Raw genomic sequence first — 57,671 nt, 5'->3', positions numbered from 1 at the left:
CGAGACCAATTTGCTTGAAGTCGAGACCAATCGACACGTATGCGAGACCAATTCCAGCTCAGTCGCAACCAATTCGACTGTAACCGAGACCAAATCACCTATTTTATTTTTTATAGAATTAAATTCGTGGATTCAGCTATTTCATTTACAGTAAATGGCACTTCGAGACCAATTTACTTGAAGTCGAGACCATTCGACACGTATGCGAGACCAATTCCAGCTCAGTCGCAACCAATTTGACTGTAACCGAGACCAAGTCAACTATTCTACTTTTAAAAAATAAAAAAAGAGCTTCCCAACATTAAAATGTCGAGAAGCCCTTTTCCATATTACACTAAAACTAATGAATCCTTCGCAAATTCATCATTCATAATTAATTCTTTCAATCGTTGTTTCGCTCTAAATAATCGTGACTTAACTGTACCGATAGAGACTTTCATCACTTCCGCTATTTCAATTAAGGAATATTGATGTACATAGAAGTACAAAACTGTTTTTTGATAGATGCCATCTAACTCTGCAACTTTAGAGCGAATAATCTCGCCAACATCTTCTTTTTCCAGTTGCTCTTCAACAGATAATACATCCGAAGCGATTAAATCTAGAATAGAAACGTCTAGTTGTTCAGGCTGATTTGCAATGTATTTACTACGTCTTGCTTGTTTGCGGTAACGATCACGAAATGTATTCATACAAATAGTAGTTAGCCATGCTTTTACATGATCAACCTCTTTCATATAAGATTCGTATCTTACCACTTTCATCCATACTTCTTGCATTAAATCTTCTGCATCTATTTGATTTTTAGTTAATTTCAAACATAAAAAATATATGTAACGGTTGTACTCCTCGTATACGCCTTCTATATTCACTTGCATATTTTTTCCTCCGCTCATCTTCTCTTGTTACCTATATAATGCCAAATAACAACCTTTCACTCCATCGGATTCTCTTTCAACTTTATTACAAACGTGTAAGAAAATTAATACAGCAATCTGAGAACAACTATATCCCTCAACAAAATGAAATATTTTTACATCGAGCGTCTAGACCGGGATATATCCACCTAAACTATCGCTATCAACCCCCAAAACCATTCTATAACCACCTAAAATTCCATACTTCCAAAAACGTCTAGAAATTATATAATTTCTAAGCATGTGACAAAAAAAAAAAACGCAAGGAGCTATAAACTCTCTTGCGTTACGGGAAGTAAGATTTCTTTTTTTATTATTGTTAATTTGGCAATACGGTTCCGATCCATTTCGTTTACTTCAATAAGTAAGTTTTCATATGAAAACTGCTCGGTCTCTTCAGGTACATGGCCCAGTTGATCTAGAACAAATCCACCAATTGTGTCATTTTCATTTAGAATGTTAATATCAAATAGTTGATTAATTTCTTCAATTTCTATACGTCCAGCACAAACTAATCTATTTTCAGTTATTTCATGAACTAAGATTTCTTCATCATCATCCGTTTCATCCTCTATTTCTTGTCCAATCATTTCTTCGATTAGGTCTTCATGCGTAACTATTCCAAGTGTTCCTCCGTATTCATCCAATACTATCGCCATATGCTTTTTATGCGTTAGCATTAGTTTAAACACTCTTTCAACACTTAATGTCTGCACTACAAACAACGGATCTTTATCAATAATTTCCTCCAACTTTTTGGATGGATACATCGACCACTCAATAAGTTTTTTGGAATAAAACATCCCTACTATTGTATCCATATCCTCTTCATAAACAGGATATCTCGTATAAAAATGTTCCAGTATGGTATCACGTACTTCTTCATAAGTGGCTTCCAAAGGAATAGCAACCACTTCTGTTCGATGCGTCGAAAGTACATCCGATACATCTTTGTTTGGAAAGTCGAGAATCCCTTTTATTCGCTCAGACTCTTCTTCTTCAAACGTACCATCTGTAGAGGCTATATCTACCATATTTAAAAGTTCTTCTTTTGAAATGGTCGTTTCCTTCACAGTACCTTTAGAACCAATTCGAATCATCATATTAATCAGTTCAGCTATTAAAAACGCTAGTGGTCTAAATAATTTAACAAACAGTCGTATTAATGGTGCTACCTTATAAACAATTGTTTCTGAAAAAGTTGCAGCAATTGTTTTCGGAAGCACTTCAGCAAATAATACTATGACGACAGTCAATATCACTACAGACCAAACTATATCCCAATGATAATGTTCTGAAATAAGGATTAAAAGCACTGTCATCGCTATGTTAGCTACTGTATTTCCTACCAAAATAGTAATGGTCATACGGTCCGGCTTTAATAAAAGAACAAGTAATTTTTCAGCATCTCTATCTCCTTGCTCTGCTCGCAACCGGACCTTCGTCCTATTAACTGTCATTAATGCTGTTTCACTACCCGATAAAAAAAACGAAACAAGTAGTGCAAAACCTAGTAGTACAAACTCTGTGTACAATTTTGTATCCTCCTAAAATGATAAAGTCGAACAATATTCCTTTTTATAACTATAGCATACTGTGATTTTAGTTGTCACAAATCAATGGGGTTTTATTTGTCACGACAACCAGTAACAGTATTCTTATAAGCACTCATATTATTATGCTTTTCCTGGGATTTCTATATAACTATATTAAATTTCAACTAACCCTCCATTTCTAACACATCTGCATTATCTCGGTAATAGTTGTTGAACCTACCCAAAAGGTAACAAGATTGATGAATAAACCCTTCCCATGAGTACTCATACAATAACAACAATTGACAACAATTCCATGTGGCTTTAGAATAATATTTGTAGTGAAAATGATAATCATTTTCAATTATATGTTGAACATTTCGTAACTCATGCGGTGTTCTTATATCAACACATACCAATTTATAGGGGAGAAAAACATCTTATGAAAAAATTTTTTATTCCGTTATTCCTGTTTCTTATACTTCTTCTGAGTGCTTGTAGCGACAGCAAAACAAACGATGCAAACAAAGAGACTACTTCATCTAAACCGTCAAACTCGGTAGCAGACGGGTCCGAATCGGGTTCTGACACGTTTATCTATCAATCCGAGGATGGACCGGTCGAGGTTCCAAAAAATCCGCAGCGCGTGGTTGTACTTACTAGATTTTTAACAGGTAACGTTATGGCTTTAGGTGTACCTTTAGTTGGAGTAGACGATATGTCGAAAACCAACCCAAGATTCGAAGAGCAGCTTAAAGACGTTGAGGTAGTTACGGACGAAAGCCTCGAAAAAATCATCGAACTAGGGCCAGATCTTATTATTGGGCTTTCAGATATTAATAACATCGATAAGTTTAAGCAAATTGCTCCAACAGTCACTTATACTTACGGAAAAGTGGATTACTTAACACAACAACTAGAAGTAGGTAAATTGTTAAACAAAGAAAAAGAAGCACAAGCCTGGGTCGATGATTTCAAAGCTCGTGCAACAAAAGCAGGAGAGGAAATCAGGGCTAAGGTCGGCCCAGATGCTACGGTCTCGGTCATCGAGACATTCAATAAGCAACTCTATGTCTATGGAGATAACTTTGGACGAGGAACTGAAATTCTCTATCAGGAAATAAAGCTCGGCATGCCTGAGAAAGTGAAAGAAGCAACGATCAATGACGGCTATTTTGCCCTATCGCTGGAAGTTCTAAACGATTACTTTGGCGACTACGTCATTTTCAGTAAAAACGCAGATGAAGATAATTCATTCCAGGATACTGAAATGTATAAAAACATTCCAGCGGTCAAAAACAATCGTGTCTACGAAGCCGATGCAAAATCATTCTACTTTAATGATCCACTTAGCTTGGATTATCAGCTAGAATTCTTTATTGAAAAATTTCTAGGCAAGTAATTCAAGGGATTGCTATACCGTTCTTTAACGAACATACAGTTTAATCTTTTCTTTCAATGCGAGGGTATTGTCCATTAGACGGTTCCCTCGTATTTTTTATTCATTAAAGCAACTGTTTCACTTATGCATTAACAATTACCTCCACATTTTCGATGTCACAAATCTTATGCTATGCTATACTATTTCTATTCACGAAATTTTATGAAAAGAGGGATTCTAGTGAGCCAATTTTCTACATTAGATAAATACTTTACTGAAAAAAGAGAAGTACATTTAGAAGAGTTGAAACGATTCTTACGCATTCCAAGTATTTCTTCTTTATCTGAACACAAGCAAGACATGCAAAAAGGAGCAGAATGGTTAGCAGATTCTTTAACGAAAGCTGGTTTAGAAAATGTAATCGTTGATAAAACAAGCGGTCATCCCGTTGTATATGCAGATTGGTTACATGCAGAAGGAAAACCAACGATGCTAATTTATGGTCATTATGATGTTCAACCAGTGGATCCTTTAAACCTATGGGAAACTGAACCTTTTGAACCACAAGTACGGGACAATAAATTATTTGCTCGTGGCGCTAGCGATGATAAAGGGCAAGTATTCATGCATGTAAAAGCAATTGAAGCTCTTCTTCAAACAGAAGGAACTCTTCCCGTTAACGTAAAGCTTTTAATTGAAGGCGAAGAAGAAGTAGGTAGTCCTAATTTAGAAGAATATATAGAAAACAATAAAGAAAAACTTGCTGCAGATGTAATCGTCATTTCGGATACTGGAATGCAAGGACCTGGTCAACCAGCAGTTTGTTACGGATTACGCGGTCTTTGTGGCGTGCAAATTGATGTTAAAGGTGCAAAAAGCGATCTTCACTCTGGTCTATATGGTGGTGGAGTTCAAAACTCTATCCATGCACTGGTTTCAATTTTGGATTCTTTCCGTGATGCAGAAGGCACTATCGAAGTAGAAGGTTTCTATGAAAATGTACGTCCTTTATTAGAAGAAGAAAGAGAAGCATATAAAGCACTAGGTTTCGATGAAGAAGAACTGAAAAAAGAGATTGGCGTAGACGAATTATTCGGAGAAAAAGGCTATTCTCATTTAGAACGCGTTTGGGTTCGTCCAACTTTAGAAATTAACGGTGTATTCGGTGGTTTTTCTGGAGAAGGTATTAAGACTGTTTTACCAAGTGAGGCTGGAGCAAAAATTACTTGTCGTTTAGTACCAGACCAAGATCCAGATGAAATTGTTGCCAAACTTAGAGCGCATATTGAGAAAAATAAACCTGCTGGTGTCACAGTGACATTAACTGAATTTGATAAAGGTAAACCGTTTATCACACCATTCGATCATCCAGCAATTCAAGCGGCTGGTCGTAGCTACGAAAAAGTATACAATGTACCAACAGCATATACACGCGGTGGTGGCTCCATCCCTATCGTTGCAGCTTTCGACGAAATTCTAGGCTTACCAGTAGTGCTAATGGGATTCGGCTTATCAACCGAAAACTTCCATGCACCAAATGAGCATTTCCATTTGGAAAACTTCGATCAAGGTTTACGTGTAATCGGAGACTACTATTATGAACTGGCAGAACTTTCTAAAGAAGATCTAAAAAAATAATGCTTACTAAACCACATGGATTTCTATGATCCATGTGGTTTTTTAGTTACAAGTTGCGGTAATAATTGGAGTTTTCTAATGCTCTATCTCATACCTGTTAACTAATATAGTGAGAAATGGTTGCGGTTCTGCTGGAATTGGTCTCGAATAGGGTCCATTTGGTTGCGGTTCTACTTCAATTGGTCTCGATTAGAGATAAATTGGTCTCGTTGTTCCGTTTATTCACTTTTTATGGATAATAATTCCGTGAATTTTTATCGATGTAAAAATAGATAACTTTTCATTTCGAGTTAACTCTTTATTATGAGAAATGGTTGCGGTTTACTGGAATTGGTCTCGAATAGGGTCTATTTGGTTGCGGTTCTACTTCAATTGGTCTCGATTAGAGATAAATTGGTCTCGTTGTGCCGTTTATTCACTTTTTATGGATAATAATTCCGTGAATTTTTATCGATGCAAAAATCGATAACGTTTCATTTCGAGTTAACTCTTTATTGTGAGAAATGGTTGCGTTCCTACTGGAATTGGTCTCGAGTAGGTGCCATTTGGTTGCGGTTCTACTTCAATTGGTCTCGATTAGAGAGCAATTGGTCTCGATTAGAGAGCAATTGGTCTCGTTGTGCCGTTTATTCACACACAAAAATGGCTATCTCGATGCGAGATAGCCATTTCCATTTACTTATTGTTGTTTTTCGAATATCGTAATTAATTCTTCCACACTTTTACGTGGTTTTGGTTTAGGCATTTCATCGAAGTATCCGACTTGTAACATGCTTATGATGCGTTCTCCCGGTTTTATTCCAAGTGCTTCTCGGAATTTTGGATTATCTAAAAATCCTGGTGTTTTCCAACAAGACCCGATTCCTCGATCCCAAGCAAGTAATTGTACATTTTGTACTAGCATACTAGCTGCTGCATAATCCTCTAGTCTCTCCTTCTGACGTGCGTCTTCAGGAACGATTACAAATACATATCCACCAGGTGCTGTATATTTTTTCATTTGTTTTTCTAAATCGTCTTCTGAAAGCTCTTTCCATTTTGGAATAGCAAATTCTTTTAACACATCATATAATTCTACTTGCTCTTTTCCACAAGCAATAACAAAGCGCCATGGCTGTCTTAACTGATGATTTGGTGCCCATATTCCATCTTCTAAGATAGCTAATAATGTTTCTCTTTCTACTGGTTGACCGTTAAATTGCTTTATGGAACGTCGTTGAACAATCGCATCGCGAACAGTTAGTGATTGACCTATCATTTTTTGAAAAACTCCCTTTTAATAAACGTGAATGATTATTAATATCATACCAATTAATTGAGTGCATTAAAAGTCTTGCTTTTTTCACAGCACAGTTACTCGGTTTTTTCCGTTTTTCTTTGATTCATAAAGTGCATTGTCCGCTCGCTCAATTAATTCTTCCTTTTGTTTAAATGAATGATGCTCCGTCGATGAAACACCAACACTAATTGTGACATAATTATCATCAATGGTACTTGAAATCTTTTGTTCCTCTATTAATAATCGTAAGTTTTCAGCAAAATGAGTAGCTTCTTGTAATGAAACACTTGGTAAAACGACCACAAATTCTTCTCCCCCATACCTTGCTACAAATGTGTTACCATTGCACATTTCTTTTACTAGCTGAGAGTAGTGGATTAATAACTCATCCCCTGCAATATGTCCTTTGTTGTCATTATATATTTTAAAATTATCTACATCGATCATTAGCAGAGACAAATGCTGATTAGTAGAAAATGCTTCCTTGAAATATTTCCCCACATATTCATTAAAATATCTTCTATTATAGATCCCTGTCAAACCATCTACTAGGGTCAGCTTTTTCAATTCATCATTCTTTTGTTTTAATTCCTCTGTTCTTTCTTTAATTTTGTCATCTAACGATTCGTTTAGCTGTTGTAAATCAATGGACAAATTCTCTGCTTCTTCAAATTTGCGAGCATATTCTTTACTTAGATTGATTGACTGTATTAGTACATATAAAAAGAAACCAATTGTTGTAAAAGGAATGGAATGAATCCAATTTAGATAGAGTAATATATCGTTTATTACCGAACTAAAAAATATTAAATTCGCTAATAGATTCACAAAAATAGTAGGTCTTTTTCTCTTATATGCTAAAATTAGCACATATAACATGTAAATCATAAAAAAAGCAATGAGTATAAAAAAGTAATATAAAAGTGGTTGATAAAAGACAGGCTCCGCAAACGTTGTTACCGTCAGTGCAATAATTGAAATAATTATGCCAATAACGACTGGTGGTTTTTCCATTTCATTAGGATACATTGTTCGTACAAAAAATAAATACAGAATGAAAAGAGTGTAAATACAAATAATTTCAAATCGATTTGCCCAAACCCAAGGAATCATAGCGACAAAATGGTTAAAATAATAAGGTGGTTTTAATATGGAATATAAAGAAATGAAAATACTAATCAAACCAAAATAAAGGAATACTTTGTCTTTTCTTCTAAAAAAGAAAATAAATAATTCATAAATTCCCATAACCAAAATGGAACCGATAATGAACATTGTATAAGCTAAAGTATTTTCATATGTTCTTGAAACATGTTCTGAAGTTCCTAAATATATTGGCTTCGTTGCTCCACCTATCGGATTTGTAAAATTTGAAATATGTAAAACGATATTTATTACTTTTTTTCTCGGTGTAAAGTAAACGAGACGATTAGAATAATCAGGTTCGCTTGTTAGAAAACTTGTGCCTACATAACCATTGGAAGCAACCCTAACTCCATCTATTAAAAGTGTGTAAGATGTATTCTGGTTTGTCGTTGTAATTGCTAAAGTATTGCCCACTTTCTCTTCCGGTATTATGACCTTTAAATAGTAAGTTCCGTAGCCAAAGTTGGTTCCTACTGTGTCTTCCCAATTGGATGGTACTGTCACGTTTGCCTGTGTGTTTTGGCTAGTCCTATCCTTTATCTCATTTTCAGTTAATAATTCTTTCCAAAAGAACTTCCATTCTCCATTTAGTTGAATTAGCTCCGTACTAGTGAAGTCTTCTCTACTTAATACTAACACTCCATTTTTCGCCAATGGAGGTGCAAGATTTTGTGGATTACAGGATGCTAGTGTAAATAATATAAGTAAAAATAATAGTGAAAATCGTGTTTTCAAACTGGGCAACCTTTCTCTACTCTCACAAACAAATTATTTGGGGTGATGTAATGTATCTTTACTGGTTAATTAGCTATATATTTGGTAATTTACTTACCGCTTGGTGGGTAGGTAAATGGAAAAAAACTGATTTACGAACGATGCGTAGTGGTAATTTAGGTGCAAGAAATGCTGGAGCGGTTCTTGGAAAAACGGCTTTTTTTCTTACTTTTTTAGGCGATGCACTAAAAGGGATTCTAATTATATATTTCGGCTTTTATTATCAATTCTCCTTAGTTATTGTTGCAATTGGTGGATTATTAGTTATATTAGGTCATCTTTTTCCTTTTTGGCTAAGATTTAAGGGTGGTAAAGGAATTGCAACTTTTGTTGGCGTAGCATTAGCTTATAATCCACTGTTATTCAGTATATTGGCATTATTTTTTGCCCTTTTACTGCTAATTATTAGAAGTGCTACATTGAGCATGTTTTTAGCTTTTCTTTCTTACGCTTTCATATGTTTACTAAATCCATCATTATACCATGCATGGCCACTTTCCATAGCAATTATAATTATTCTTATACGGCATCGATATGATTTAGCGGAATCATGGAATACTCGATGGTGGAAAAGGCTGCCTTAATTATTATCTATACAATAGTAATTTTTACAATGGTTATTAAGTATGTGACAGACATTATGCTATAATTATTATTAATTAACTAATTTATTGAATAGGGTGTTTTTATGACTAAGAAAAAAATTGCTTGGGTAGTAGATAGTAGTGCATATGTAAATACTTCGCTTCAAGAGCATCCTGATGTGTATATTATTCCCCTCTATATATCTTTTGGACAACAACAGTTTATAGACGGAGTTGATTTAACTTCTGAACAACTGTACGAACGAATTCGAAATGGTACGGAAAATGCAAAAACCTCCCAACCATCTACTGGTGAATTTGCAGAACTTTATACAAATCTAAGCAAAGAATATGAATCAATTATTGCTATCCATATTTCCAAGAGTTTGAGCGGAACGATATCTTCTTCTATAAATGGTGCTCAAATCGCACAAGTTCAAGTGGAATGTATCGATTCTCTATCATTATCTGCCGGAATTACAGGTTTAGTAGAAAAAGGGTTGCTTTTGGAAGAACAAGGACTGTCTTTTGAAGAAATTGCATCCTCTTTAAGAAAAGAAGCAACTAAATTTCGTAATTACATTTTAATTGGTAACTTAACTCAGCTTTATAAAGGTGGAAGATTAAGTAGTGCCCAGTTTTATCTTGGTAGTTTGTTAAAAATAAAGCCCATTATCCAAATCAACAACAAAGGTGAATTAAAAGAACTGGATAAAGTTCGATCGCATAAAAAGGCTATACAATATCTAATCAATAAAGTAATAGAATCTGTTCAATCAGAGGGTGTAGATCTAGTTTACATTATGCACGCTAATGCAATAGAACAAGCGAATGCTTTAAAAAATGATCTTCAGCTCCAATCACCCAGTCTTCAGGTAACAATTGGGGAAATTAGCACCGCTTTAGCAGTTCATGCCGGTGAAGAAACTTTAGCAGTACTGTGGTATGTAAAATAATTTGAAAAGCAAAAGCGTCTTTTCAGTGCATCTTGGATTCACTAATTCCTGAGTGCATTTGACGAAACATTGGTTACACTATTACAGCGGGATTTTGGATCGTGAAGTGACTGCGTCACTTCACAATGGATGTTTGTCCGATAATTAGAGAAAAAAATACTTTCTTACACTATTAAAAGCTTCCGAAGATACCATTTCGGAACCATTCGCAACTTCGTGGAGCGTATTCGAAATATCTACTGCTTAACTACCCGCAACATTCCGATACATATGCGCAATATTTAAAAAAAGTGTAACTAAACGTCCATCGTTTGGTTACACTTTTCGTTCGGTTAGAAGTTGTCATTAATATGAAAGAAAATATAACTTGTTTTTGGTGTATGTGCATAAGAATCTTCGTAGTCCCAATACCTGTCTCTACTATTATTTGTATGTGCATTTACATATGGCATACCATCTTTGATACTGGTTACAATCGTCGAGTGATCGTATCTACCATCTCCTTCAAAATCATAAAAAATAAGATCTCCCGGTATTAATTTCGATGGAGAATCCACTTGGGTCGCTTGTAACCCCTTTGTTGACCTTGCCAAATACCATCGTAATCCATGTGGAGTGCTCCAGCTATAGCTCCACGAATGATTTCCAAGCCACCATCCTCTTCCCCTATTTGGCTGCCCTCTCATGGGAGCACCACCTGCAAATAAACATTGTGAAATATAATTTGTACAGTCCACATCGAATATCGGAAACTTAGGATTATTACTATTCCACCATTTTTGGGCATAGGCTACTGCTGCGGCACGGTTATATGTTGCCAATTTTCCACCTCCTTCTCTTCTGTTTATATGATTTCGTTTAAAAAATATGCTAGTATTGATTCAATGAATCCTATTTTATTTTTCAAAACAAAAATTTAACAAAAAAAGTTATGTAGTTTAGAAAGTAACTGAGCAGAAAAGTTTATTTTTCTTATTAGTTTGGAAAGGAAGATGGCTAATGCCCCAACATGCAGAGAAAGAAATTACATTGCCAACTTTGCTTTGTGATGAAAAAGGCAATTTAAATCCAAAAGCGATTGGATATGCGAAGAAGCCAATCATTGAAAGCAATTTAAAAGGACACTATATGCGGAAGAAAAAGTGGAATTATTGGTGTGTGTTTGGAGATGAAATCCTTTTTTCTGCAACGATTAGTCACTTAGATTATGCAGCAGTTTGCTTTGTATATTTTTTAAATTATGAAACTCAACGTTACGTTGAAAAGACGGTAACGATTCCTTTGGGCAATAAAGTGAAAATGCCTACTCAGATTTTGGAAAGCGTTCAATTACATTCAAAAGAAATGTCCATTCAGCTTTTATATATACAAAATGAAACTCATATGACAGTTACCATACCTAACTTCGATGGGGATTTTTTACATGCTGATTTACATATTTCACATCCTATAGATGATGAATCACTCAATGTAGTCATTCCATGGAGTCGGACACAGTTTCAATTTACAGCTAAACATCATTTATTGCCTACAACTGGTTTCGTAAAAATTGGAGATGCTCGTTATTCTTTTCAAACAGAGGATAATTTCTCTGTGCTCGATTATGGCAGAGGTGTTTGGCCACGTGAAGCTTTATGGAATTGGGGTTTTGCTTCCCAACGTGTTGGTTCCAAACGAATTGGACTGAACTTTGGAGGAAAATGGACGGATGGAACTGGGATGACGGAAAACGGAATTTTCATCGATGGTAAGTTAACTAAAATTCACGAAGATTTATTATTTACCTATAATCCGAATGATTTCATGCAACCTTGGACAATAAAAACTAAGTTTTCAAATGAAGTGAATTTAACTTTCACTCCATTCTTCCATAGAATTGCAAAAACAAATGTAAAGCTTGTGACTTCGAACGTGCATCAAATGGTAGGATATTATAACGGTAAAATCCAGTTAGAAAATGGTCCCTCCCTTCATATTCATCAATTACTTGGATGCATCGAGGAGCATAAAGCCAAGTGGTAAAAAGCTGAGTAATTTAACTCAGCTTTTTTTATTGAATAAGTTGTTTGATTAATTCTCTATTTCGTTCCTTAAAAACTTCATTATGTGACGAAACCATTGCAATATTATCTGCATCTGGTTGAATATATTGTTTTGCTTGATTCACCGCATTTGCAGCATCATGGAAAGTTCCTGCAATTAAATACAGCTTTCCTGGATGTTGTAAAATGTCACCTGCAGCATATACACCCTCAACGGAAGATTCACTCAAACTGGTGCCAGCTACATAAAAGTTTTCAGCAATTTGAATATCTATATTACTATTCTTTAAAAGATCTGCATCTTGCTCATATCCATGATTAATGACCACTTCATCTATATCTAAATAGGATATTTCCCCTGTTTCATGATTCGTTAATGCTACTTGTTCAATAACGTCATGACTTTCACTCGCTATAAGTTTTGAAATAGTTGTATTAAAGTAACAAGTTATGGAACTTTCTAATAGTTGCGTTACTTGGGCTTCATGACCATTCAAGGCATCTTTTCTGTATGTCAGATATACTTTTTTAGCAATTGGCTCCAATTCATTTGCCCAGTCAATCGCGGCATTTCCTCCACCTGAAATAATGACTGTTTTATCTTTGAAACGTTGCAAGGATTTTACTGTGTAATTTAAATTCCCTACTTCGAATCGTTCTGCACCCTCTATTTCAAGCTTTGTTGGCTTTAATATTCCACTACCTACAGCTATTATGATGGTTTTAGAATAATGCTTCTGTCCTGAAACTGTATGTAGAACAAAAATTCCATTCTCATCTTTAGCAATGGATTCTACTTTCTCATTTAACACTACTTCCGGATCAAATGTGAGTCCTTGTTGTATTAATTGGCCCATTAATTTTTCTCCTGAAATTGGCGTTTGTCCGCCAACATCCCAAATCATTTTCTCAGGATATACGTGAATTTTTCCGCCCAATTGTGGTTGGTATTCAATAATTTTTGTTTTCATTTCTCTTAAACCGCTATAAAAAGCGGAATATAGTCCCGCTGGTCCCCCACCAATTATTGTCACATCATATATATTTTTCATTTACTTAAGTCTCCCACCCAAAAAAAGTTATTGTTGACATTGGTCATGTTATTAAATATAGTAGCATATGATAATGATAATCGTTATCAATTATTAACGCAACTATAAGTTTGGAGGTTTAGTATATGGTTCGTCTTTATACAGATGATTTGTCTATTGGCTATGGTGATCGGTTAATTGTAAAAGAATTGTCTGTTGAAATACCTGATCAAAAAATTACTACGATTATTGGGCCCAACGGTTGTGGTAAATCTACTTTACTTAAGGCAATTACACGAATCATTTCACATCAGTCTGGTTCTGTCCTACTCGATGGAAAAAATGTTGCAAAGGAAAATACAAAGCAACTTGCAAAAAAGATGGCAATTTTACCTCAAACACCTGAAAGTGCAAGTGGGCTTACTGTTGGTGAACTTGTTTCCTACGGACGATTTCCTTATCAAACAGGCTTTGGACGCCTTACAAAAAAGGATTTTGAAGTAATTGAATGGGCACTTCAAGTGACTGGTACAAGCGAGTTTAAATACTCCCCTGTAGATTCCCTATCAGGTGGACAACGTCAGAGGGTTTGGATTGCGATGGCTCTCGCTCAAGAAACTGAAATAATTTTTTTAGATGAACCAACTACCTATTTAGATATGGCTCATCAACTAGAAGTACTAGAACTTCTTCAAAAGCTCAACCAAGAAGAAAAACGTACTATTGTCATGGTTTTACACGATCTCAATCAAGCGGCACGCTTTGCGGATTATATTATTGCCTTAAAAGCAGGACAAATTGTCAAAGCCGGTAACTGCAACGAAGTTATAACGCATGAAGTATTACTAGATGTGTTCAATATCAATGCTGAAATTGGCGTTGATCCAAGAACAAATAAACCAATGTGTATTACATACAATTTACTCAAAGGAGAATAACAAGATGAAAAAATTATTATTACCTATATTATTTTTGTTTGTACTAATTTTAGGAGCTTGTGGTAATGATTCTACGGATACCAAAACAGAATCGAAAGCAACGGAAGAAAAAGAAGAACCAACGACAATTACTTATCAGTCTGAAGAAGGTCCTATAGAAGTGCCCGCAAATCCTAAGCGTGTAGTTGTCGTATCGTCTTTTGCTGGTAACGTAGCTGCTCTTGGGGTAAAAATGGTTGGCGTAGATTCATGGTCCAAACAAAATCCACGATACGATAGCTATTTATCTGGTGTCGAAGAAGTATCAGAAGAGAACTTAGAAAAAATTATTGAACTAGACCCGGATTTAATCATCGGTCTTTCTACTGCACAAAGCTTAGATAAATTAAAAGAAATTGCACCAACAGTTACATTCACTTATGGAAAATTAGATTATTTAACACAGCATTTAGAAATAGGAAAACTTTTAAACAAAGAAAAAGAAGCACAGGATTGGATTAATGACTTTAAAGAACGTACTAAATCTGCAGGTGAAGAAATTAAAGGGGTTATCGGCAAGGATGCTACTGTTTCAGTAATTGAAAACTTTGACAAACAATTATATGTATTTGGTGATAACTGGGGACGTGGAACAGAAGTACTTTATCAAGCGATGGGCATAGCAATGCCTGAGAAAGTCAAAGAGATGGCATTAAAAGATGGATATTATGCATTATCATTAGAAGTTCTACCTCAATTTGCTGGTGATTATGTTATTTTCAGTAAATCGTCCGATCAAGATAACTCTTTCCAAGATACAGATGTTTACAAAAATATTCCAGCAGTTAAGAACAATCGAGTATTTGAAGCAAATGCGAAGGAATTTTATTTTAATGATCCAATTTCATTAGACTACCAACTTGATTTCTTCAAAGATCACTTTTTAAGTAAGTAATGATTAAGGAGGAATTCGAGCTAAGAATTCCTCCTTAATTATTGAGAAAGGAACGTAATATGAAATCTTCTGCTCATTTCAGTATAAAGTTCATTGTCGGTTTGTCTTTACTATTCGCTATGTTTATCGTCGCTATGATATTTGGGGCAGCTCAAACTTCGACCCAGGATTTATGGCATGCAATGTTTTCAAATTTGAAAAATGATCAAATCAATATTCTTCGTGAAATTCGTCTACCTCGAGAAGTTGCAGCGATTATCGTCGGTGCCGCACTTGCTGTATCTGGAGCTATTATGCAAGGAATAACGCGCAATCCTTTGGCAGATTCAGGCTTACTCGGACTTACTTCTGGAGCAAATGCTGCACTTGCTATAACGATTGCACTTCTGCCTGTTTCAAACTATTTAGGCATTACGATTGCGTGCTTCATTGGAGCTGCTGTAGGCGCTGTTATGGTATTCAGCATTAGCGCTGCGAAAAAAGGTGGCTTCTCTCCATTACGAATTGTACTAGCTGGAGCTGCTGTTTCTGCTTTTTTATATGCAATTGCAGATGGTGTTGGAATTTATTTTAAAGTTTCAAAAGATGTCTCCATGTGGACGGCAGGTGGTTTAATAGGTACCTCTTGGAAACAGTTAGAGATTATCAGCCCTTTTATTGGTATTGGTATATTAGTTGCTCTGTTACTCTCTAGACAACTTACTATTTTGAGTCTAAATGAAGAGGTTGCTGTTGGACTTGGTCAGAAAACCGCTCAAATTAAAATGATTCTTTTTATTGTAGTTATATTACTAGCTGGAGCATCTGTAGCAATCGTCGGTAATATGGCTTTCGTTGGATTAATGGTACCTCATATCGTCCGGGCTGTGGTCGGAACTGATTATCGATTTATCATTCCGATGTCTGTTGTAGTAGGCGCTATTATGATGTTGATTGCTGACACACTTGGCCGTACTATAAACATTCCTTATGAAACTCCCGTTGCAGCGATCATAGCAATAATGGGACTACCTTTCTTCCTTCTCATTGTGCGCAAAGGAGGAAGTGTATTCCAATGATCCAATCTCAGCTATTAAAAAAACAACGAATTCTCCTACTAATTTTACTTGCCCTAATTGTGTTAACTGCATTAATTAGCGCTGGAATTGGTTACTCTTCTTTATCATTTAATCGACTTTTACCAACCATATTAGGTAATGGGACGTTTAAAGAAGAATTTGTTTTATTTTCGGTTCGCTTACCACGGATTGTTATTACAATTCTTGCAGGAATGGCATTGGCTTTATCTGGAGCAATCTTACAAGGCATTACACGCAATGATTTGGCTGACCCAGGTATTATTGGAATAAACGCTGGAGCTGGAGTTGCAATAGCTCTATTTTTCTTATTTTTCCCTATACAGCCAGGTTCTTTTGTTTATATGCTTCCTGTTGTGGCATTTATCGGAGCTTTACTCACTGCATTTTTTATCTACATACTATCTTATAACCGAAAAGTAGGGTTGCAGCCAGTTCGCTTAATACTTGTCGGTATTGGTTTTTCTATGGCATTATCGGGTTTGATGATTGTACTTATTTCATCAGCAGAGCGTCAAAAAGTAGATTTTATCGCAAAATGGTTAGCAGGTAACATTTGGGGGTCTGATTGGCCATTTATATTAGCACTTTTACCATGGCTAATCGTTCTTATCCCTTTCACGTTTTATAAAGCAAATAAGTTAAATCTTCTAGGATTAAGTGAACCTGTAGCTGTTGGTGTTGGAGTATCAATTGAGAAGGAACGAATTGTTCTATTGCTTGCCGCCGTTGCACTAGCAGCATCTGCGGTTTCCGTTACGGGAGGTATTGCTTTTATCGGATTAATGGCTCCGCATATTGCAAAATCACTTGTCGGTCCAAGACATCAATTGTTTATTCCAATTGCTATATTAATCGGTGGTTGGCTATTACTTTTTGCAGATACAATTGGTAGAAATATTGTTGAGCCCAATGGTATTCCTGCCGGGGTCATGGTAGCTTTAATTGGTGCTCCTTATTTTATGTATTTATTATTAAAAAAATAAGAAAAAGACCGAGCACCCTTTTAGTGCATCTTGGCTTCACTAATTCCTTAGTGCTTTGGAAGAAACATCTACTACACTATTACCGGGAGAATTTGAGGAGTTGGAAGTGACTAGGTCTCTTCCAACTCCTCTTTTTTAGTCATCTTGAGGCGTATGTTTGTCCATCGCCCTCTTGGATAATTAGAGAAAAAATACTTTCCTACTCTTTTAAAAGCTTCCGAATATACCATTTCGGAAACTCTTCCCTTCTTTACCTTTAGATACTACCTATTTTTCTCTGGTTCCGCTTTCCATATGGAAAAAACAAAGAAAGTACTAATTCATTCATTGTACGAAGTTATTCTTCCCTTATAGAACTGTTGATTGGAGCGGAAGGTGGCGACTCCTAGGGGATTGGCAAGCATATCAAGACTCTGGCCTCGCGCGCATCGAAGGAAGCAGTTTCATGCTTACACGACTTGCATTGTACGTCTGCTGGAAATCAAAAGGATATCTCAACGTCATTTGATTTTCGACGAGTGAGATATCCTCTTTTCATCTTGCATTCTAGAGAAACTTTATTTTTACAATACGTCTGTTTAATAGATTCTTCGATTCAAAAATTGGTACATTCTTTCAGGAAAATCTGTAAAAATCGCGTCGACACCAATTTCTTGTAGTTTATTCGCATATATTTCGTCATTCACAGTGAACACACGGAATTGTCTTCCACTAGCTATAGCTTCTCTCCCCATTGCTCTAAAAGCTGTTGGAAAAAACGCATGTAACGCATCTGCTCCAACTATACTTGCATACTCATCAGGTTTTATCATGACTTCCATAAATAAAATAGCTGTTTCGATTTGCGGGGCCAGCATTTTAAAGTTTCTCACCATCTCATGATTGAAAGAAGAAATAACTACTCTGCTTTCTAGTCTATAATCCTTTAACATTTGATAAACTTTATCTTCCATTCCCACATACGGAAAAACATCTGATTTCAATTCTATGTTCAAATGGTGATGTGTATCTTTAAAAACGTAAAGTACTTCTCTTAAGGTAGGAATTTTTTCCCCTTTAAACTTTGTAGAAAACCATCCACCAAAATCATAGCCTTTTAATTCTGCAAGCGTCTTATCCTTAACATAACCATGTCCATTCGAAGTACGATCAATGGATTCATCATGAATAACTACAAGTTCTCCATCTTTCGTTTGATGAACATCAAACTCTACACCATGCACAGGAAGTGATGCTACCGCTCTAAAAGAAGCAATTGTATTTTCTGGATGCGTCCCTGCCGAACCTCTATGAGCGTATATTTTCACTTGAAAACCTCCCCACCAATTTACTCTTTAAATCATTATATACTGGTAGAACAAATAAAAAACCTCATACAAATATAGAAATGATATAAGACTAATTACTTTCTAGGTGGAATAGGAATATATTTCAACTTAGGTGGTCGTGCTTTTTTTAATATAATCCATTGCAAACTTGTTTGTACTTTCTTTCTTACATAAGTAAAAGGTAAAGAATTCAACCGTTTTTTCGAAATTTTCATTGTTACATGGTGTTCATTTAAATCCAATAATATCTCTCCTTTTCGATTGAATAATCTTTTCCCATTCATCTTAAAACAAGTTTATGAAAAGGATATGGGGGTTATGTTTAGTGTTTGTAAATCGATAACAAATACTATGAAGCGGGTATTTACGATTATTATTTCAAATAAATCACTTCAATTGTTTAAAAAATGATTATTGCCTTATAATGAATTTATTAAATAACTCAAATTGTCATGCGAATTATTGGATGCCATCTTTCAATTAAATTAACATACAATCCCGGAGGGCAACATGGCACACTTCATACAAAGTTTAATGGAACAATACGGATACTATGTACTTGGCATTTCACTATTCCTTGAATTACTTGCTCTACCTTTACCTGGGGAAGTTTTAATGACTTATGCTGGAATGATGGTTTTTCAGGGGCATTTTAGTTTGGTGGTAAGCATTCTAACAGCTGGGATCGGCACTTCATTTGGAATGACAATTTCTTATTGGATTGGTATGAAATTAGGGCCTAGCTTTTTTGAAAAGCATGGCCATAAAATACATTTCGGCCCCGAAAAGTTAAAGAAGACGTCAGTATGGTTTGAACGCTTTGGAGTGAAACTACTCGTAATTGCATTCTTCATCCCTGGTATTCGTCATATTACTGGTTATTTCTCTGGTATTACACGTATGCCTTTTCGAACATATGCCTTATATGCTTATATAGGTGCTTTTTTATGGGTATCAACCTTTATTTCACTAGGAAAGATTCTTGGTCCCAAGTGGGAACTGTACCATCAAACAATTTCAAAGTATTTAGTGATCATTGGAATTATCTTAGTTTTTCTGACCATTATCTACTTTTTATTTAATAAGTACCAAGAAAAACTGTACGTTTCAATCTCTATACTACTTAACAAGCTGATCGAAACTTTTCGATCGTTAAGGAAAGTTCGTTTTTTACTCCTTTTCTCATTTATCTTGTTTCTAACACTTTTCTTCTTGATGGTAGGCTTAATTCAAGATTTCTTAGCAAATGAGTTTGCTGAGTTTGACAATATAACTACCTTTATCGTACATTCTATTTTCGATGAAAGCTGGAAGGCTTGGATGACAAGATTTTCATATTTAGATTCTATTTATCTGCTTTTCACCATTTCTCTCATAACATTTATTTTCATCATGATCCAAAAAGAAAATCGTTTGTTGGATGCATCCTTTTATCTTTTCGTTTTACTTGGTGGTTCATTTCTAACAGAAATATTATCTAACTTTTTCCTTCGTGTTGGTCCAAGTCTATTACCTGAGTCATTTCCAAGTGAACAAACACTCATGACAGTGACTTTTTTTGGCTTTACATCTTTTCTTTTGGCTCGATATATTCACATAGCATGGATTAAGACAGGCGCGTTTCTTTTGGTAATCGGAGTCTCATTTCTAGTAGGACTCAGTCAAATTTATTTTAATAATCATTTCCCAAGTGATGTAGTAGCTGGATACATTTTCGGAGGAGTCTGGGTCAGTTTAAATGTGGTTTTGTTAGAAATATTTCGTTTTGTAAAATTAGAATCAATGAAATCTAATACTAAAGAGGACTGACACCAATAAAATGAAGCGTCAGCCCTCCTTTCGCTATGCGAGGATAATTTTAACATCTTACATACTTGCGTTTAAAACCAAGCTTTCCTTTATCGAATTTTTGAATACTCTCGTAAGCATTTAGGAAACTGCTTTTTTTCTTGTCCCGTTTGACCTCTACTGTACCTATTGCCTTTGCGGTCTCTACTGCCTTTTCATGGAGCGGCAAATATGAAATACCGACAGTGTATAGAAAATTATTCATAGCGGATTTCGTTCGTTCTGGGGAATCGTGAATCGTATTTTTCACAATATCAAGCATATTGGAAATCTTGCTTGCTGAAAATTCAACGTCTAGTCGATTCCCTAATAGCCAGCAGTAGCAACTCCAGCCAGCTGACATTCTCAATTCTTCACCGCTCACGATCCATTTATCAGCAACTTCTTGTGCAATATCTGACTCTGATAAAGTTACGGACACTACAAAATCGGACAACATATAAAAATACGCCGCATCCATCCAACGATTATAATCCGGCTCGGTCATGGCTTTTGGGTCTGCAATAATGCCTGCAAAATACATTGCATCGTAGTTCCCTGTGGCATACAGCTCTTCAGCTAAACGCTGACTTATCTTTATTTTCTTTGCGATTGGTTTCATAGCGCCTGTTGCAACGCCAAAAAGTGGCTCTTGCGCACCGTTGGATATGTACATTTTTTTAGTTCGTTCCTTGCCAAGGGCTTCAAGCTCCTGCATAACCATTTCTAAATTCATCGTTTAGCACTTCCTTCTTTTTATTTGCCCATCAAATTCATAACCAATATTCTAATACCCTATCTAAGCGCACTAGTGTTGTGCCGGAATCCATTAATGCATGTTACACTTTGTTTTCGAACTGGTGGTGAGAAAAACCAGGCAAAAAGACGCCCGGTCCTTTTGAGAAGAGTATATTCTTACTATTGGTCAAATGTCTCTAAAGATTTCCATTCTCTTATTAGACCATCCTACTGTCCAAAGTTAGATACAGGGATTAAGGATAGCAAATAAAACTGTAAATATGAACAAAAAGATAGATAATGAATCTCCACTTAATACTAATTCGTCTACAAGTATTCCGTTATACACTGGTATATATATTATACCTATTCTTACTAATTTTCCTTTCACGCTGTTCCTATCTTTTTATCAAATAGTAAAAACAAACATACTCTCTATTCACTTATACATGAACTTATAAAAATTTCACCCTTTTAACGGCATTAAAAAATTATCGACTTACTGACAAACACCTAATGGATTTCCGTCAGGATCATAAAAAGTAAAAAACTTAGTAGTTCCATCTCCACCAATAGAATTTACTTGGACATCTCGTTCAAGTAACAATTTGTGGGTTTCTTCAATATCTTTAGAGATAAAGTTATAATATTTCCCTACACCAAAGTTGTTCTCAGGGAATTTCATTGGTTGATGGTTTATACTTCGGACAAGACATACTACTGTTTGAGAAACATCTGAAATTTTCATTACTGCTGCTTCATTTTCAATATATATTAGTTTAAAACCAAGTTTATCTTCATACCATTGTGCTGAAATTTTAGGATCACTAATTGGTATAAATATACCTTCCATACCTATTAAAAGTGGTTGAGTCATTCCAATTGCCTCCTTTAAATACATAATCTATTTTTATTTCGCTTTAAATACGTTAAATCCTTTAAATTAACTGTATATCACTGATTCATCAGCCCATAGGGAGATTCATCTTTTTTACTTGCATTCTATTTTTCATTCGTTTAATATATAAATCGTAATAATTACGTTTTAAAAAAGGAGAAATAGTATGCAATTAACAACTCAAATTCCTGTTACTGTACTAAGTGGATACCTTGGTGCTGGGAAGACGACCGTATTAAATCATTTGCTCTCGAATAAAGAAGGAAAGAAAATAGCTGTCATCGTAAATGATATGAGTGAAATTAATATAGATTCCCAGCTAATTCAAGGTGGCGGTTTTTCCAGAACAGAAGAAAAACTTGTTGAGTTAACAAACGGCTGTATTTGCTGCACATTACGTGAAGATTTAATGATTGAAGTAGAAAAGTTGGCAAAACAAGGTGACATCGATTATATCGTCATCGAATCGACTGGAATTTCCGAGCCTATTCCTGTTGCTCAAACTTTTACATATATAGATGATGAAGTAGGGATTGATTTATCTAAATATTGCCGATTAGATGCCATGATTACGGTAATAGATGCATTTCGCTTTTGGACAGATTACGAAAGTGGGGAGACATTGCTTGAACGTAAACAAACAGATGATGAGTATGATCAAAGAGACGTTTCCGACTTACTAATTGACCAAATTGAGTTTGCAGATATTCTAATTGTTTCTAAAACAGATTTGGTAACACCTGACTATGTAGAAGCTTTTCAAGCGTTCTTGCGAAAAATGAATCCAGACGCGGAGATTCATACAGTTGAAAATGGAAAAATAGATACTTCTGTCCTACTTAATCGTCAATTATTTGACTTCGAAAGAGCTTCTAGTGGTGCTGGATGGATAAAAGAATTGAATGAAGAACATACCCCAGAGACAGAGGAATATGGCATTAGTTCGTTTGTTTATAAAAGAGAACGCCCATTTCATCCAACAAGATGGGAACAATGGTTAAGAAAATTTCCACAAGAAATTGTCCGTTCCAAAGGCTTCTTTTGGTTACCTACAAGAAATGAAATGGCTGGATTAATATCTCAAGCTGGTTCTTCCATTCAGTTTCAAGGTGCTGGATATTGGATTGCTTCACTTCCTAAAGAACAGCAGCAACAAATTTTTGAAGAAGATTGTTCTGTTTCAAATAGATGGGACAATGAACACGGGGACCGTCAGACGGAGATTGTATTTATCGGGATGGATATGAACAAAGAAGAAATAGTGACAGCATTAGATGAGTGCTTATTAACAGAAGAGGAAATGAAAATGAATTGGTCTTTAATAGAAGATCCCCTTCCTGCTTTTGTTAGCGCTAATTGATTGCACTTTTTCCCAACATTAGTTTACCCATTAAAATAGTGAAAAGGATGACCAAAACGGGTCATCCCTTTCTATAAAATTTCGTATGATTGTTCTTCCTAAATCCTGCTTTTTTATAAACAGATAATGCATTTTCATTGTCTGTTTCCACATCTAGATAAACATCCGTCTTGCCTAAATGATGTGCTTCATTTTTTGACCAATTTAATAGACTAGTTGCAATTCCACGGCCTTGTGCTTTCTTATGCACAGCAAGTCCGGTTACCCATAATTTATCGGAATCATCCACGATAGCAACAGTACCTACAACTTCATTGTCTACCTTAACAACTATTAGTCTTCGATTGGGAGTTTCCGTATTAAAGGCGATCATCTCTCTGGCTTCCTCTTCTGTGTCGCCAAATGCGCTTACTAACACCTCAATCAACTCTGTATCCTGTCCATTATATGGGACGATTTCTACTTTATCGAAAGTATCATTTGCCTCTGCATTTGAGTACATTGTTATTTCAGAAAAGTCATGTACATAGCCAAATTTCTTTAATAACTGTTGACCCGCTTCCGAATTTTCATGTACCAACGCTAGATCTGTTTCCGCTCCTCTAAGCTTTAAATTTTTTTCAAGCTCCTTCACTAGCTGTTCACCAATACCTTGCTTGCGAACGTTTGGCGATACAACCGAACTCCATTCAAAATCTAATGTAGCAATTCGATCAATAGCAGTTAATACTCCAACTAGTTTATCTGTTTCATCCTCGTATGCTAATACACAAAATCCTTTTAAATAATAATCGGTAAGTTCATCGACACTTAGTAGTGATGTGTAATTTGCTTTGTCCCCTAATAATGTTTCTTGCATTAATCCTTTTATTTCATTCATTGTATCTACATCTAATGGAATTGAAACTGTCATATAAGAAATATGCATAAATCCTCCTTAAACCTTCGCATTCGTCATCATTTTAAAATATCGACCTTTTTGTTTTAATAAAGCTTCTTGTGAACCAGATTCGATAAGTTTTCCATTCTCCATTACGAAGACAAGGTCCGCTTTACGAACAGTATTTAATCGATGGGCAATAACAAAGCTTGTTCTACCTTCCATTAATCGTTCGAGTGCTTCTTGAATTTTCAGTTCTGTGACCGTATCAATACTAGACGTTGCCTCATCTAGTAAAAGAAGTGCAGGATCTGCTACTAGTGCTCGTGCAATCGATAATAACTGCTTTTGCCCTTGGCTAATTTCTCCTCCATCAGCTGTTAATACTGTATCATATCCGTTAGGTAGCTTCATAATAAAGTCATGAGCATTTGCTTCTTTCGCAGCATATAACACCTCGTCATCTGTTGCATTTAATTTCCCATAACGTATATTCTCTCTAACAGTCATTTCAAAGAGAAAAGGATCCTGTAATACGAACGCTGTTTGACTTCTTAATGTATTTCTCGGCAAGTTATCCATTGGTATACCGTCAATTAATATACGACCTTCATTTACTTCATAAAAACGGGCAAGCAGTTGCATTATAGTTGTTTTCCCTGCACCAGTTGCACCGACTAAAGCGGCGGTTTTCCCAGCTTCTACATGGAATGAAACATGCTGAATGGTTGGACTTTCCTCTTCTTCATTGTATTTAAATGTTACATCCTCAAACGTGACATTTCCTTTTAGTATATAGTCTTTGTTATCTATTGCTTCGTCTATCTCTATTGTTTCATCCATAATAGCAAAAACACGCTCTGCCCCTGCGATCGCAGAAAGTACAGTATTGAATTGGTTTGCTAAATCATTTAGAGGTCGAGTAAACTGACGTGCATATTCTGTGAATATCACAATTTCCCCAATCGATACCTTACCATAATACGCCAACACACCGCCTGCAGCTGCGACTAGGGTAAAGCTCACATTATTTAGCAAGTTCATTACTTTGGGAATAAAACCCGAGTATATGAGTGCCCAAAATCCCGTTCTTTTTAGCCGTTCACTTTTTACTGAAAACTCTTCCAACATACGACTCTCTTGAGAGAAAGCCTTAACTATTCTTTGACCAGAGATTGTTTCTTCAATCATGCCATTTAGTTCACCTACCGCTTGCTGCTGCTCCTTAAACAATTTCGACGTTCGTCTCGTAATCCAACGCATTGCAAAATACATAAAAGGAACAATTATAAGCGTGATAGCCGTCAATAATGGACTTAAAAGAAGCATTACTACAGTGGTCCCAACTAACGTTAATATACTTGAAAATACTTGTATAAATGATGAATTCAACGTTTGACTGACGTTTTCAATATCATTAGTCATCCTACTCATTAGTTCGCCGTGCTGTCTTTTATCAAAGAAAGCTACGGGTAGTTTTTGAAGTTTATTAAATAGACCAGTTCTCAAGCGATAAATTGTCTGTTGCGATATTCCTATCATCCAATAACTTTGTAAATACATTGAAACCGACAAAAAAACATATACCACTACTAGTATCCCGATCATATTCAACAGCCCTGCAAATTGTTCTTTCGTAATATAATTGTCAATTATTATTCCAATCATATAAGGACCAAGTAGGGATAACGCAGAACTTACAACTACTAATAATAGAACAATGATTAATAACAGTCGTTGCTCGTCTACTAATTTCCAAATACGTGCAAGTACCCCTTTCCAGTCAGAGGCTTTTTCCACTTTCTTCTTAGTACTTTTCTTTAAGTCGTTCTTTGTTACGATAGGTTCATATCCAAAAGGTTTACGAATGAAGTTCAACATGATGGTGTCCCTCCTGCTGTGATTCTGCGATTTCTCTATACAAATAAGAGCTCTCCATCAACTCATCGTGCGTGCCATAAGCGGAAACTTCCCCTTCTTCCAGTAAAAGAATTTGGTCCGCTCCCTTAGCAGTTCTAATTTTTTGTGTAACGACAAGCATCGTTGCCTGTTCATTTTCTAACGCTTCCCATAATGCATTTTCTGTAGAAACATCTAGCGCACTCGTACTATCATCTAACAATAAAATCTCTGGCTTACGAACTAATGCTCGCGCAATTGATAGCCTTTGCTTTTGTCCACCCGATAAATTAACACCTTTTTGGCCAACCCTTGTATCATATTGATCTGGGAATTGCTCAATAGAATTGTGTATTTGCGCTTGCTTAGCAGCTTCTTTTAATAATTCTTCCGTTGCGGTAGAGTCACCCCAGCCTAAATTTTCTTCAATACTACCTGTAAAAAGGATGGATTGCTGTGGCACAAGTCCTATCACTTGTCTAAGTTCTTTTAATGGCCAATCCTTTACTTCAACCCCGTCTATGAAAATGTTACCCTCTGTTGCATCAAAGAATCGCGGGATTAAGTTAAGCAGTGTAGATTTCCCTGAACCTGTCGCACCCATTATAGCGAGTTTCGAACCAGGTTTAACAATAAAGGATATATCCTTTAAAACTGGTGCATCTGTTGATGGATATTGAAATGAAACATGTTGAAACTCAATTTCACCCACTCTAGGAATAGTACCTGCTGTATTTGTATTTATTTCTTCTATCCCCTCTTCTACTATCAATACTTCCTCCATACGCTCAGCAGAAGCTTTTGCTCGAGAGAAAAAGACGATGATAAAGGAAAACATTGAAAAAGCACCTGTCATACGCATTGCATAATTAACAATTGCCACAAGTTGCCCCATTTGTGCTCCTCCAGCTTGTATTTCCTTAGCACCAAACCAGAGTACCGCCATTAAACTTACGTTCATCACAAATAGAAGAACAGGTAATATTAACTCCATAATTCTAAATGCCTTCACATTATCGATTTTCAATACATCCGCGACTCCAGCAAATCTGCTTGACTCAAAGTTACCACGTAAATACGCTTTTATTAAGCGAACCGCCTGCAAGTTTTCTTGTACTTTTCTAGTTACTCGGTCTACACTTTTTTGTACTTTAGCAAAAAGCTTCATCCCTTTTCTACTCATAAAGTATAGAAAAATGACTAAAAAAGGTGCACCAATTACTAAAAACAATGCTAAATATGCATTTACAAAAAAAGACATGATAATACTTCCAACAACTACTAACGGAGCTCGTAACATAATGCGAAGTCCCATGAAAAATAAGTTTTGTGTTATTGTTACATCATTTGTTAATCTTGTGATTAAACTTGCGGAAGGAAACTTTAGAAAAGTTGCCATCGTAAACGATTGGATTTTTTTAAAAAGTACTTGGCGTATATCATATCCATAGCTTTGTACAACATGCGAAGCGATATATGTATTAATAACCCCTGCTAAAAATGCAATCACAGAACAGCCAAGCATAATACTTCCCCAAAAAATAATCGTTCGCTGGCTTTTTGCCAAAATTCCATCATCGATAATAGTTGCTATCAATAATGGCTGAATTAACTCTACGGAAAGTTCAATAAGCATAAATAATAATGCTATAATGACAAGCCGTTTATATGGTGATAAATAAGCAAAAACTGTTTTCACGTTTATAACACCCCTAGATTCTTCGTAACTCGAATTAATTATTGTTAAACTTATTATGCCATAAGTTACTCTGAACTTATAGAAAAAGATGATCTATTGTTTGAATCATCTCATTCTGTAGAAAATTTGAAAAAATTGAGAACGGAAAAAGATATTCGCTTTTCATGTATAAAGAATTTCATCCAGTTATTTTCCGAAGCTACCGCTCGCTTTCCGCGGGCGAAGAATCGAGTATCCTCGTCGCTCCGCTCCTGTTGGTTCTCGATTACTCCTCTTACCCGCAAGAGCTTGATGCTTGCCCCTCAGAAAGCGTCCACCTGCAGCGAAAATCAACCTGTTCATGGCATAAAAATTAATATACTTTCTTATTTTTAAAAATCAAAAGGTTTCGTGAGTTTTGACATTCACGAAACCTTTTATCTTTAAACAGAGCTAATCTATTAATTCATCAATAATTATTCAAATTACTATTATTTTTTTTGTTTCAGAACTATTATCTTTTTCCACTTAATCTCTCCCGCAATGGAAAGCCATGTTACAAAAGCTAGCATAACAATTACCCCAAAGTATTGCCACGCTCCAAGTATTTGTCCAAACCAAATCACTGAAATAACCATTGCTGTTAAAGGTTCCATACTAGAAAGAATACTTGTTTCTACAGCAGTTATGTATTTCATACTTGATAAAAAGAGCACAAATGCAATTGTACCGATTAGAATAACGGCAGCAATCATCAAATTCACTGGGAACTCCATCAAGTTACTCCATTCATTTGTTCGCCAAGACTGAGTAACTATAGCTAAAACTACACCACCGACTAACATTCCCCATCCAACAACAATTAGTACTCCCCATTCTTTCATAAGTTTAGCTGGATAGACTGTATAGATTGCAAACGTAATACCAACACACAAACCCCATAGCAAAGCTCTAGTACTTATCAATAACTCGTCTATTCTAGCATTCGTCAATAAGAAAAACAGACCAATGAGTGTGCCAATGATACCGATTACTTGATATTTAGGTGGGAACGCCTTGTTTCTCCATGATACATACAAAATAATATAGATAGGACCTAGAAATTGTAATAACGTCGCAATAGATGCATTACTTGCTTCAATTGTAGCTACAAATGTATATTGTGCCCCTAACATCCCAAAAACTCCAAAGACAATTAGTTGCCTCCACCAACTTGGTTCTTTCCAAATAGTAAAAATCTTCTTTCCACTCAACTTCATAAAAACTAATATGCATATACCAGCGATCGTTAAACGGATTGTTAAAAAAAATGGAATTGTTAATCCACTATTTTTTAATACCCATTCCATCATTGGGCCAGATGCACCCCAAAGCATAGCACCAACTATTATTAGTATAATACCTTTCCAGCGTTCCACTTTATATTCACCTCATTCTCATTGTTCTAATTTTAACTTAATTACTATGTAATTCAACGTAAAAAAGACCTTGTTAACACTAATAATGATAGATATTTATATCTATCAACATTAAAAAAGTGAATATATTGTTCTATTGTAATGACTAAATTCTCTCTATTCTATATAATTAATAGAATAATAATGAAAGGGGTCATAGAGATGCATTCTATTGAAGCATTACTAGATTCATGTAGTACTATTTTCAGCCATTTACCTTATCCTACTTTTTTAACAAATAAAGAAGGGAATATTGTCTGGTGGAGTAGGGAAGCTGAAAAACATTTCGGATATACCTTTGATGATGCAAAATCAGAGCATCCCCCTTTGTTTGATAATAGTCTACAAGGACATTTTTCTTCCATATTAGAAAACCAATTACATAATGTGGAGCCTATTCGATATGATTCCGTCCTACTTAATCATTCAAACGGTGAACAATCCATGGCTTCTCTTTTAGCAAAATCATTTACTTTCGAGCATGACCGTTATGTTTTATTTGTTATTGAAACCGATTATATTTCTAATTCAGAAGCATCTTCATTTTTAGAGTTACAGTTATTGAAAAAAAATCTATCCGAATCATTTATGATACTTTATTTAGATAAAGAAGGTTTAATTACACATGCGAATACACATTTTTTAAAGAAAAGTAACTGGACCCCGAAAAGAATCTTAGGAAAATCTTTCTGGCAGCTATTCCCTAATACACCTGACAATACAAAAATAGCTGACAATATTATGAATGTACTTAATAGAGGCGAAAGATTCCATGGTGCAGTGGAGAAAACTACAAAAGACGGAACAAATTACTGGGTAAATCTACTTGCCATTCCTGTAACTGATAAAAAGAATCATACGCTCTATTATTTACTATTGGAAGAGGAAATTACGGAAAAGAAATTATTTCAGTCCCGTCTAGAACAAATAGCTTATGTGGATATGGAAACAGGACTTATGAGCAGACACCGCTTAGAAGGCGTCGTACAAGAATATATTGAAGAAAAAAGGAACTTTTCTTTTGTTTTTTTTACAATCGATCAGTTTTATACATTGAAAGAAATATTCAATGATCAAACGGAAGCCGAATTATTAATTGAATTTACTAAAAGATTAAAAGTTTATTTTGAAGAGACAACCATAGCTCGAATTGGTAGGGATGAATTTGCCCTTCTGACTCCTTTAAGTGATTGGTATATTCAAGGGTTTACGAATTATTTAAAGCAGCATCCAATTTATTTAAATAACAAGATCGTTCCAATTACAATTAGTGGGGCAATTACTAAGTATCCAGAAGATCAACAATCCTATATTCACTTAATAAAGGCTTCAAATGCCACTATTCAGAAGGTTAAGCAAGGTGGTGGCGGCTCTATTGTAAGTCTTTCTCAATCTGATCAAAATAGACTCAGTCGAACGATACAAATTGAAAAACGATTATTAGAAGCTTTAAATCATCAGGATCTTCATGTAATGTACTTACCACAAAAAGATGTACAAACAGGCAAAATCACTTCTGTTGAAGCTCTCGTTCGTTGGGAAGATGAAGTACTAGGTGTAGTTTCTCCAGAAGAGCTAATTCCGATAGCCGAAGAAACTGGATTGATTAATGAGATAGGTAATTTTATGCTAGAAAAGTGTTGTGAGCAGGCATCTGTTTGGCAAAGCAAAGGCTTTCCTATTAAAGTAAGCTTCAACTCATCTATACGAGAATTTCGAGATAAAAATATGGTTAAAACAATACGTAAAATGTTACAAAAGTATAATTGTTCGCCAGATACTTTAATAATAGAAATTACAGAAAAATTCGCATTAGAAGCAGAAGCAGAGAAATCAATTATCCAACAAATGCAAACGTTGCAGGCGGATGGTGTGTCATTTGTGCTAGATGATTTTGGCACTGGCTACGCATCTTTAAGATATTTACAACTTTTGCCCATCAGCCAATTAAAAGTGGATAAATCGTTTATTAGCTCCCTGTTGCAACAAGAAAAGTTACAAAGTCTAGTTAAAGGTTTAATACAATTTGGACACTCCTTGAATATTAGAGTAGTAGCAGAGGGAGTTGAAACGGAAGATCAATTCACGCTATTAATGCAAATGGGTTGTGATTCGATTCAAGGATATTATGTGAGCAAACCTATTTCAGCAAGTGAAATAGAATCACTATTAAATAAAGAAACAAAAACCGTGAAAAACATATGAGTTTTTCACGGTTTTAATTTCGGCTTCTTTAACGCCATTAATAGTAACTTTGTAATTATTTCAGCAAATACTAAGCCAATTGCTATAGCTCCTGAAATCATTAATGCTCGCGATGCATATTGAATAGCTACTCCATAATCTTCTTCCACAATATGACGCATTGCATTATATGCAACCCCACCTGGAACTAAAGGAATAATTCCGGCTACACTAAAAATAATCATTGGCATTTTAATCCGTTTTGCCATTAAATGTGCAACAAATGCAATTGTAAATGCTCCAGCAAAAGACGATTTGACAGGATCATTTGATAAGTGATCTGTAAAAGAATAAATTAGCCACCCTGTCATTCCAACAAGACCACAATAAAAAAGGGAGTTTTTCGGAGCATTGAAAACTATTCCAAACGCCGTTGCAGCAATAAAGCTTAATATTCCTTGTAATAGATATGACATAGGCTTCCTCCCCTTACAATGATAAAATAATTGCAACCCCTGCACCTATCGCAGATGCTGTAAGAAATGCTTCTGCTCCTTTTGATAACCCTGATACAAAATGCCCTGCCATTAAGTCCCGTACAGCATTCGTAATAAGAAGTCCCGGAACAAGCGGCATGACAGATCCAATAATAATTTTGTCTACTTCATTGCCAATTCCATATGCCACCGAGAATGTCGCAATGCTACTAATAACTAAAGCGGCTAAAAATTCCGCGAAAAATTTTACTTTTGTTCTTAACTCTAACTTATCGGCTATAGCATAGCCAATCCCCCCCGCAAACATAGCAGTTGGAATATCAATTAGCTTAGCACCAAACAGTATTAGAAAAGCCCCCGAGGCAATTGAAGCAGCAATAATTTGAATCCAAAATGGGTACATTTTATGTTCTTCATCAATTTTATTCAACTCTATATATGCAGCCTCTAATGATATTTCATCATTAGCTAACTTTCTTGAAACTGCATTTACAAGTGCAATCTTCCCTAAATCTGTTGTTCTATTGTTAACCCTTACTAATCTGGTAGGAAGTGCTCTATTTCCGCTGAAAATAATTCCAGTAGGCGTTACAAAACTTTGCGATTCCGTCAATTTCTGTGATTGGGCCATACGATCCATTGTATCTTCTGCACGGTATGTTTCCGCTCCACTTTCCATCATCAATCGACCTGCGAGTAAGCAGCATTCTACTGCTAAATCATAGTTTGGAGTCAATCGGAACACCTTCCTTCCTCTATGTACGATAATCTTATCGAACGCTAGAAATAAAAACAATATAAACTAAAACTTTTTCATACATTCATCCGTCTAATCTAATATAATATAATAAGAAAAACACCAGGCCCTATTTTCCCAGTTCGAAACCAGCTTTAATAGGAGTACCGTTTTTATTACGTCGAGTACAGGAGTTCCAGGCTCCTGGTTATAATTTCTTGTTTTAAAAGAGGAGAATTACCATGTCCACAAATCCAAGATCCAGAAAAAGAAGTCACTGGATCGACATTATGTTTATTGTTTCTATCATCTTATTAAGTAGTTTAACGGCATTTCTTCTTTTTGTTCCTTCTCCTTCTGAGAAAGAAAGTAAAGTTTCAGCAAGCCATTCCCCTAAGGCACAGGAAGAAGTAAGCGAAAGCGATTCAGTCTATCCAGGGATTCGTATCATCACAGAAACATCTAATGATATAGATACACCTTTTGCAATTCAATATCCCCAAAGTGATGTTCCAAGTTTCAACAAAATCGTGAAGGGATATACCCAAAATCTAAAAACACTATATTTGGAAGATACAAAGTATTTTAGCGAAACAAAAAAGCATACTAAAAGTGAGCTAAATATATCATTTGAAGTTTTCCAGCACACCTCTGGTTATTACTCATTTGTCATCCATTCGAGAATGTATACAGGTGGAGCAAACGGTATATCAGAAACAAAAATCATTCATTTACATAATCAATCAGGACATATGCTTACGATAGAGGACCTTCTTGCAAAAAACGAACAATCACTGGAGAAGCTTTCCGCAAAAGTAAGGAAGGCAATAACTTCCGATAAACAATTAAGTCCTTATTTACTGTTGGAACAATTCGATGAAAAAACATCTCCAAAATGGGGAAATTTCAGCAATTTTGTATTGAATAAAAATTCACTTGATTTTTATTATGATGAATATGAGATAGCATCAGGAGCTGCAGGAGCTACAACGATCTCCATTCCACTCTCTGATTTAGATGATATATTAGCAGATGAATATAAACTTCCAGTTGGGAAGGGAGATTCAACCCCTCCTAATAATGTTCCGGAAAAACAAACATCTGTTGAAACAGAAACACCAAAAGATGAAGTAACAAAAACACCCTCATCTGGTAAAGTAGTAGCCCTAACATTTGATGATGGACCTAATCCAGAAACAACAAGAAAAATTTTAGAAACCTTAAAAAAGTATAATGCAAAAGCTACATTTTTTATGCTTGGAAGTAGAGTTTCATTTTACCCTGAGGTAGTTAAAGAAATAAAAGAAGCCGGCCATGAATTAGGAAACCATACATGGACACACTCTGATTTAACAAAAGCTACTGTCGGAAAAATAGCATCTGAGATTAATAATACAAGTAATGCAATAGAAAAAGCATCTGGCAGTAAACCTACTGTGTTCCGCCCTCCATATGGAGCTGTTAACAAAACTGTTCGTAGCCAGTCTCCCCTTCCCGTCATTTTGTGGGATGTAGATACACTCGATTGGAAATATAAGGATGCTAAACACTTGCTAGAACATGTGAAAACACATGTAAAAGATGGTTCAATCGTTTTAATGCATGATATCCATGCTTCAACTGCGGATGGCCTGGACGCTGTGCTTGCTTATCTACAAAGTGAGGGTTATACGTTTGTGACTGTTTCTGAGTTAAAAAAATAGACAAGCTGCAATCGCACTTTGTCTTCACTTATTTCCCGAGTGCTTTTAACGAAACATTGGCTACACTATTACTGTAAAATTTAGAGGAGTTGGAAGTTATTGCGTCACTTCCAACTCCTCTTTGCATGCTCGACTTGCAAGTCTCCGCCTTCAGCAGAAATTAACCTGTCCATGGCATAAAAATTGATATACTCTCTTATTCTTAGAAAAAGGATGAGGTCAACTAAAAAGTTGTTCTCATCCTTTTTTCTATAAATATTAATACGTCAACTTCCCTATTTTTTCAAAGTTACTCAAGTTATAACTTGTTATTTCTTTCATGGATATTGTGTAGAGAGAGTCCCCGACATAAACCATACGCTGAATACTAGTTTCCCAGTCTTCATATAACTGAGCTGGATTTTTAGATTTCAATAAATTACCTTTCAAAGCAATTCCCTTTTCAGGAGTAATTTCATAGATTAAAGAACCTTCTTGTTTAAATTGAGAATATTCTTGTCCGGCACCTTTTTCATATATCGAAACAGGAAAACCATACAGATTTTTTTCTTCATATTGGAATAATGCATGGTGATCATACTGAATAGGTGAGTAAGTTCCTTGACCACCAATTACTTTTGTATCCAATTCCTTTGGATTGTTAAGGTCAGTTACGTCAAACAACGAGATTTTCATTCCTTCTGTCATAATAAGCGGTTCCTTGCTACCTTCTTGTGGTACCGTTTTCGTTTCATACCCAAATCCGATTAGATGGTTTTCATCTAGAGGATGTAAATAGTTACTAAAACCTGGAACTTGTAATTCTCCTAATACTTTGGGAGCCGTTGGATTCGCTACATCGATAACAAATAATGGATCCGTTTGTTTGAATGTAACCATATATGCTTTATCACCCATAAACCTTGCAGAATATATTCTTTCTTTTTTTGCAAGACCTGTTAAAGAACCTACAGTTTTCATTCCATTATCTAGGATAAATAGATTGTTTTCAGAAGGTTCATTTTCGTCCCAAGTGTTCCCTTTTGTTGTAACTAAACGGAAATAACCATTATGCTCATCCATTGAAAACTGATTTAATATAGTACCCGTTACTCTACTTGACGCAACAAATTTTATGGTTGCATTGTTTAACTCAAATTTAAATATTTTTGTATCCATTTTTCCAGGGTTCCAAATTAGTTTTTGCACAGTTGGTGTAATATTTTCATATAAAGTGGAAGTTAAATATAAATTTTCTTTAGACATGTATAGTTGTTCACTTCCACCTAAGAAACCTTTTGTATTTACTTTATTTCCAGCTGGATCTGATAAATCTATTGCTGAAACAATACTATAGCTCGCTTCTAAAGTGTTTGGAAGAATAGAGATACTATCGTAATTCAAAGGTCTAGGCTCTTTATCTAGTTTAGAGTCATAGATGAACGGACGTAGCTCTGAGTCACCATTCTCTTCCATCATCCAATACCTTGGATAAACAGAAGTAACATAGTAGAGTGTATTATCCGTTAATCTTGCACCGTTCATATAACCTTCTGTTCCAATCTCTCTAGACAATTTTGGTGATTTGGGATTTGAAATGTCATAAAAGTACACAGTTGTCAACTGATTCCTAGGTAGCGCTATTCTAGCCATGTCTTGAGTACTTTTCAAATCTAACGACTGATATATATTTTTTTGCCCCATAATAATCAATGTACGATCTGATAATAAAAGCTGAGTAGGATAAAAATCATCCCCGAATTTTATTTTACTCTCTTCTTTCATATTCATTGGATCTTCCACATTAATTATTGCTACATTGTTTTCATTAATCGTAAATATACGAGAACCATCTGTTTTTACACTATCCGCTTCATCGACACCTTCTACTTGGTTATTTGTCGTAGAATGATCGCTACTTTTATCACTAGAAGAGTCTCTTTCACTTAAAGCCATTATGTCCTCTGAGACAACTCCCACTCTATCCCCATGTACCTTTCTCACTAACTCAAAATATGCAGTTAGCTCTTCTTTCGATTTAACCGCTTGAATCTCTTTAAACACTTTAATCGGGAATTTTGTTTTACCAAATTGATTTTTTACATGTAAGATGTACGACCCTTCTTCAAGTCCTGTTACCACTACAGATTTTCCATCTTTCGAAATACTATGCTTTACATTTACTTCCTTTCCTTGTTGATTAGTTACATACATATCCCCTTTTTCCCAGGCATTTTTACTAACGACCGAAGAAAACTTTACTTCTAATGGTTGATGTGACATTATCACTTCTTGTGCACTTACTATCGTTTTTGTTGAAGCCAATACACTTACAAAACCGATAATTAAAACTATAGTAATTAGCCAAATACCGCTCTTTTTCATGGTGATCACCCTCTCCACTTCTTTGTTAATCCATTAGACTTAAATTTCTCCAATTGGTTTCACTGCTTCCAGTATTTATTTAAATTATTGATTAGGTATAGAGAATTTTCTGTTTTTTTAACTACCGTATAATTAAGAAAGGAGAGTAGAATAAAAGGAAAATTTAATCTCTCTCCTCACCTAACTTTAAAAGATAAACAAGAAAAGGTTTTCCTGAGTTCATACTCCAGGAAAACCTATTTCTTATTCCTCAAATGGCCATTTCGGTAGCATATGAGAGAGTGTTTTATCTTCTCGATAGCCAAGAACATATTCCGCTTGCATAATTGTATGGATTTCTCTTGTTCCTTCGTATATCACTGGAGCTTTGGAATTGCGCAAATATCTTGCCACTGGATATTCGTCTGAATAGCCATAAGCACCGTGTATTTGTACTGCATCATCAGCAGCCTTGTTGGCAAAGTCACATGCCTGCCATTTTGCTAGAGACGTTTCTCGTGTATTGCGAACTCCTTTATTTTTCAATTCACCGACTCGGTAAACGAGTAATCGGCTCATTTGAAGACCAGCCTCCATTTTCGCAATCATCTGCTGAACAAGTTGGTGTTTTCCTATTTCTTTACCGAATGTTTCTCGTTCATGACAGTATTTCACACTTGCCTCTAGGCAAGCTAATGAAAGACCTACCGCCCCAGCAGCCACAGTGAATCGACCATTATCTAGTGCCGCCATAGCTATTTTAAAACCTTCTCCTTCTTTTCCAAGAAGGTTTTCTTTAGGCACTCGCATATTTTCAAAAAATATTTCACCCGTATTTCCAGATTTAATGCCATACTTCCCTTTTATCGCTTTTGAAGAGAATCCTTCCATTGTACGTTCTACAATAAATGCACTGATTCCGTGATGTTTTTTCGATTTGTCTGTATAAGCAAACACAAGGAAATGATCAGCAGCATCACATAGTGAAATCCAAGTTTTTTGCCCAGTAATCACATAATCTTCACCATCAAGCTCGGCCACTGTCGACATAGCAGCCACGTCGGATCCTGCTCCTGGTTCCGTTAAGCCAAAAGCTCCAATCTTCTCTCCCTTTGCTTGGGGTATTAAATATTTTTGTTTCTGTTCTTCTGTTCCCCATTGCATAAGTGTCATTGAGTTTAGTCCGGTATGCACAGAAACTGCTGTACGAAAAGCAGTGTCTCCTCTTTCAAGCTCCTCACATACAATCGCTAAGGCATTATAGTCCATACCACTTCCACCATATTTTTCAGGTACACAAACACCCATCAAACCAAGGTCAGCTAATTGTTTCCATATACCTTTATCAAATGCACCTTGTTCTTCCCATTTAGCGATATGAGGAATAATCTCATTATCTACAAATTGACGAACTGTTTTACGAAGCAGTTTCTGTTCCTCTGTAAATTCAAAATTCATACGTTGACACCTCTCATAACTGACTCCACAATATTTACTCCTCGAGCTGCCATTTCTTTAATATATAATTCTCCAGGAACTATGAGTTCTGGTGGGAATACACCTCGTTTGGAGATGACATTATTACCAATCATTTGTGCTACAACTGAAATGGTGTTAGCTGTTGCTCTTGCCATTGCTGTTGTACCAGAAAGCTTGTCTTTTTTTGTCGCCAATTCGTAATTATACGTAGTGTTCTCACCGTCTTTAATACCTGTTACAATCACTCTCAATAAAACTACGTCTTCTTTATCACCAAGTAATAATTGAGGTGTCAATACTTCTTTTATGACATCACGAGCTTTAACCATATTTCCATTTACATTTACTATTGTATTTTTATTTGTTAGTCCTAAATCGACAAGCAATTTAAACTTTTCAGCGTGCCCTTTGTAACGAATCGTTTTGTACTCTAACGTATCAATATTCGGAAAGGATTTCGTTAAGGTAGATGTACCACCAGCGGTATGGAATGCCTCTAATTCACCATACTCTTCAAAATAAATAGGTTCAATTTCTGATAAAGATTTCACTTCTTGTAATTTCCCGCCTCGTATAACATGGGAAGGATCGGTATAATGGTCAAACACTCCTTCTAAAGAGAAGACAATATTATATCCAAATATCCCTTCCGGAACGGCTGGAATTCCACCTACATATAAATGAATACCAGAAACATTATCTAATTTACTTGCCCCGTAACCCGCTAGAATATTAATCATTCCAGGTGCCACTCCTAAATCTGGGATAAGGGTAACACCTTTATCCTTCGCTCTTTTATCGAGTGACAGCACTGAGTCTGTTGCTCCTCCTATATGCCCCCCTAAATCGATGGAATGCACGCCAGCTTCCACGGCAAGCCTAGCAACCTTTTCATTAAACGTATAAAATAAAGCATTTATAACAACATCTACTTTTCGCATTATTTGTAGTATATTTTCATCATCATTTGCATCTAATCTTATTACTTCTACCTTCGAATTTTGTAACCTCTCTTTAAACAAATTAGCTTGTCCCACATCTAAATCACATAATAAAACTTTTTCCACGTTTGGGCTTAATACTAAATCACGAGCTGCTTCTTTCCCCATTAATCCTGCTCCTAATACAGCAACCTTCATGTTGTCATCCCCCTATTATTCTGTGTCTATTTGTGCACGTTGCAATTTCCCACTAAAATCTACGTAAATGCTCTTCCATTCGGTATATACATCAAGTGCTGCTACTCCACTATCACGATGTCCATTTCCTGTTCCTTTCGTCCCTCCGAAAGGTAAATGAATTTCTGCTCCTGTTGTACCTGCGTTAACATAAACAATTCCTGTATCCAAATCCCGTTGAGCACGGAAAATTTTATTTACGTCCCTTGAAAAAATAGAACTTGAAAGTCCGAATTTCACACCGTTGTTTACCTCTATTGCTTCCTCTAAAGAACCTACCTCTATTAGTGAAACTACAGGTCCAAAAATCTCTTCCTGCGCAATTCGCATCTTTGGCGTCACATCTGTAAATAGGGTTGGAGCATAATAATTCCCTCCTGCAAGCTTCCCTTCCTCTAATATTTCTCCACCAACAAGTAATTTTGCGCCTTCATCTTGTCCAATCTTTGTGTAAGAATGAATTTTTTCCAATGCGTTTTTATTAATTACAGGTCCTATCTTTACCGATTCGTCCAGACCATCTCCAATTGTTAGCTGTTCCATTTGAGTTAGAAGTAAATTCTCTAACTCTTTCTTTACATCTTTATGCACGATTACACGACTACATGCGGTACAACGCTGACCAGCTGTTCCAAACGCACTCCATAAAATCCCCTCAACTGCAAGAGACAAATCTGCATCGTCCATTACAATTACTGCATTTTTCCCACCCATTTCGAGTGATACTTTCTTTAAATGTCGACCGCCAAGTTCCGCCACTTTGCGACCTGTTTCTGTTGAACCGGTGAAAGAAATAACTTTTACGTCGGGATGCTCAATCATAGCTGTTCCAACTTCTGAACCAGAGCCAAATACAACGTTTGCAACGCCAGCTGGCAATCCCGCTTCCTGAAAGATTTTCGCCATTTCATATGCCATCATTGGTGTTTCTGTTGCCGGCTTCCAAATGAATGTATTTCCTGCAACTATAGCCGGGAATGACTTCCATGTAGCAATTGCAACAGGAAAATTCCAAGGAGTGATTAAACCAACTACTCCAATAGGTGCTCGAACACTCATAGCAAATTTATCGGCAAGCTCTGAAGGTGTTGTTTCTCCGAATAAACGACGTCCTTCTCCTGCCATGTAAAATGCCATGTCAATTCCTTCTTGCACCTCTCCACGGCCTTCTTCAATGACTTTACCCATTTCTTTTGTTAACACTTGCGCTAAGTGTTCCTTCTTTTCTTTCATCAGTCTACCAATTTCATATAAGTAATCTGCCCGTTTTGGTGCCGGTACTAGTGCCCATTTCTTTTGCGCTTTCACTGCAGCAGCAACCGCTTGATCTACGTCGTTTTTTGTTGACATCCGAACTTCCGCCAAATGTTGACCATTCGCAGGATTTACAACAGCTGTGTAATCTACTTCTCCTACTTCTTGCCAATTACCATCGATAAAATTAGTTAATTTCATTTCCCTACCTCTTTTCTATATAGGTGAAAACGTTTCCATTTTAAATACATTCTCTATTTATTTGATAAATTCCTTCAAAAAAATTGAAAAATATGAATTTTCAACTTGAAACTTTTTATTACTTTTCTCGTATTATTAAATAAATATTAATTAGGGAGGAAAATATACATGAATAATCATGAAATTGATTTCAAATTATATGGAGATGATATGCAGTTTGTAGAGATTGAATTAGACCCAGGAGAAACTGTAGTTGCTGAAGCAGGTAGCTTAATGATGATGGAAGATGACATTACTATGGAAACCATTTTTGGTGACGGCTCAAGTTCATTTGATAATGGAATAATGGGCAAATTAATAGGGGCAGGCAAACGTATGTTAACAGGCGAAAGTTTATTTATGACTACATTTACGAATGCAGGTAATGGAAAAAAACATGCTTACTTTGCCTCTCCATATCCCGGAAAAATAATTCCTATAGATTTAAGTGAATATCGCGGTAAAATTATTTGTCAAAAAGAAGCTTTTTTAGCTGCAGCGAAGGGTGTTTCTGTTGGAATCGAATTTCAACGTAAGTTAGGAACTGGTTTTTTTGGTGGAGAAGGATTCATCATGCAAAAGCTTGAAGGAGACGGTCTTGCTTTTATTCATGCGGGAGGAACGATTCATAAAAAAGAACTTCAGCCTGGTGAGGTTTTAAGGGTAGACACTGGTTGTTTAGTAGCGATGACTTCTGACGTAGATTATAATATCGAAATGGTTAAAGGAGTGAAAACTGCTCTTTTTGGAGGAGAAGGTTTGTTTTTCGCTACTCTTCGTGGACCAGGTACTGTATGGATTCAATCGTTACCATTTAGCCGTTTAGCGAGCCGTGTTTTTGCAGCTGCTCCGCAAACACTAGGTCGAGGCTCAAAGGATGAAGGAAGTATCGCTGGTGGAATATTTGATCTTTTAGGAGGAAAATAAATAGTTATTATGAGCCATTCTTTATTTACTTCTTAAGAATAACCGGGCTTTCCGCTTTGGCGGAGCTTTTCGCGGACATGGCTTCATTCTCCTAGGCCAACAGGATGTTGGTCATGAATGCGTTGCCCCAGGGAAGAGGCGTCTTTAGCCTTCCTTCCCTTTCTTGCGTTAATGCGGAGCCATCTGCTCATGCACCTGCCGCTTCGCTTTCGGCGCAGAAAACATCTGCTAATCCCGATGAAGTCGCCACATCCCCTCCAATCAACTAGTATGTATGGAACGATTTATCATTGCTTAGTAAGATAGATGACATGGAGCTTCTACGGCATGATATTGCCACCAAAAAATATCTGCCCATATCCTGATGTTATATGCCCTTTAACTTTCGCTGTACCCCTAAGCAGTCACTATCTCCCCTTTAACTTTGGTTATCTGCCCATATCTTGCCTGCTCCGCAAAGGAACCAGTTGTTCATGGCCATAAAATTAAAAATTTATATACTTTCTGTAAAAAACTCTTTTATTCTACTTTATTCCGCAAATTGTTTATAAAGAATCGACCTCCTCTTCATATACTAGTGGAAGAACATTTTTCTATGAAAATATTGTTCTTAAGTATGGGAAAGGAGGTGTTAGCAATGAAAGCTTCTTTAGGTATGTGGATTGGCTGGATTGGGATTGTATTAGCAGTTGTGGGGTTCTTTTATTATCCTATGATACTTGGTGGTGGTGCGGTAGTCTTGGGATTAGTTGGTTTAACTTCCCCACAAAAATTCCTAGCTTGGATTTCTATAGTACTTGGAGCAATTGCATTCTTCCTTCCGATGCTCCAATAGCTACATGTTGACTAATAAATCTGCGGCATGTTCGGCGCATTTACCGCACATGCCTTTTTTACATTTCAAGCCTTACTAAAGGACAACCATCTGCCTTGACTATTTATTACTTCATCTCCTTGTATTATTATCCATCCCATGATAAACTATTTTAAATTTAACATTTAGAAAATTTAATATTTTATTTCTTATCAAGAGAGACGGAGGGATTGGCCCGAAGATGTCTCAGCAACCAGCCAATAATGGTGTGGTGCTAATTCCAATAGACGGACATCGTCTTGAAGATAAGAAGACTAACTTCAGTATTTTTTTGAGGATTCTCTTCTTATTAGAGAATCCTCTTTTTATTTGGAGAAATATCAGCTCCTTTACTCCTGCGTGAAGCTTAAAAGGGCCACCAAGAGGCCTACGTATTTCTTATTTTAATTGAAGAGGATGAATATTATATGTCAAAAAATAGTTTAGAAACCCAACTAGCTCAATTAGGGAACCACAGTGATTTGATAACAGGTGCTGTTAATCCGCCAATATACTTGTCAACTGCTTACATCCATGGTGGTCTTGGCCAGTCGACAGGATTTGATTATACACGTACTAAAAATCCTACTCGCGCTATTTTAGAAGAAGGTATCGCTAAATTAGAAAGTGGAGATGCAGGTTTTGCCTGTAGCTCGGGTATGGCTGCAATTCAATTAGTACTATCTCTTTTCCGTTCTGGTGACGAATTGATTGCTCCAGAAGACCTTTACGGGGGAACGTACCGACTATTTAATCAGTACTCAGATTCTTACAATATTCATACTACATATGCAAAGTTTTCATCCGTAGATGAAGTAAAATCACTTATTACCGAGAACACAAAAGCAATCTTTATTGAAACACCGACAAATCCTTTAATGCAGGAGATCGATATTCAGAAATATGCGGAATTAGCTAAAGAGCATCAATTACTATTAATTGTGGACAATACATTTTTAACTCCTTACTTACAACGCCCTATTGAGCTTGGTGCACATATTGTCATTCATAGTGGAACCAAATATATTGGAGGTCATAATGACGTGCTTGCTGGTCTTGTTGTAGCAAAAGGGACAGAATTAAGTGAAAAATTACATGCAAATCATAATGCATCTGGCGCAGTGCTTTCCCCATTCGATTCATGGCTACTAATCAGAGGATTAAAGACACTTCATTTACGAATGAACCAGCATGATGTAAATGCGAAAAAGATAGTAGAATTTTTGCAAAACGAATCTGCAGTAAAGAATGTACTCTATCCTGGAAAAGGCGGAATGCTTTCTTTCCGCTTACAAAAAAGCGAGTGGGTAGGTCCTTTCCTTGAAAAACTTCAATTAATTGTTTTCGCAGAAAGTCTTGGTGGAGTGGAAAGTTTCATTACATATCCCGCTACTCAAACGCATGCAGATATACCGGAAGAAGAGCGCAATGCCCGTGGTGTAGATAATAGCCTTTTACGTTTCTCAGTTGGTGTTGAAGAAGTAGAGGACTTAATCGCAGACTTGAGACAAGTATTTAATGAACTAGAAAGTGATGTGAGTGAATAATGACCTACCCAAACGAACAGTTAGAAACTAGTTTAATAACGACTTCTACAAGAGGTTGGTCAGAGAGAAAAATTGGTGCAGTCAATGTTCCTATTTATTTGTCTTCCACTTTCCACCAAGGAAATTTTGATGAATTTGGGCCATATGATTATAGCCGTTCCAGTAATCCAACAAGAGATGCTTTAGAACGAACTATTGCAGAGTTAGAAGGCGGAACTCGCGGATTTGCATTTGCTTCCGGAATTGCAGCAATTTCTTCTGCATTCATGCTTCTCTCTTCAGGTGATCATATTGTCATTACAGAAGATGTATATGGTGGAACTTTTCGATTTGTAACGGAAGTATTGCCTCGTTTTGGAATTGAACATACTTTTGCAGATTTTACAGATGTAAAATCCGTTACAAATGCTATTCGTTCAAATACAAAATTATTATATATTGAAACACCATCGAATCCCTGTCTTGGAATCACAGATATTGCCAGCATTGTAGCGCTTGCTAAAAGGAATGATTGTCTTACTTTTTTGGACAATACTTTTATGACTCCACTTTATCAACGTCCGCTCGATCTTGGTGTAGATGTAGTCCTACATAGTGCTACCAAGTTTTTATCAGGTCATAGTGATATTATCGCAGGGCTTGCTGTAACGAAAGATGAAGAACTGGGAAAACGATTAGCCTTCATTCAAAACTCGTTCGGAGCAGTTTTAGGTGCTCAAGATTCTTTTTCTTTAATTCAAGGAATTAAAACTTTAGGTGTACGATTTGAAAAATCCTCAGAATCTGCACAGAAAATCGCTACCTATTTAATGCAACACTCCTTAGTAGAAGAAGTTTTTTATCCCGGTTTATCTACACATCCTGGTTACGATATTCATGTGAAGCAAGCGAGCAACCCAGGAGCTGTTCTTTCATTCCGATTACCTAATCGGACAGTTGCCAAAGTATTTGTAGAAAACGTAAAAATTCCTGTTTTTGCTGTAAGTCTTGGTGGTGTTGAATCCATTCTATCTCACCCTGCCCAAATGTCACATGCGGCTATGCCGAAAGAAGAACGTGAAAAACGAGGAATTACCGATGGACTACTCCGATTTTCCGTCGGATTAGAGAATGTAGATGATTTGATTGCAGACTTCGAGCAAGCATTCACTATAGCAGAAAAAGAGAAAGTGATAACTTAACGAATTGACTTACCTAGCAACCTCTTTTATGAAGGAAGGAAATTTATTAACAGGAGAAGATAAGTTGGTTAAAATCCGTCATGTATTGCGGGTGATATTGAGGAATGAGTCTGTTTTTATGAGAAGTTGTGAATAGGATTGGAATTATTGTACATTAAAAGTTGTTAAATGATGGATCGCAACCAATTATGTTACCCTCTCCTTTACTTTTATTGCAACGTAATATGCTACACAAATAATAGTAAAAGACCTCTTCTCTTTGTCAATTAGACAACGAAAAGAGGCCATATTCATCAATTTTATTTATAATCCTAAGTTCTTCGCAATAATTACTTTCATAATTTCATTTGTTCCAGCGTATATGGATGCGACGGGAATATCTCTATATCTCCTGGCGATTTTGTACTCTTCCATATAACCGTATCCACCATGTAATTGCATACACTCTATGGAAACTTCACGAGCAGTTTCTGTCAGCCAATATTTTGCCATCGACACTTTCGTGACAACATCTTTCCCATTAAGATGGTCTTCAATAAGTGACTCAAGAAATGATTTTCCAAGCTCTACTTTTGTCGCCATTTCCGCTATTTTAAATTGTGTATTTTGAAAAGTTGATATGGACTTCCCAAAAGCTTTACGCGATTTTACATATTCTATTGTTGTTTCAAGCATATCCTCCGATGCAATTTGCGCTGCAAGGGCAACAACTAGTCTTTCTTGTTGCAGCTTTTCCATTAAATAGCCGAATCCATGGCCCTCTACGCCTATTAAATTTAAGACAGGAACACGACAATTTTCAAAATACAATTCTGCTGTGTCTTGTGCATGGAGTCCAACTTTGGCAAGCTTTCTTCCCTTTGTGAAACCGGGTGTACCTTCCTCTACCATTATTAAACTAATTCCTTTATGCTTTGGTTCTATACTCGAATCCGTTTTTACGACAACGAGAAATAGATTTCCATTAATACCATTTGTAATGAATGTCTTTTGGCCATTCAACACATAATAATCACCATCGCGGATAGCGGACGCTTTAATATTGGCTAAATCAGAACCGGTACCTGGTTCTGTCATGGCAATTGCTGTAATGATATCGCCAGTCACACAACTTGGGAGCCACCTTTGCTTCTGTTCTTTTGAGCAAAACGATTCAATATACGGTACAACAATATCATTGTGCAAGCTTACTCCAACTAAACTAGTTCCTACTCTTTCTAATTCCTCAGAAATGATCACATTGAAACTAAAATCTAAACCCAAACCGCCATATTTCTCTTCTACTTGAGGACAAAGGAATCCCATCTCCGCAAGCTTCTTCCAAAAAGAAATAGGAATGATTCTTTCTTTTTCCCATGTATGATAATAAGGTACTGCTTCTTTTTGAAGAAATTTCTGAAGCGAATCTCGAAACATCTCATGCTCATCTGTTTCAAATCTATACCTTCCCAATGTCTATCACTCCTATTCTATTCGTTCAATTATAGTAGTGTTCGCCATTCCCATTCCTTCACATATAGCAAGCAATCCATATCGACCACCTATATGTTCTAGTCTATTCATCAACGTAACAAATAATTTCGTTCCGGTTGCACCCACCCCAGTGGATGACCAAGTGCAATTGCTCCCCCTCTCTAACTAATGTTGATAGTACTTTAAAGAATTAAATAATACCTCGGATTTCCGTTTTAGGTGGACGCGTTCGTTGTGATGGCCCATCTGTCTCACTCATCCTTTCACTACAATCTATTAAGTGAGTAGTACCTAACAAGAAAAAATGCCAAGATGAACAAAAATTCACCTTGGCATTCTTAAATTTCAAATAGTTTTTATTAACGGATTTTACTTTATCTTTTGTAAATAATACGTTTCCTCTCTAGCCATATGATCTGCCATTAGAGGGGTAAAGGTCCCTAATGCTTCTTTTTTAATTCTCATTTCTTCCAATTCCTTTAAGAACACTTTAAAAATCGTCATTTCCAATTCAATATCATTATGGAATTTATCTAATGCTGGAAATCTCTCTACATTCGCACGTAAAAAACCTGCTAGTTCAACTGCTTTTAAATAGAAATCTTCCCAGTCTTTCATAAATTGCTGTCCTTGGTCTTTCAGTTTTCTTTCTACTATGTCTAAATTTGCATCAATAGCAACCGCATGACCCGCCGCATCAAGCAGCCAAAGCAAATCATGATGTAAAGGATGTATTATTGGAACTTCCTGACCTTGTTCTAAGTAGGTAAATACACGGATAGCCTCTTCCACTTCGTTCACCATATGATTGATAAAGGATGGCGATAAGGATATTTTAATATCCCCAATTAAATGATCTTTTATGAGATACAACTTAAACACACGGATTTCTTCACTCGCTAATTTTGCCTGCTTGACTAACAAAATAAGTTCATCTGTATTTAATGGCTGTTTTGAGGTCATTAATAATTGATCAAAGAGATTAGTAAAAGAATTTGCAGCTTCAATTTTTTCCGTTTCATTAGGAGCTAATGAATCATGAATAAATCTTCCATGATCTCCTAACACTTGCAACCAAAAATGAAGTTCATACAATGCGGATTCCTGAAATGTTTTTTCCAGTAAAACCCCTCCTTTTCCCCCTCTAAAAATATATGCATTCACCTATAAATTTGTGAATGGGATAGGCGATTGCATTATACATTTGGAATTGTATTTGGTTTTATTTATCCGCTAACATTTTTTTATTTTGATTTATATCAATCCTTAATTACTTAAACAGGTTGTCCACTTAGTCTCATTTGTGCCCATCCTTCATAGGATAGTCTGAAGGAGTGATTTCATTTGGAGCCATCATTATATCGAGGAAGTTATTACCCTTTTGTGTCACCATTAGACCCTTGCCCCCCTATTTTAGTTAAGCATTTTGTTTTACCACCTCAACTCTTTACGAATTTTCAAACTCCTGGTCTACCGCAAAATTCTCCAGAAGAAGCACTATGGCAAGGTTCTCTTTGGCCACAATTTGTGGATGGATTTTCGCGAGAGGAAGGAATTTCATGAATGAATTTGAAGAAAGACTAGACTTGTTAAAAAAAGTACAACAAATGGACTTTGTAGTAGTTGAGTTAACTTTATACACAGATACTCACCAAGATGATTTAGACGCTTTAGAACAATGGAGAGAAGCAATAAAAGAGGCGGCAAGGGTACGCAAACATTATGAAAGTAAATTTGGACCTTTATCATTAATGTCTGCCCCTTCCAGACAAGCAATTGATGTAGGCTGGCGCTGGAATCAAACACCATGGCCATGGCAACTATGAGAAAGGAGAAAGGTAATGTGGGTTTATGAAAAAAAACTGCTCTACCCGGTAGAGGTTACCACCTGTAATCCTATGCTAGCAAGATACATTATGGAACAATACGGTGGTGCGGACGGAGAACTTGCTGCTGCTCTACGATATATGAATCAACGCTATACTGTTCCTGATAAAGTAATTGGCCTTCTAACAGATATATCGACAGAAGAATTTTCACACTTAGAAATGTTGGCAACTATGATTTATAAGTTAACGAAAGATGCTACACCAGAACAATTAGAAAAAGCAGGCTTAGGAGCCCATTTTGTCAACCACGGACATTCCCTATTCTATTCAAATGCTGGTGGTGTTCCTTTTACCTCCACATATATTCAGTCAAAAGGCGACCCCATTGCCGATCTTTACGAGGACATAGCTGCTGAAGAAAAAGCCCGTGCAACCTATCAATGGTTAATAGACATCTCCGATGACCCTGGTATAAACGATGCATTAAGATTTTTAAGAGAAAGAGAAAATATTCACTCCCTCCGATTCCGCGAAGCAGTCGAACTATTAAAAGACGAAAGAGACCGCAAAAAAATCTTCTAAACGAACCCCCAAAAATAATCCATAAAAAAATCGCATAAACATTACAAAAGTGTTACCGGTGCCAGGCACCAGTAACACTTTTGTAATAAAAAACGCTTGGTAAGGTGATTATTCCCTATACCGAGCGTTTTATTTATTTTTTTGTTAGATTATTACTTCCCCAAAAAACTATATGCACGATACTTAAAGTAATTTGGTTTTAAAAATACTTTTTCAAAATAATATTAGTATATTTCATAGCTCATCGGTGAACAATATTTCTAAGTTAAAAAGTAAAAAAAGCCTTCCGCCAAAATAGTAAGGTAAGGAGGAATCAATCATGAAGTCTTTAAGTATAAAAATCGGAGTATTTCTTATCATATTTTTTTGTATAGCCTACGCTTCTTCTGCAATGGATAAAGGGAGACCTTATTATGAAAAGAAGGGATATGTTCTTTGGGGTATTAATACAGAGGAAAAAGTCATTGCTCTCACATTCGATGACGGGCCCCATTCTGTCTACACTCCACAAATACTGGATTTACTTGAAGAATACGATGCAAAAGCAACGTTCTTTGTCATTGGTGAAAGGGCATTAACCTATCCAGACCTCATTCTTCAAATAGGCTATGGCGGCCATGAAATAGCTAACCATACTTATACCCACCCTTATAAAATTACACCTGAAGAGCTCAAAGAAGAATTAAAAAAGACAAATGAAATAATCTACGATATTACTGGTACTTATCCTTTATATTACCGCCCTGTTGGGGGTACTTACAATGATCGCATTATTAATACTGCTGTACAAAACGGTTACAAAGTTGTTATGTGGTCGTGGCATCAAGATACCGAAGACTGGAAAACACCAGGAGTTAAAAAAATCGTATCAAGAGTAGTATCTGGGGCTAAACCAGGTGATATTGTATTATTTCATGATGCAGGCGGAGATCGTTCACAAACAGTTAAAGCTCTAGAAGAGATTCTTCCAGAACTTAAAAAGCAAGGATACAAATTTGTAACAGTATCTGAATTATTAGAAATAAATAATTTGAGCATAAAAAAATAGTAGAATAAACCATTAGTTGGTCTATCCTACTATTTTTTAACGCTAACGTATAAAAAACTTGATAATCGACTCTTAAGTATTAAAACCTATTTAAATCGATGAATTAATTCGCTTAAGGAATGCGCTACTTTTTGAAGTTCGCCACTCATTTCTTCCAATGAACCCATTGCAATTGTTTGGTTTTCTGTTGAGCTTGCTACTTCCATTGTTTGATTAGTAGCATCACTTGCAAACCCTTTAATATTTTCAAATGCCGCTAGAATTTCCTCAGAACCTGCTGACATTTCTTCCGTAATAGCAGAGGTATCTTGAATCTCTAAATTTATTTGACTAATTGTACTTACAACATGTTCAAGCATTTCTCCAATTTTTTGGACTGCTTCCGTTCCTTCTGTAACTTTGGTAGATGTTGCAGCCATCACATGACTAACATCATTAGTAATTTGTTCAAAGTTATCAATAAGTGTTCTAATTTCTTCTGCTGAATTCCTGGATTGTTCGGCTAATTTCTTTACTTCATCTGCTACTACCGCAAACCCTTTTCCTGACTCACCTGCGCGTGCTGCTTCAATTGCAGCATTTAATGCAAGTAAATTGGTTTGTTCAGCTATGTCTGTCATAACATTTGTTATTTCCTGAATTTGTTTGGATTGGCTACCTAGCTCCTCTACTTTTCCTCCAGTTTGATGGACCATTTTTTGAACATCTCTGATTTGCTCCACGACTTTCTTCGATTCTTCATGACCATCTCTAATGAAGATGGTTACGTCATTGGATGTATTGGACATTTCATTTCCAGAGTCAGCAATTTTTTGAATTCCTATGGACATCTGTTCTAGTGCAGTAACAGATTCTTCACTATGATGTAATGATTTTGTACTTCCCGCCGCTAATTCAGCCATATTTTTATTAATTGTCCGGTTAGTATCCATTGTTTTTTCAATGGTCTCAAAGAGTTGAGTTGATGATGATAAAACTTGTGAAGAATGACTATTCATCACATTCATGACCGAGCTCAATTGCTCATGAGAAGCAATAAACGATTTTGCCAATGCAGATATTTCATTTTCTGAGCGAAACTTTATTCCACTAACTTTTTTGGCAGCTAAACTCCATTTCCCTTCTGCAAAGTCTCCCAAAGCATCACTTACAACAGTAAGAGGAGCCAACGTTCTTTTTGTATATAAATAAAATATGGTTGTAAGAACAAGAATAATGACAAGGAATATTACCGCAACAAGTGGAATAGTAGTTTTAAGAAGATTGCTCTGAATTCCTGCGACTTTTTCAGCATCAATATCAACCGCCAAAATCCCCACAATATCACCTTTACTGTCTCTAATTGGAGAAAATGCCGATAAGTATCTTCCAAACTCAGGATCATTAATAACTTTCGTACTTACCGAATTTCCTTGTAAAACAGGGCTTACATCTTCAAAAGTTGTTCCAGTCGTTTTCTGTCCAATAGTTGCTGCACCTTCTGCTCCTTTTGGATACCCATCAATCATTATTTCAACCGAATTTGCATCAGCTTTTAACGTATATAGATAAAGTATACCTGTGCTATCCAATTCATTAACAAACTCATTTCTTAACTCCCAATATGTATCACTTTCCACTGGTTCATCCATAAACTTCTTGTATTTATCTCCGTCTACTCTGCTAGCCAAATAATCAGCAGTTGTTACCGCCTGACTTCTAATAGAGTCTTCAACCGTTCTAAGTGTACTAAAAGTAAACAATGCTGAAACTGCTACAAACAAACATAACATGACCATAATAAGAATTAATGACATCTTTGTACTTAATGATTTTCTCCTCATCCTACTAACCCTTCTCTCTAGAGATTCCCCAAATAATTCACCAAATAAATATCTACAGTTTATTATCGGCAAATATTGTATATTTTTTGAGTTATCAAAATAAAATACTTTTTTAACTTCAATTACACCTAAGAAAAACCGAGCAAAAAGACGCCAGGTCCTTTTAAGAAGAGTAATTTAGAAATGTCTTTGATTTCCGCTATGGCGGTCGCTTCGCGGGCATGGCTTCAGTCTCCTAGGCGTCTGCCTGCAGCAGAAATCACCCTGGTCATCCCATTCCAATTCATATATATTCTCTTAAAATAAGTTACGGACGCCAGGCAACCGTAACACTTTTGTAACAAAATAGCATGGTACCAGGATAAAAACCCAGTACCATGCTATTTCTTACTTTTTATCTTTTTCAAATAGGACGATTAAGGAAGGTAGTAGTATTCCCCGAATTAAGAATGTATCTAGAATAATTCCTACCGCTACGATGAATCCAAACACAAACAGTAATTGGATTGGTTGTGTCATAAGTACTGCAAAGGTTGCTGCAAGTAAAATTCCTGCTGACGAAATAACCCCACCCGTATTAGCAACCGCAATTTGAACCGCTTCTTTTACAGTGTGCTTTTTACGCTCCTCCAATAATCTAGAGATTAATATAATATTATAATCAATTCCAAGTGCTACTAAGAAAACAAATGAATACAGCGGAACTCGATTACTTATCGTATCGATGTCAAAAAGTAAATTAGTTAAGAACATACCAAGCCCAACTGCTGCTAAGAAAGATAATAAAATCGTTCCCATCATGTATATTGGCATTTTAATAGACTTCGTTAAAAAAATTAGCATAATAAAAATTAATATTGTTTCTAACAAAACTATAACGATTAAATCACGATCATTTACCGATCGATCATCCACTTTCGTCGCTGTTTCACCTGCAAAGTAGAGTTCTCCATTTATTTTACTTTCTTGTATAATGTTTTCCGCGTTCTCAACTATATTCTCTAATGCATCCATTGATTCAACCGAATAAGGATTTTCTTCAAAAGTTAATTGATATTGAATCGCATGACCGTCTTCTGAAATTCCGGTTACACGAACTCCGCTTACTAAAGTTTGTTTGGTGATATTTTTCATTAAACTTTCTTGTTCCTCAGACGTTATTTCATTTGTTGATTCAAGTAGGACCGTCGTTGGGGCTAGATCTCCTTTTTCAAACTTCGCTTCAATAACTTCATATCCTACTCGAGAAGGCATGTTGCTTGGGAAAGATTTGATTGTATCAAATTCATATTTCATATTGAACATATTGAAAGCAGATATTACTAGAATAACTAATATTGATAGTGCTGCAACAATAGGTTTATTAACAATATATGTACCAATTTTACTCCACAGCGTATTTGTTTTTATTTCAACATCTCCAAATTTCGGAACTTTCGGCCAAAATGATTTTCTGCCGAAAAGTGTAAACATTGCAGGTACTAACGTAATCGATGCAATCATAATAACAAACATTGTCGTACCGAATATTGGAGCAAAGTTTCGATAATCACCAAACTCTGAAAAAAACAGAACGAGCATCGCTGCAAGTACAGTTCCGCCTGCATAAAATACAGGTATTCCTGTTTCACGCATCGCCCACTTCATTGCATCATATTTACATTCATAGTTCTTCAGTTCTTCCCGGTATCGAGAAAAAACAAATAACGAATAATCAATTGTTGCAGCAAATAATAAAATAGACATGATGGATGTAGACTGAGTCGCTAATTCTAATCCACCTTTTCCAAATAGTCCTAGAATTTGGTTGACTACTTCATATACAAATGCCGTTGATAACAACGGAATTAATGCTAATAGCGGAGATCGGTAAATTACGATTAATAAAATCAACACAATTCCAACTGTAGATAGCAACAATACAATATCTGCTCTTGAGAATAAATTTAATGTATCTACAGCAATTCCCGCTGGACCCGTCATATAAATAGTCAATTTTGTTTGATCTCTGACAATTGTTTTTACCTTCTCTATACCTACTTCTAAATCTTTTGTATCTAAGGAAGGATCAAAACTTAATGGAATCACAGCTGTCTCTTTATCTTCTGAGAAAAAACCAGCAAGAGCTTGCGGTGGAAGACTACTAAAAAGTATCATCTTTTTTAATCCAGGAATATTAGCAGCACTCACTTTATCTAATGCCTCACCAAGGATTTCTGTATTTATTTCTCCGTTTTCCGATTGAAGAACGAGAATACCTGGAATACTTTCTGCATCTTTAAAGTGATCATCTATTTTCTGTTGAGCAATGACAGATTGGGCATCTGCTGGTAAGGAAGTAACACCTGACACCTTGTATTCACTTGCGCTAGGTGCAAACACCGCTAACAACATAGTAATGACTACCCATACCCCTAGTGTAATCCACATTCCTTTTTTGGAAGTTACAAAATCTGTTACAAGGCGAATAATCTTCTGCATGATTCACTCTCCTTTTTTTGTAAGTGACACTATTGTCACTTTGAATAAAAAAAAACATAACTGTCTCTTATAGTATGTTCAAAAGTGACAGTTATGTCAATTACTCTTTTTGGAGCATTCCATGACATAATATTTCTTTTATAGAAGCAATCCATTCCTCCTTTGGAATATCGAAATGGTTTGGTATAGCAATTGTTTGAAATATCATACCTAATATAACTGCTGTAGGTAAATGACTTTTAATCCTTTTTTCTTCCCTACCTAAATCGATTAAACCTTGGAATTGCTGATACATATCCACATGGTATTCGCCTAATTTCAACTTGTTTCCTTCTACTCTTTTTGTCGTGTTGGAAGGAATTTGATTTATTATCTCCATTACTTGATGAATATTATTATGTCGGAAAATGAAATCAATTAATAAATCAAATTGAGTTTGAAAATCCCCTTCTTTATTGAGTGCATTAATTTCAGTTAGAAAACGATTCATCTCGTACATTAAAAACTCAGAAATTAATTCATCTTTATTTTCGTAATACTTATATATACTACCTCTCGATACATTTAGAATGGCTGCCAAACGACTGAAAGTAAAAGATTCATACCCTTCATTAATAATCATTTCTTTAGTCGCATTGAATAATTCCTCGTCTGTAAACTTTCTTTCCCTTCCCACTACGCTCACCCCACTAATTACTCAAGTATAGTACATGCAAGCAAATACTTAAACTATCCCTAAAAAGCTAAAAATTACAAAAGTGTTACTGGTGCCAGGCACCCGTAACACTCCTGTAATATTACTTGAAATTTGTGATGGCTGTGGCGATTTGGTCGATGACTGGAATAGTGCTCGTTTTTGCATTTTCCGTTAATATCGTAAAAATAAGCGTTTCTCCATCTTTTGTTTTTGCATAACCGGCAAGTGATTTAATATTTTCTAAACTACCTGTTTTAGCTATAATATTCCCTTTTGCTGGAGCCATTTTCAATCTATTTCTTAGTGTTCCTCCTATAAATCGATCCGATTCACCAGCTATTGGTAAGCTTTTCAAATACGTGTTATACCAAGGTTCAAAACGGACAACATACAGTAGTTGAGATAGTTGATTAGAAGTAGTTTTATTGGAATAGGACATTCCAGATGCATCTTCAAAGTTCCAATGGTCGCTATCTAGCCCTATAGAATCTGCATATTCACGCATTACTTTAAGTCCTGCATCCCAACTTCCTACTCCATATTTAACTTTACCCATTTCTTTTGCTAACATTTCCGCATGCGTATTATTACTTAACTTCATAAAAGGAATAATCAGTTCTTTCAGCGGCATAGATTTTCTGGACATTAATACATGAGCCCGTTCTGGAGTTTTACCTTGAACAATTTTAGAGGAAGTGGCAAGCGTAATTCCTTTTTCCGTTAATGATTTTTTAAAAACATCGAGTGCATAGAGAGTTGGATTAGTTACAGAAATCCATTCTTTTGTGCCAGAAGTTCCTATCGGAGAATTCCCTGATACAACCACCTTGTTCGTACCAACTTGCCGAGTAATTTTCAGTGTGTTTTTTTGTCCTTTCGGAACTGTTTTAGAATTATTGACTACTTGTAATACACTAGTTATAGGAGTTAACGTTACTTTCGTAGCTTTTCCATTAACTCCAGGAATAGCTTCAACGATAACAGAGCCTGCATCAAAATCATCATTTGGTGAAAGTGTTAATGCAGATATGGGAGCGGCATAATAATAAGGCTCATCCTCTGCTAATATTCCTGCTGACAATCGAACAGAGTCAAACCACGTATCGTCCCCTATTAAATTTCCCGATACCCTTTTCACTCCTTGCTTCACTAATCCATCTGCAAAATTATCTACCTGTGTTTTCAATAAAGTCGGATCCCCTTGACCACGTAAATACAAGTTACCATTTAGTGTTCCATTTTTCACCTTTCCATCCGTTAACACAGCGGTAGAAAAACGATAATTTTCTCCAAGCATATCTAATGCAGCTGCGCCAGTTAACAATTTGAGTGATGAGGCTGGAGTAATTTCTTTATCCGCATAATACTGATACACCACGTCTCCAGTAGTTGCTTTTCGAATCGTCACACTAGTAGAGGCGTTCCTCATACGGCTATCCTGCATAATATTATCTATCGTATTTTTTAAGTTCGTATAGGAAGTGGCAGCTTCAACGCTAGAATCAATTGTAACTGGAATAAATATTGCGCCACTTATCATAAACACAGAAACTAAGCTTACTAAGAGTTTTTTTAAAATTGTCACTTTAAACCTCCTGTATTACAAAATTAGATATCACTAGTTTATCACGAAATTATTAGATAATACTGTTATTTCCGAGGAATGCACAAAGTTATCTCCGAATATCTAGTTGACTTACCATGATTTAACTTTTATTATTAATGCAAACAAATGCATCTTAAGGAGAAAATATGACAAATTTTAAAGACATTTTACAAAGTATTATTTCATGTGAACTGAAAATGGTTTCAACGGAAGTTTTAGATGAAATGATTGAAAACATAGGATCTACAGACCCCATTTTGAGGGACAAACTTATTTACACTGCTTTTTACACGTTGGTAACAGAAGATTTTCTGGATCAGCAGCAAATGGTATTCATTTTAAACAAACTGTTAGAGAATAAATCAGTAGTATTAGATATAGATAATCCCTTAACTGACTCTGTTTTCACTCGTTCTTTCACTACACTTGTTTACGCCTTGATAGTAGAACACGATTCTACTAAACAAATAATTAGTAAAGACTTAGTACGAGAAGTTATAGAGGCAACTCATGAATATATGGGTAAAGAATCAGACTTAAGAGGCTATGTTGATAAAAGAGGTTGGGCACATGCTGCTGCACATGGCGCTGATTTACTAGATTCCATTATGAAACATCCTACTGCAACCGAAGATGACGCCTTAAAGATTTTGCAACATATCGCACGTTTTCTTACCATCGCTAATGGCTATCAAGACGATGAAGAAGAACGGTTGGCTCGAGCATTC

At 36.0% G+C, this 57,671-nt stretch carries 48 protein-coding genes, 1 pseudogene and 1 riboswitch (1 of these 50 cut by a window edge); of the genes and pseudogenes, 22 read left to right on the top strand and 27 right to left on the bottom strand.

Annotated features, from left to right (window positions below):
• Nucleotides 1-329: 329 nt before the first annotated feature.
• Both ACFVR1_RS05940 and ACFVR1_RS05935 read right to left on the bottom strand, forming a co-directional pair.
• Nucleotides 330-878, bottom strand: coding sequence for an RNA polymerase sigma factor (locus tag ACFVR1_RS05940; RefSeq protein ID WP_387581637.1), 549 nt, complete (start codon nt 876-878; stop codon nt 330-332).
• 308 nt (nt 879-1,186) lie between these two features.
• Nucleotides 1,187-2,452: a hemolysin family protein gene (locus ACFVR1_RS05935; protein ID WP_387581634.1), complete on the bottom strand. Its 1,266-nt coding sequence runs from the start codon at nt 2,450-2,452 to the stop codon at nt 1,187-1,189.
• Between the two features lie 442 nt (nt 2,453-2,894).
• Between ACFVR1_RS05935 and ACFVR1_RS05930 the strand changes: the two genes are divergently transcribed.
• Together ACFVR1_RS05930 and ACFVR1_RS05925 are read left to right on the top strand one after the other, a co-directional pair.
• A complete protein-coding gene (locus ACFVR1_RS05930; RefSeq protein ID WP_387581632.1) occupies nt 2,895-3,854 on the top strand; it encodes an iron-hydroxamate ABC transporter substrate-binding protein in 960 nt (319 codons plus the stop codon).
• 219 nt (nt 3,855-4,073) lie between these two features.
• Nucleotides 4,074-5,471 (top strand): dipeptidase, encoded by a 1,398-nt coding sequence (locus ACFVR1_RS05925; RefSeq protein WP_387581630.1) that lies wholly within the window; start codon nt 4,074-4,076, stop codon nt 5,469-5,471.
• Between the two features lie 679 nt (nt 5,472-6,150).
• Here the strand turns inward: ACFVR1_RS05925 and ACFVR1_RS05920 are convergent.
• Both ACFVR1_RS05920 and ACFVR1_RS05915 read right to left on the bottom strand, forming a co-directional pair.
• Nucleotides 6,151-6,729 (bottom strand): nitroreductase family protein, encoded by a 579-nt coding sequence (locus tag ACFVR1_RS05920; protein WP_387581627.1) that lies wholly within the window; start codon nt 6,727-6,729, stop codon nt 6,151-6,153.
• An 84-nt stretch (nt 6,730-6,813) separates the two neighbouring features.
• The gene (locus ACFVR1_RS05915) at nt 6,814-8,631 is read right to left on the bottom strand and encodes a sensor domain-containing diguanylate cyclase (protein ID WP_387581625.1); all 1,818 of its coding nucleotides are present in this window, start codon (nt 8,629-8,631) and stop codon (nt 6,814-6,816) included.
• A gap of 50 nt (nt 8,632-8,681) precedes the next feature.
• On the opposite strand from ACFVR1_RS05915, the gene ACFVR1_RS05910 reads away from it, so the two are divergent.
• Entirely contained in the window at nt 8,682-9,254 is a 573-nt protein-coding gene (locus ACFVR1_RS05910) for a glycerol-3-phosphate acyltransferase (RefSeq protein WP_387581622.1), read from the top strand.
• A gap of 104 nt (nt 9,255-9,358) precedes the next feature.
• Nucleotides 9,359-10,210 (top strand): DegV family protein, encoded by an 852-nt coding sequence (locus tag ACFVR1_RS05905; protein WP_387581620.1) that lies wholly within the window; start codon nt 9,359-9,361, stop codon nt 10,208-10,210.
• A gap of 332 nt (nt 10,211-10,542) precedes the next feature.
• Here the strand turns inward: ACFVR1_RS05905 and ACFVR1_RS05900 are convergent, their stop codons facing one another.
• Nucleotides 10,543-11,031, bottom strand: a complete 489-nt coding sequence (locus ACFVR1_RS05900; protein ID WP_387581617.1) for an amidase domain-containing protein — start codon at nt 11,029-11,031, stop codon at nt 10,543-10,545.
• A gap of 178 nt (nt 11,032-11,209) precedes the next feature.
• Here ACFVR1_RS05900 and ACFVR1_RS05895 point away from each other — a divergent pair, with 178 nt between their 5' ends.
• Nucleotides 11,210-12,232 carry a DUF2804 domain-containing protein gene (locus tag ACFVR1_RS05895; RefSeq protein ID WP_387581614.1) on the top strand — a complete coding sequence of 341 codons (1,023 nt, stop codon included), beginning with the start codon at nt 11,210-11,212 and terminating at the stop codon, nt 12,230-12,232.
• A 28-nt stretch (nt 12,233-12,260) separates the two neighbouring features.
• On the opposite strand, the gene ACFVR1_RS05890 is transcribed toward ACFVR1_RS05895, so the two are convergent.
• Nucleotides 12,261-13,304 carry an NAD(P)/FAD-dependent oxidoreductase gene (locus ACFVR1_RS05890; RefSeq protein ID WP_387581612.1) on the bottom strand — a complete coding sequence of 348 codons (1,044 nt, stop codon included), beginning with the start codon at nt 13,302-13,304 and terminating at the stop codon, nt 12,261-12,263.
• 125 nt (nt 13,305-13,429) lie between these two features.
• Here ACFVR1_RS05890 and ACFVR1_RS05885 point away from each other — a divergent pair, with 125 nt between their 5' ends.
• Genes ACFVR1_RS05885 through ACFVR1_RS05870 form a run of 4 tightly spaced genes read left to right on the top strand, consistent with a single transcriptional unit; the run spans nt 13,430 to nt 17,217 of the window.
• Nucleotides 13,430-14,221 carry an ABC transporter ATP-binding protein gene (locus tag ACFVR1_RS05885; protein ID WP_387581610.1) on the top strand — a complete coding sequence of 264 codons (792 nt, stop codon included), beginning with the start codon at nt 13,430-13,432 and terminating at the stop codon, nt 14,219-14,221.
• Between the two features lie 4 nt (nt 14,222-14,225).
• The gene (locus ACFVR1_RS05880) at nt 14,226-15,155 is read left to right on the top strand and encodes an iron-hydroxamate ABC transporter substrate-binding protein (RefSeq protein ID WP_387581607.1); all 930 of its coding nucleotides are present in this window, start codon (nt 14,226-14,228) and stop codon (nt 15,153-15,155) included.
• A gap of 59 nt (nt 15,156-15,214) precedes the next feature.
• On the top strand, nt 15,215-16,213 hold the full coding sequence (locus ACFVR1_RS05875) for a FecCD family ABC transporter permease (RefSeq protein ID WP_387581605.1): 999 nt from the start codon (nt 15,215-15,217) through the stop codon (nt 16,211-16,213).
• Nucleotides 16,210-17,217 carry a FecCD family ABC transporter permease gene (locus ACFVR1_RS05870; protein WP_387581602.1) on the top strand — a complete coding sequence of 336 codons (1,008 nt, stop codon included), beginning with the start codon at nt 16,210-16,212 and terminating at the stop codon, nt 17,215-17,217. Before ACFVR1_RS05875 ends, ACFVR1_RS05870 begins: the two co-directional genes overlap by 4 nt.
• 578 nt (nt 17,218-17,795) lie before the next feature.
• Here the strand turns inward: ACFVR1_RS05870 and ACFVR1_RS05865 are convergent.
• Nucleotides 17,796-18,524: a glycerophosphodiester phosphodiesterase gene (locus ACFVR1_RS05865; RefSeq protein ID WP_387581600.1), complete on the bottom strand. Its 729-nt coding sequence runs from the start codon at nt 18,522-18,524 to the stop codon at nt 17,796-17,798.
• Between the two features lie 95 nt (nt 18,525-18,619).
• Nucleotides 18,620-18,787, bottom strand: coding sequence for a hypothetical protein (locus tag ACFVR1_RS05860; protein ID WP_387581597.1), 168 nt, complete (start codon nt 18,785-18,787; stop codon nt 18,620-18,622).
• Between the two features lie 268 nt (nt 18,788-19,055).
• Between ACFVR1_RS05860 and ACFVR1_RS05855 the strand changes: the two genes are divergently transcribed.
• Nucleotides 19,056-20,354, top strand: coding sequence for a bifunctional DedA family/phosphatase PAP2 family protein (locus tag ACFVR1_RS05855; protein ID WP_387581594.1), 1,299 nt, complete (start codon nt 19,056-19,058; stop codon nt 20,352-20,354).
• A gap of 49 nt (nt 20,355-20,403) precedes the next feature.
• Here the strand turns inward: ACFVR1_RS05855 and ACFVR1_RS05850 are convergent, their stop codons facing one another.
• Together ACFVR1_RS05850 and ACFVR1_RS05845 are read right to left on the bottom strand one after the other, a co-directional pair.
• A complete protein-coding gene (locus ACFVR1_RS05850) occupies nt 20,404-21,108 on the bottom strand; it encodes a DNA alkylation repair protein (protein ID WP_387581592.1) in 705 nt (234 codons plus the stop codon).
• A 501-nt stretch (nt 21,109-21,609) separates the two neighbouring features.
• Nucleotides 21,610-21,987 (bottom strand): VOC family protein, encoded by a 378-nt coding sequence (locus tag ACFVR1_RS05845; protein ID WP_387581589.1) that lies wholly within the window; start codon nt 21,985-21,987, stop codon nt 21,610-21,612.
• 187 nt (nt 21,988-22,174) lie between these two features.
• On the opposite strand from ACFVR1_RS05845, the gene ACFVR1_RS05840 reads away from it, so the two are divergent.
• The gene (locus ACFVR1_RS05840; protein ID WP_387581586.1) at nt 22,175-23,368 is read left to right on the top strand and encodes a GTP-binding protein; all 1,194 of its coding nucleotides are present in this window, start codon (nt 22,175-22,177) and stop codon (nt 23,366-23,368) included.
• Nucleotides 23,369-23,429: 61 nt separating this feature from the next.
• Here ACFVR1_RS05840 and ACFVR1_RS05835 read toward each other — a convergent pair whose 3' ends face one another.
• From ACFVR1_RS05835 to ACFVR1_RS05820, 4 genes are all read right to left on the bottom strand, one after another.
• Nucleotides 23,430-24,296, bottom strand: a complete 867-nt coding sequence (locus ACFVR1_RS05835) for a GNAT family N-acetyltransferase (RefSeq protein WP_387581583.1) — start codon at nt 24,294-24,296, stop codon at nt 23,430-23,432.
• Nucleotides 24,297-24,305: 9 nt separating this feature from the next.
• Nucleotides 24,306-26,129 (bottom strand): ABC transporter ATP-binding protein, encoded by a 1,824-nt coding sequence (locus tag ACFVR1_RS05830; RefSeq protein ID WP_387581581.1) that lies wholly within the window; start codon nt 26,127-26,129, stop codon nt 24,306-24,308.
• On the bottom strand, nt 26,110-27,846 hold the full coding sequence (locus ACFVR1_RS05825) for an ABC transporter ATP-binding protein (protein WP_387581579.1): 1,737 nt from the start codon (nt 27,844-27,846) through the stop codon (nt 26,110-26,112). Before ACFVR1_RS05825 ends, ACFVR1_RS05830 begins: the two co-directional genes overlap by 20 nt.
• A gap of 470 nt (nt 27,847-28,316) precedes the next feature.
• Entirely contained in the window at nt 28,317-29,243 is a 927-nt protein-coding gene (locus ACFVR1_RS05820; RefSeq protein WP_387581577.1) for a DMT family transporter, read from the bottom strand.
• Between the two features lie 201 nt (nt 29,244-29,444).
• Here ACFVR1_RS05820 and ACFVR1_RS05815 point away from each other — a divergent pair, with 201 nt between their 5' ends.
• Nucleotides 29,445-31,487 (top strand): EAL domain-containing protein, encoded by a 2,043-nt coding sequence (locus tag ACFVR1_RS05815; protein ID WP_387581575.1) that lies wholly within the window; start codon nt 29,445-29,447, stop codon nt 31,485-31,487.
• A gap of 5 nt (nt 31,488-31,492) precedes the next feature.
• Here ACFVR1_RS05815 and ACFVR1_RS05810 read toward each other — a convergent pair whose 3' ends face one another.
• Complete coding sequence (locus ACFVR1_RS05810) at nt 31,493-31,942, bottom strand: threonine/serine exporter family protein (RefSeq protein WP_387581572.1); 450 nt, start codon at nt 31,940-31,942, stop codon at nt 31,493-31,495.
• Between the two features lie 13 nt (nt 31,943-31,955).
• Nucleotides 31,956-32,708, bottom strand: coding sequence for a threonine/serine exporter family protein (locus ACFVR1_RS05805; protein ID WP_387581570.1), 753 nt, complete (start codon nt 32,706-32,708; stop codon nt 31,956-31,958).
• Between the two features lie 233 nt (nt 32,709-32,941).
• Between ACFVR1_RS05805 and ACFVR1_RS05800 the strand changes: the two genes are divergently transcribed.
• On the top strand, nt 32,942-34,402 hold the full coding sequence (locus tag ACFVR1_RS05800) for a polysaccharide deacetylase family protein (RefSeq protein WP_387581568.1): 1,461 nt from the start codon (nt 32,942-32,944) through the stop codon (nt 34,400-34,402).
• A 258-nt stretch (nt 34,403-34,660) separates the two neighbouring features.
• Here the strand turns inward: ACFVR1_RS05800 and ACFVR1_RS05795 are convergent, their stop codons facing one another.
• The 4 genes from ACFVR1_RS05795 to ACFVR1_RS05780 form a co-directional block, all read right to left on the bottom strand.
• Complete coding sequence (locus ACFVR1_RS05795; protein WP_387581566.1) at nt 34,661-36,766, bottom strand: beta-propeller domain-containing protein; 2,106 nt, start codon at nt 36,764-36,766, stop codon at nt 34,661-34,663.
• A 243-nt stretch (nt 36,767-37,009) separates the two neighbouring features.
• Complete coding sequence (locus tag ACFVR1_RS05790) at nt 37,010-38,203, bottom strand: acyl-CoA dehydrogenase family protein (protein ID WP_387581564.1); 1,194 nt, start codon at nt 38,201-38,203, stop codon at nt 37,010-37,012.
• Nucleotides 38,200-39,363, bottom strand: a complete 1,164-nt coding sequence (locus ACFVR1_RS05785) for a saccharopine dehydrogenase family protein (protein ID WP_387581562.1) — start codon at nt 39,361-39,363, stop codon at nt 38,200-38,202. Before ACFVR1_RS05785 ends, ACFVR1_RS05790 begins: the two co-directional genes overlap by 4 nt.
• Nucleotides 39,364-39,378: 15 nt before the next feature.
• Nucleotides 39,379-40,857 (bottom strand): aldehyde dehydrogenase family protein, encoded by a 1,479-nt coding sequence (locus tag ACFVR1_RS05780; protein ID WP_387581560.1) that lies wholly within the window; start codon nt 40,855-40,857, stop codon nt 39,379-39,381.
• 168 nt (nt 40,858-41,025) lie between these two features.
• Between ACFVR1_RS05780 and ACFVR1_RS05775 the strand changes: the two genes are divergently transcribed.
• The 4 genes from ACFVR1_RS05775 to metC all read left to right on the top strand — a co-directional run bounded on the left by ACFVR1_RS05775 (nt 41,026) and on the right by metC (nt 45,404).
• Complete coding sequence (locus tag ACFVR1_RS05775) at nt 41,026-41,823, top strand: TIGR00266 family protein (protein WP_387581557.1); 798 nt, start codon at nt 41,026-41,028, stop codon at nt 41,821-41,823.
• A gap of 637 nt (nt 41,824-42,460) precedes the next feature.
• On the top strand, nt 42,461-42,658 hold the full coding sequence (locus tag ACFVR1_RS05770) for a hypothetical protein (RefSeq protein WP_387581555.1): 198 nt from the start codon (nt 42,461-42,463) through the stop codon (nt 42,656-42,658).
• Nucleotides 42,659-42,843: 185 nt separating this feature from the next.
• Nucleotides 42,844-42,949, top strand: a riboswitch (SAM riboswitch).
• 155 nt (nt 42,950-43,104) lie between these two features.
• Complete coding sequence (locus ACFVR1_RS05765) at nt 43,105-44,223, top strand: methionine biosynthesis PLP-dependent protein (RefSeq protein WP_387581552.1); 1,119 nt, start codon at nt 43,105-43,107, stop codon at nt 44,221-44,223.
• The gene (metC, locus tag ACFVR1_RS05760) at nt 44,223-45,404 is read left to right on the top strand and encodes a cystathionine beta-lyase (protein WP_387581549.1); all 1,182 of its coding nucleotides are present in this window, start codon (nt 44,223-44,225) and stop codon (nt 45,402-45,404) included. Before ACFVR1_RS05765 ends, metC begins: the two co-directional genes overlap by 1 nt.
• Nucleotides 45,405-45,707: 303 nt before the next feature.
• Here the strand turns inward: metC and ACFVR1_RS05755 are convergent, their stop codons facing one another.
• The 3 genes and pseudogenes from ACFVR1_RS05755 to ACFVR1_RS05745 all read right to left on the bottom strand — a co-directional run bounded on the left by ACFVR1_RS05755 (nt 45,708) and on the right by ACFVR1_RS05745 (nt 47,972).
• Nucleotides 45,708-46,856, bottom strand: coding sequence for an acyl-CoA dehydrogenase family protein (locus ACFVR1_RS05755; RefSeq protein WP_387581546.1), 1,149 nt, complete (start codon nt 46,854-46,856; stop codon nt 45,708-45,710).
• Between the two features lie 12 nt (nt 46,857-46,868).
• A pseudogene (locus tag ACFVR1_RS05750) lies at nt 46,869-47,035 on the bottom strand (steroid 3-ketoacyl-CoA thiolase); the annotation flags it as partial.
• Between the two features lie 211 nt (nt 47,036-47,246).
• On the bottom strand, nt 47,247-47,972 hold the full coding sequence (locus ACFVR1_RS05745; protein WP_387581543.1) for a DUF2935 domain-containing protein: 726 nt from the start codon (nt 47,970-47,972) through the stop codon (nt 47,247-47,249).
• 249 nt (nt 47,973-48,221) lie between these two features.
• Between ACFVR1_RS05745 and ACFVR1_RS05740 the strand changes: the two genes are divergently transcribed.
• From ACFVR1_RS05740 to ACFVR1_RS05725, 4 genes are all read left to right on the top strand, one after another.
• Nucleotides 48,222-48,440 carry a hypothetical protein gene (locus ACFVR1_RS05740; protein ID WP_387581541.1) on the top strand — a complete coding sequence of 73 codons (219 nt, stop codon included), beginning with the start codon at nt 48,222-48,224 and terminating at the stop codon, nt 48,438-48,440.
• Complete coding sequence (locus tag ACFVR1_RS05735; protein WP_387581539.1) at nt 48,437-48,703, top strand: spore coat protein CotJB; 267 nt, start codon at nt 48,437-48,439, stop codon at nt 48,701-48,703. The genes ACFVR1_RS05740 and ACFVR1_RS05735 overlap by 4 nt, the downstream gene beginning before the upstream one ends.
• Nucleotides 48,704-48,718: 15 nt before the next feature.
• Nucleotides 48,719-49,288, top strand: a complete 570-nt coding sequence (locus ACFVR1_RS05730) for a manganese catalase family protein (RefSeq protein ID WP_387581537.1) — start codon at nt 48,719-48,721, stop codon at nt 49,286-49,288.
• Nucleotides 49,289-49,607: 319 nt separating this feature from the next.
• The gene (locus ACFVR1_RS05725; protein WP_387581534.1) at nt 49,608-50,336 is read left to right on the top strand and encodes a polysaccharide deacetylase family protein; all 729 of its coding nucleotides are present in this window, start codon (nt 49,608-49,610) and stop codon (nt 50,334-50,336) included.
• Nucleotides 50,337-50,422: 86 nt separating this feature from the next.
• Here the strand turns inward: ACFVR1_RS05725 and ACFVR1_RS05720 are convergent, their stop codons facing one another.
• The 4 genes from ACFVR1_RS05720 to dacB form a co-directional block, all read right to left on the bottom strand.
• Entirely contained in the window at nt 50,423-52,159 is a 1,737-nt protein-coding gene (locus ACFVR1_RS05720) for a methyl-accepting chemotaxis protein (protein WP_387581532.1), read from the bottom strand.
• Nucleotides 52,160-52,546: 387 nt separating this feature from the next.
• A complete protein-coding gene (locus ACFVR1_RS05715; protein ID WP_387581529.1) occupies nt 52,547-54,640 on the bottom strand; it encodes an MMPL family transporter in 2,094 nt (697 codons plus the stop codon).
• 100 nt (nt 54,641-54,740) lie between these two features.
• Nucleotides 54,741-55,316 (bottom strand): TetR/AcrR family transcriptional regulator, encoded by a 576-nt coding sequence (locus ACFVR1_RS05710; protein ID WP_387581527.1) that lies wholly within the window; start codon nt 55,314-55,316, stop codon nt 54,741-54,743.
• 121 nt (nt 55,317-55,437) lie between these two features.
• Nucleotides 55,438-56,922 carry a D-alanyl-D-alanine carboxypeptidase/D-alanyl-D-alanine endopeptidase gene (gene dacB, locus ACFVR1_RS05705; RefSeq protein WP_387581524.1) on the bottom strand — a complete coding sequence of 495 codons (1,485 nt, stop codon included), beginning with the start codon at nt 56,920-56,922 and terminating at the stop codon, nt 55,438-55,440.
• Between the two features lie 167 nt (nt 56,923-57,089).
• Here dacB and ACFVR1_RS05700 point away from each other — a divergent pair, with 167 nt between their 5' ends.
• Nucleotides 57,090-57,671 carry the 5' portion of a DUF2785 domain-containing protein gene (locus tag ACFVR1_RS05700; protein WP_387581522.1) on the top strand. 234 nt of this gene lie beyond the right edge of the window, so only the first 582 of its 816 coding nucleotides appear in the window; it begins with the start codon at nt 57,090-57,092; its stop codon lies off the right edge, out of view.

This window comes from Psychrobacillus sp. NPDC058041 (assembly GCF_042885655.1).
In the GTDB taxonomy this organism is placed as follows: Bacteria; Bacillota; Bacilli; order Bacillales_A; family Planococcaceae; genus Psychrobacillus.
Note: the sequence above shows the minus strand (reverse complement) of the source record. Positions and strands in the feature narration are given on the sequence as shown.

Coding starts and splice junctions, on each gene's coding strand:
- ACFVR1_RS05720 (WP_387581532.1), bottom strand. CDS start 52,159: ATGAGGAGAAAATCATTAAGTACAAAGATGTCATTAATTCTTATTATG.
- ACFVR1_RS05885 (WP_387581610.1), top strand. CDS start 13,430: ATGGTTCGTCTTTATACAGATGATTTGTCTATTGGCTATGGTGATCGG.
- ACFVR1_RS05895 (WP_387581614.1), top strand. CDS start 11,210: ATGCCCCAACATGCAGAGAAAGAAATTACATTGCCAACTTTGCTTTGT.
- ACFVR1_RS05875 (WP_387581605.1), top strand. CDS start 15,215: ATGAAATCTTCTGCTCATTTCAGTATAAAGTTCATTGTCGGTTTGTCT.
- ACFVR1_RS05845 (WP_387581589.1), bottom strand. CDS start 21,987: ATGACTCAACCACTTTTAATAGGTATGGAAGGTATATTTATACCAATT.
- ACFVR1_RS05765 (WP_387581552.1), top strand. CDS start 43,105: ATGTCAAAAAATAGTTTAGAAACCCAACTAGCTCAATTAGGGAACCAC.
- ACFVR1_RS05715 (WP_387581529.1), bottom strand. CDS start 54,640: ATGCAGAAGATTATTCGCCTTGTAACAGATTTTGTAACTTCCAAAAAA.
- ACFVR1_RS05785 (WP_387581562.1), bottom strand. CDS start 39,363: ATGAAGGTTGCTGTATTAGGAGCAGGATTAATGGGGAAAGAAGCAGCT.
- ACFVR1_RS05940 (WP_387581637.1), bottom strand. CDS start 878: ATGCAAGTGAATATAGAAGGCGTATACGAGGAGTACAACCGTTACATA.
- ACFVR1_RS05905 (WP_387581620.1), top strand. CDS start 9,359: ATGACTAAGAAAAAAATTGCTTGGGTAGTAGATAGTAGTGCATATGTA.
- ACFVR1_RS05910 (WP_387581622.1), top strand. CDS start 8,682: ATGTATCTTTACTGGTTAATTAGCTATATATTTGGTAATTTACTTACC.
- ACFVR1_RS05800 (WP_387581568.1), top strand. CDS start 32,942: ATGTCCACAAATCCAAGATCCAGAAAAAGAAGTCACTGGATCGACATT.
- metC (WP_387581549.1), top strand. CDS start 44,223: ATGACCTACCCAAACGAACAGTTAGAAACTAGTTTAATAACGACTTCT.
- ACFVR1_RS05890 (WP_387581612.1), bottom strand. CDS start 13,304: ATGAAAAATATATATGATGTGACAATAATTGGTGGGGGACCAGCGGGA.
- ACFVR1_RS05870 (WP_387581602.1), top strand. CDS start 16,210: ATGATCCAATCTCAGCTATTAAAAAAACAACGAATTCTCCTACTAATT.
- ACFVR1_RS05930 (WP_387581632.1), top strand. CDS start 2,895: ATGAAAAAATTTTTTATTCCGTTATTCCTGTTTCTTATACTTCTTCTG.
- ACFVR1_RS05880 (WP_387581607.1), top strand. CDS start 14,226: ATGAAAAAATTATTATTACCTATATTATTTTTGTTTGTACTAATTTTA.
- ACFVR1_RS05725 (WP_387581534.1), top strand. CDS start 49,608: ATGAAGTCTTTAAGTATAAAAATCGGAGTATTTCTTATCATATTTTTT.
- ACFVR1_RS05850 (WP_387581592.1), bottom strand. CDS start 21,108: ATGAATTTAGAAATGGTTATGCAGGAGCTTGAAGCCCTTGGCAAGGAA.
- ACFVR1_RS05780 (WP_387581560.1), bottom strand. CDS start 40,857: ATGAAATTAACTAATTTTATCGATGGTAATTGGCAAGAAGTAGGAGAA.
- ACFVR1_RS05810 (WP_387581572.1), bottom strand. CDS start 31,942: ATGTCATATCTATTACAAGGAATATTAAGCTTTATTGCTGCAACGGCG.
- ACFVR1_RS05815 (WP_387581575.1), top strand. CDS start 29,445: ATGCATTCTATTGAAGCATTACTAGATTCATGTAGTACTATTTTCAGC.
- ACFVR1_RS05920 (WP_387581627.1), bottom strand. CDS start 6,729: ATGATAGGTCAATCACTAACTGTTCGCGATGCGATTGTTCAACGACGT.
- ACFVR1_RS05855 (WP_387581594.1), top strand. CDS start 19,056: ATGGCACACTTCATACAAAGTTTAATGGAACAATACGGATACTATGTA.
- ACFVR1_RS05775 (WP_387581557.1), top strand. CDS start 41,026: ATGAATAATCATGAAATTGATTTCAAATTATATGGAGATGATATGCAG.
- ACFVR1_RS05735 (WP_387581539.1), top strand. CDS start 48,437: ATGAATGAATTTGAAGAAAGACTAGACTTGTTAAAAAAAGTACAACAA.
- ACFVR1_RS05770 (WP_387581555.1), top strand. CDS start 42,461: ATGAAAGCTTCTTTAGGTATGTGGATTGGCTGGATTGGGATTGTATTA.
- ACFVR1_RS05830 (WP_387581581.1), bottom strand. CDS start 26,129: ATGTTGAACTTCATTCGTAAACCTTTTGGATATGAACCTATCGTAACA.
- ACFVR1_RS05730 (WP_387581537.1), top strand. CDS start 48,719: ATGTGGGTTTATGAAAAAAAACTGCTCTACCCGGTAGAGGTTACCACC.
- ACFVR1_RS05790 (WP_387581564.1), bottom strand. CDS start 38,203: ATGAATTTTGAATTTACAGAGGAACAGAAACTGCTTCGTAAAACAGTT.
- ACFVR1_RS05835 (WP_387581583.1), bottom strand. CDS start 24,296: ATGCATATTTCTTATATGACAGTTTCAATTCCATTAGATGTAGATACA.
- ACFVR1_RS05840 (WP_387581586.1), top strand. CDS start 22,175: ATGCAATTAACAACTCAAATTCCTGTTACTGTACTAAGTGGATACCTT.
- ACFVR1_RS05795 (WP_387581566.1), bottom strand. CDS start 36,766: ATGAAAAAGAGCGGTATTTGGCTAATTACTATAGTTTTAATTATCGGT.